Annotated in this window: 48 protein-coding genes (1 of these 48 only partly in view); 14 read left to right on the top strand and 34 right to left on the bottom strand. The window is 48.5% G+C overall.

Features of this window, described 5'->3' with window-relative positions:
• The first annotated feature begins 233 nt into the window (after positions 1–233).
• The 3 genes from hrpA to BZG74_RS09555 all read left to right on the top strand — a co-directional run bounded on the left by hrpA (position 234) and on the right by BZG74_RS09555 (position 5,917).
• On the top strand, positions 234–4,070 hold the full coding sequence (gene hrpA, locus BZG74_RS09565; RefSeq protein ID WP_235605737.1) for an ATP-dependent RNA helicase HrpA: 3,837 nt from the start codon (positions 234–236) through the stop codon (positions 4,068–4,070).
• 181 nt (positions 4,071–4,251) lie between these two features.
• Complete coding sequence (locus tag BZG74_RS09560) at positions 4,252–4,887, top strand: murein L,D-transpeptidase catalytic domain family protein (protein WP_077772384.1); 636 nt, start codon at positions 4,252–4,254, stop codon at positions 4,885–4,887.
• A gap of 172 nt (positions 4,888–5,059) precedes the next feature.
• Complete coding sequence (locus tag BZG74_RS09555) at positions 5,060–5,917, top strand: DNA ligase (RefSeq protein ID WP_077772383.1); 858 nt, start codon at positions 5,060–5,062, stop codon at positions 5,915–5,917.
• 39 nt (positions 5,918–5,956) lie between these two features.
• On the opposite strand, the gene dld is transcribed toward BZG74_RS09555, so the two are convergent.
• Both dld and BZG74_RS09545 read right to left on the bottom strand, forming a co-directional pair.
• Entirely contained in the window at positions 5,957–7,747 is a 1,791-nt protein-coding gene (gene dld / locus BZG74_RS09550) for a D-lactate dehydrogenase (RefSeq protein WP_077772382.1), read from the bottom strand.
• Between the two features lie 104 nt (positions 7,748–7,851).
• Positions 7,852–9,543, bottom strand: coding sequence for an L-lactate permease (locus BZG74_RS09545; RefSeq protein ID WP_077772381.1), 1,692 nt, complete (start codon positions 9,541–9,543; stop codon positions 7,852–7,854).
• Between the two features lie 178 nt (positions 9,544–9,721).
• Between BZG74_RS09545 and BZG74_RS09540 the strand changes: the two genes are divergently transcribed.
• A complete protein-coding gene (locus BZG74_RS09540) occupies positions 9,722–10,624 on the top strand; it encodes a LysR family transcriptional regulator (RefSeq protein ID WP_077772380.1) in 903 nt (300 codons plus the stop codon).
• Between the two features lie 53 nt (positions 10,625–10,677).
• Here the strand turns inward: BZG74_RS09540 and BZG74_RS09535 are convergent, their stop codons facing one another.
• Entirely contained in the window at positions 10,678–11,502 is an 825-nt protein-coding gene (locus BZG74_RS09535) for an HDOD domain-containing protein (protein ID WP_077772379.1), read from the bottom strand.
• Between the two features lie 67 nt (positions 11,503–11,569).
• Entirely contained in the window at positions 11,570–12,289 is a 720-nt protein-coding gene (locus tag BZG74_RS09530; protein WP_077772418.1) for a DUF3581 family protein, read from the bottom strand.
• A gap of 189 nt (positions 12,290–12,478) precedes the next feature.
• Here BZG74_RS09530 and cobB point away from each other — a divergent pair, with 189 nt between their 5' ends.
• Positions 12,479–13,195 (top strand): Sir2 family NAD+-dependent deacetylase, encoded by a 717-nt coding sequence (gene cobB, locus BZG74_RS09525; RefSeq protein WP_077772378.1) that lies wholly within the window; start codon positions 12,479–12,481, stop codon positions 13,193–13,195.
• A 59-nt stretch (positions 13,196–13,254) separates the two neighbouring features.
• On the opposite strand, the gene potC is transcribed toward cobB, so the two are convergent.
• From potC to potA, 3 genes are read right to left on the bottom strand one after another with little or no spacing between them, the layout of a single operon-like run.
• On the bottom strand, positions 13,255–14,025 hold the full coding sequence (gene potC, locus BZG74_RS09520) for a spermidine/putrescine ABC transporter permease PotC (protein ID WP_077772377.1): 771 nt from the start codon (positions 14,023–14,025) through the stop codon (positions 13,255–13,257).
• Complete coding sequence (potB, locus tag BZG74_RS09515; RefSeq protein WP_077772376.1) at positions 14,022–14,876, bottom strand: spermidine/putrescine ABC transporter permease PotB; 855 nt, start codon at positions 14,874–14,876, stop codon at positions 14,022–14,024. The genes potC and potB overlap by 4 nt, the downstream gene beginning before the upstream one ends.
• Positions 14,863–15,978 (bottom strand): spermidine/putrescine ABC transporter ATP-binding protein PotA, encoded by a 1,116-nt coding sequence (gene potA, locus BZG74_RS09510; protein ID WP_077772375.1) that lies wholly within the window; start codon positions 15,976–15,978, stop codon positions 14,863–14,865. The genes potB and potA overlap by 14 nt, the downstream gene beginning before the upstream one ends.
• Before the next feature lie 271 nt (positions 15,979–16,249).
• On the opposite strand from potA, the gene BZG74_RS09505 reads away from it, so the two are divergent.
• Positions 16,250–17,083: a DUF2189 domain-containing protein gene (locus tag BZG74_RS09505; protein WP_077772374.1), complete on the top strand. Its 834-nt coding sequence runs from the start codon at positions 16,250–16,252 to the stop codon at positions 17,081–17,083.
• Between the two features lie 29 nt (positions 17,084–17,112).
• Positions 17,113–17,763, top strand: coding sequence for a DUF2987 domain-containing protein (locus BZG74_RS09500; protein ID WP_077772373.1), 651 nt, complete (start codon positions 17,113–17,115; stop codon positions 17,761–17,763).
• 152 nt (positions 17,764–17,915) lie between these two features.
• Here the strand turns inward: BZG74_RS09500 and ttcA are convergent, their stop codons facing one another.
• The 11 genes from ttcA to ccoN form a co-directional block, all read right to left on the bottom strand.
• On the bottom strand, positions 17,916–18,845 hold the full coding sequence (gene ttcA, locus BZG74_RS09495; protein ID WP_077772372.1) for a tRNA 2-thiocytidine(32) synthetase TtcA: 930 nt from the start codon (positions 18,843–18,845) through the stop codon (positions 17,916–17,918).
• Between the two features lie 145 nt (positions 18,846–18,990).
• Positions 18,991–19,938, bottom strand: a complete 948-nt coding sequence (uspE, locus tag BZG74_RS09490; RefSeq protein WP_077772371.1) for a universal stress protein UspE — start codon at positions 19,936–19,938, stop codon at positions 18,991–18,993.
• A 145-nt stretch (positions 19,939–20,083) separates the two neighbouring features.
• Positions 20,084–20,833: an FNR family transcription factor gene (locus BZG74_RS09485; RefSeq protein ID WP_077772370.1), complete on the bottom strand. Its 750-nt coding sequence runs from the start codon at positions 20,831–20,833 to the stop codon at positions 20,084–20,086.
• Positions 20,834–20,898: 65 nt separating this feature from the next.
• Positions 20,899–21,573, bottom strand: coding sequence for a sulfite exporter TauE/SafE family protein (locus BZG74_RS09480; RefSeq protein WP_046073236.1), 675 nt, complete (start codon positions 21,571–21,573; stop codon positions 20,899–20,901).
• Entirely contained in the window at positions 21,560–21,775 is a 216-nt protein-coding gene (gene ccoS / locus BZG74_RS09475; protein ID WP_077772369.1) for a cbb3-type cytochrome oxidase assembly protein CcoS, read from the bottom strand. The genes BZG74_RS09480 and ccoS overlap by 14 nt, the downstream gene beginning before the upstream one ends.
• Before the next feature lie 4 nt (positions 21,776–21,779).
• Positions 21,780–24,158 carry a heavy metal translocating P-type ATPase gene (locus BZG74_RS09470; protein ID WP_077772368.1) on the bottom strand — a complete coding sequence of 793 codons (2,379 nt, stop codon included), beginning with the start codon at positions 24,156–24,158 and terminating at the stop codon, positions 21,780–21,782.
• Positions 24,159–24,160: 2 nt separating this feature from the next.
• A complete protein-coding gene (locus BZG74_RS09465) occupies positions 24,161–24,646 on the bottom strand; it encodes a FixH family protein (protein ID WP_077772367.1) in 486 nt (161 codons plus the stop codon).
• Between the two features lie 74 nt (positions 24,647–24,720).
• Positions 24,721–25,701, bottom strand: coding sequence for a cytochrome-c oxidase, cbb3-type subunit III (ccoP, locus tag BZG74_RS09460; RefSeq protein WP_046073232.1), 981 nt, complete (start codon positions 25,699–25,701; stop codon positions 24,721–24,723).
• Complete coding sequence (locus BZG74_RS09455) at positions 25,701–25,883, bottom strand: CcoQ/FixQ family Cbb3-type cytochrome c oxidase assembly chaperone (protein WP_046073231.1); 183 nt, start codon at positions 25,881–25,883, stop codon at positions 25,701–25,703. Before BZG74_RS09455 ends, ccoP begins: the two co-directional genes overlap by 1 nt.
• Before the next feature lie 12 nt (positions 25,884–25,895).
• A complete protein-coding gene (ccoO, locus tag BZG74_RS09450) occupies positions 25,896–26,507 on the bottom strand; it encodes a cytochrome-c oxidase, cbb3-type subunit II (protein WP_046073230.1) in 612 nt (203 codons plus the stop codon).
• 14 nt (positions 26,508–26,521) lie between these two features.
• A complete protein-coding gene (ccoN, locus tag BZG74_RS09445) occupies positions 26,522–27,949 on the bottom strand; it encodes a cytochrome-c oxidase, cbb3-type subunit I (RefSeq protein WP_046073229.1) in 1,428 nt (475 codons plus the stop codon).
• A 277-nt stretch (positions 27,950–28,226) separates the two neighbouring features.
• On the opposite strand from ccoN, the gene BZG74_RS09440 reads away from it, so the two are divergent.
• Complete coding sequence (locus tag BZG74_RS09440; protein WP_077772366.1) at positions 28,227–28,646, top strand: hypothetical protein; 420 nt, start codon at positions 28,227–28,229, stop codon at positions 28,644–28,646.
• A gap of 88 nt (positions 28,647–28,734) precedes the next feature.
• On the opposite strand, the gene BZG74_RS09435 is transcribed toward BZG74_RS09440, so the two are convergent.
• Entirely contained in the window at positions 28,735–29,295 is a 561-nt protein-coding gene (locus BZG74_RS09435; RefSeq protein ID WP_077772365.1) for a hypothetical protein, read from the bottom strand.
• Positions 29,296–29,438: 143 nt separating this feature from the next.
• Here BZG74_RS09435 and BZG74_RS09430 point away from each other — a divergent pair, with 143 nt between their 5' ends.
• Together BZG74_RS09430 and BZG74_RS09425 are read left to right on the top strand one after the other, a co-directional pair.
• Complete coding sequence (locus BZG74_RS09430; RefSeq protein WP_077772364.1) at positions 29,439–30,629, top strand: FIST signal transduction protein; 1,191 nt, start codon at positions 29,439–29,441, stop codon at positions 30,627–30,629.
• A gap of 2 nt (positions 30,630–30,631) precedes the next feature.
• On the top strand, positions 30,632–32,752 hold the full coding sequence (locus BZG74_RS09425) for an ATP-binding protein (RefSeq protein WP_077772363.1): 2,121 nt from the start codon (positions 30,632–30,634) through the stop codon (positions 32,750–32,752).
• Between the two features lie 268 nt (positions 32,753–33,020).
• Here BZG74_RS09425 and BZG74_RS09420 read toward each other — a convergent pair whose 3' ends face one another.
• Entirely contained in the window at positions 33,021–33,311 is a 291-nt protein-coding gene (locus BZG74_RS09420) for a DUF3634 family protein (protein WP_046073224.1), read from the bottom strand.
• 31 nt (positions 33,312–33,342) lie between these two features.
• Complete coding sequence (gene matP / locus BZG74_RS09415; RefSeq protein WP_077772362.1) at positions 33,343–33,792, bottom strand: macrodomain Ter protein MatP; 450 nt, start codon at positions 33,790–33,792, stop codon at positions 33,343–33,345.
• Positions 33,793–33,975: 183 nt separating this feature from the next.
• On the opposite strand from matP, the gene BZG74_RS09410 reads away from it, so the two are divergent.
• On the top strand, positions 33,976–35,631 hold the full coding sequence (locus BZG74_RS09410) for an AAA family ATPase (RefSeq protein ID WP_077772361.1): 1,656 nt from the start codon (positions 33,976–33,978) through the stop codon (positions 35,629–35,631).
• A 68-nt stretch (positions 35,632–35,699) separates the two neighbouring features.
• On the top strand, positions 35,700–36,215 hold the full coding sequence (fabA, locus tag BZG74_RS09405; protein ID WP_046073221.1) for a bifunctional 3-hydroxydecanoyl-ACP dehydratase/trans-2-decenoyl-ACP isomerase: 516 nt from the start codon (positions 35,700–35,702) through the stop codon (positions 36,213–36,215).
• A 247-nt stretch (positions 36,216–36,462) separates the two neighbouring features.
• Here the strand turns inward: fabA and rmf are convergent, their stop codons facing one another.
• The 9 genes from rmf to pepN all read right to left on the bottom strand — a co-directional run bounded on the left by rmf (position 36,463) and on the right by pepN (position 51,500).
• Positions 36,463–36,633: a ribosome modulation factor gene (gene rmf, locus BZG74_RS09400; RefSeq protein WP_077458712.1), complete on the bottom strand. Its 171-nt coding sequence runs from the start codon at positions 36,631–36,633 to the stop codon at positions 36,463–36,465.
• Positions 36,634–36,815: 182 nt separating this feature from the next.
• On the bottom strand, positions 36,816–38,735 hold the full coding sequence (locus BZG74_RS09395; RefSeq protein WP_077772360.1) for an ABC transporter ATP-binding protein: 1,920 nt from the start codon (positions 38,733–38,735) through the stop codon (positions 36,816–36,818).
• A complete protein-coding gene (locus BZG74_RS09390; protein WP_077772359.1) occupies positions 38,722–38,976 on the bottom strand; it encodes a glutaredoxin family protein in 255 nt (84 codons plus the stop codon). The genes BZG74_RS09395 and BZG74_RS09390 overlap by 14 nt, the downstream gene beginning before the upstream one ends.
• Positions 38,973–41,102: a bifunctional 23S rRNA (guanine(2069)-N(7))-methyltransferase RlmK/23S rRNA (guanine(2445)-N(2))-methyltransferase RlmL gene (gene rlmKL / locus BZG74_RS09385; protein WP_077772358.1), complete on the bottom strand. Its 2,130-nt coding sequence runs from the start codon at positions 41,100–41,102 to the stop codon at positions 38,973–38,975. The genes BZG74_RS09390 and rlmKL overlap by 4 nt, the downstream gene beginning before the upstream one ends.
• Positions 41,103–41,749: 647 nt before the next feature.
• Positions 41,750–42,304, bottom strand: a complete 555-nt coding sequence (locus BZG74_RS09380; RefSeq protein ID WP_077772357.1) for a cell division protein ZapC — start codon at positions 42,302–42,304, stop codon at positions 41,750–41,752.
• 139 nt (positions 42,305–42,443) lie between these two features.
• Positions 42,444–43,457, bottom strand: coding sequence for a quinone-dependent dihydroorotate dehydrogenase (pyrD, locus tag BZG74_RS09375; protein WP_077772356.1), 1,014 nt, complete (start codon positions 43,455–43,457; stop codon positions 42,444–42,446).
• A gap of 65 nt (positions 43,458–43,522) precedes the next feature.
• On the bottom strand, positions 43,523–48,343 hold the full coding sequence (locus BZG74_RS09370; RefSeq protein WP_077772355.1) for an NAD-glutamate dehydrogenase: 4,821 nt from the start codon (positions 48,341–48,343) through the stop codon (positions 43,523–43,525).
• Between the two features lie 204 nt (positions 48,344–48,547).
• On the bottom strand, positions 48,548–48,766 hold the full coding sequence (locus tag BZG74_RS09365; RefSeq protein WP_077772354.1) for a DUF2835 domain-containing protein: 219 nt from the start codon (positions 48,764–48,766) through the stop codon (positions 48,548–48,550).
• Positions 48,767–48,890: 124 nt separating this feature from the next.
• A complete protein-coding gene (gene pepN, locus BZG74_RS09360) occupies positions 48,891–51,500 on the bottom strand; it encodes an aminopeptidase N (protein ID WP_077772353.1) in 2,610 nt (869 codons plus the stop codon).
• A 279-nt stretch (positions 51,501–51,779) separates the two neighbouring features.
• On the opposite strand from pepN, the gene pncB reads away from it, so the two are divergent.
• Positions 51,780–52,952: a nicotinate phosphoribosyltransferase gene (pncB, locus tag BZG74_RS09355; protein WP_077772352.1), complete on the top strand. Its 1,173-nt coding sequence runs from the start codon at positions 51,780–51,782 to the stop codon at positions 52,950–52,952.
• A gap of 90 nt (positions 52,953–53,042) precedes the next feature.
• Here the strand turns inward: pncB and BZG74_RS09350 are convergent, their stop codons facing one another.
• The 4 genes from BZG74_RS09350 to BZG74_RS09335 form a co-directional block, all read right to left on the bottom strand.
• Positions 53,043–53,645, bottom strand: coding sequence for a hypothetical protein (locus BZG74_RS09350; protein ID WP_392397590.1), 603 nt, complete (start codon positions 53,643–53,645; stop codon positions 53,043–53,045).
• Between the two features lie 260 nt (positions 53,646–53,905).
• Positions 53,906–55,915, bottom strand: a complete 2,010-nt coding sequence (gene prc / locus BZG74_RS09345) for a carboxy terminal-processing peptidase (RefSeq protein WP_077772350.1) — start codon at positions 55,913–55,915, stop codon at positions 53,906–53,908.
• 17 nt (positions 55,916–55,932) lie between these two features.
• Positions 55,933–56,589, bottom strand: coding sequence for an RNA chaperone ProQ (proQ, locus tag BZG74_RS09340; protein ID WP_077772349.1), 657 nt, complete (start codon positions 56,587–56,589; stop codon positions 55,933–55,935).
• 114 nt (positions 56,590–56,703) lie between these two features.
• Positions 56,704–57,162: a GAF domain-containing protein gene (locus BZG74_RS09335; protein ID WP_077772348.1), complete on the bottom strand. Its 459-nt coding sequence runs from the start codon at positions 57,160–57,162 to the stop codon at positions 56,704–56,706.
• Between the two features lie 76 nt (positions 57,163–57,238).
• Between BZG74_RS09335 and BZG74_RS09330 the strand changes: the two genes are divergently transcribed.
• On the top strand, positions 57,239–57,671 hold the start of the coding sequence (locus tag BZG74_RS09330; RefSeq protein WP_077772347.1) for an ABC transporter ATP-binding protein. It continues 1,367 nt past the right edge of the window; 433 of the gene's 1,800 nt are visible here — the first part of the coding sequence; its start codon is at positions 57,239–57,241; its stop codon lies beyond the right edge, outside the window.

The raw sequence follows: 57,671 nt of genomic DNA, 5'->3' as shown, positions 1-57,671 counted from the left end.
TACGCGACGAACGGCCAACGCGTTTACTTTATCGCCGCCACGTTGGTGGTGAGCGCGTGGCTGGCGCGGCTTTGATTCTTTTTACTTTGTGATAGGATGCGACACCAATCAACCTTATTTATCGGCTGTGACACTGATAAACGCCTTAAAAGATTAAGCAGTAAGCAGGAATCGCCTTGAGTTCACGTCATCACAACACGCCAGAGACACTGTTTGCAGCGCTAAACGATTGTATGCTGCAAGACCGTTTTCGTTTTAAAAAGCGCATCCATGGCGCGCAAAAAATCAAAAAAGACGACGCCAAACAGGCGGTGTACGATCAAATTGCCGCTGAAATGGCGCAGAGTATGCAGCGTTTGTTATCGCGACAAGCCAGTACGCCAACCGTTCGCTATCCAGAAGAACTGCCAGTTAGTCAGAAGAAAGATGACATTGCCGAGGCAATTGCGAACAACCAAGTCGTGATCATTGCGGGTGAAACCGGCTCAGGTAAAACCACTCAGCTGCCCAAAATCTGTATGGAGCTTGGGCTAGGCGTCGCCGGTACGATTGGTCACACTCAGCCACGTCGCTTGGCTGCGCGCTCGGTCGCCTCACGGATTGCCGAAGAGCTTGACGTCGAGTTAGGCAGCAGCGTGGGCTATAAAGTGCGCTTCAACGACAAAGTCTCAGAGGCGACGCAAGTCAAACTGATGACGGACGGGATCTTGCTGGCCGAAATCCAGCACGATCGGTATCTGAATCAGTACGATTGCATCATTATCGATGAAGCCCACGAGCGCAGTCTAAATATCGACTTTATTCTCGGCTATTTGCGCGAGTTGTTGCCCAAGCGTCCTGATCTCAAAGTCATCATTACCTCGGCGACCATCGATCCTGAGCGCTTTTCCAAGCACTTCAATAATGCGCCTATGATAGAGGTGTCTGGCCGTACTTATCCGGTGGAAGTGCGCTACCGTCCATTGGTGGAAGAGGACGATAGCGATCGTGACCAGCTGGAAGCGATCAGCGATGCGGTCGATGAGCTGTGCCTTGAAGGGCCGGGGGATATCCTAATCTTTATGAACGGTGAGCGTGAAATTCGCGACACCGCCGATTACCTTCAGCGTCGTCAACTGCGCGACACCGAAATTTTACCCTTATACGCGCGGCTTTCTGCAGGCGAGCAAAATCGTGTATTCCAATCTCACTCGGGACGCCGGATTGTACTGGCCACCAATGTCGCCGAGACCTCGCTAACCGTTCCGGGTATTAAGTATGTGATTGACCCTGGTACGGCGCGGATTTCTCGCTATAGCTACCGGACCAAGGTGCAGCGACTGCCAATTGAGCCGATTTCACAGGCCAGTGCTAATCAGCGTAAAGGACGCTGTGGCCGTGTGTCGGAAGGCATTTGTGTGCGCCTGTATAGCGAAGAGGACTTTTTAGGCCGTCCTGAATTTACCGACCCAGAAATTCTGCGGACTAATCTGGCCTCAGTGATCCTGCAAATGACGGCATTAGGGCTCGGTGATATTCAAGCCTTTCCGTTCGTTCAGCCGCCTGATAGCCGTCACATCAAAGATGGTGTCCGTTTGCTCGAAGAGCTGGGGGCGATCAAGCCCGGCCAAGCCACTGATAAACGTAAGCTGACCGCGATGGGTAAAACCTTGGCCAAACTGCCGATTGACCCGCGTTTGGCACGCATGGTGATTGAGGCGCCCAAGCATGGTGCATTAAATGAGGTGATGGTGATTGCCGCGGCCTTAGCTATCCAAGATCCGCGTGAGCGTCCGGCTGATAAGCAGCAACAAGCTGATGAAAAGCATCGTCGTTTTGCCGATAAAGAATCGGACTTTTTAGCCTATGTAAACCTTTGGGATTACGTCAAAGAGCAGCAAAAAGCGCTATCGAATAACCAGTTCCGTAAACAGTGCAAAAAAGAGTATCTCAATTATTTGCGGGTGCGAGAGTGGCAAGACGTTCACTATCAAATCACCCAAGTGATGAAAGAGCAGAATGCGCAATTCAATCAAGAGCCTGCCAGTTATCAGGCGATTCACATGGCTCTGCTCGCTGGGCTATTAAGTCACATTGGCCTGAAAGACCAAGAAAAGAATGAATACCAAGGCGCACGAAATACACGGTTCCATATTTTCCCGGGATCTGGTCTTTTCAAAAAGCAGCCTAAATGGGTGATGGTTGCCGAACTGGTTGAAACCTCGAAACTCTGGGGACGAATTGTCGCGCGAATCCAACCTGAATGGGTGGAGCCACTGGCGCAGCATTTGATTAAGCGCAGCTACAGTGAGCCACATTGGTCACGCAAGCAAGCGGCTGTCATGGCCAGTGAGAAGGTCACGCTATACGGGATCCCGATTGTCGCGAGCCGTAAAGTCAATTATGGCGCCATCGATCCGGTGCTTAGCCGTGAGCTGTTTATCCGTTCGGCATTGGTTGAGGGGGATTGGCAAACCAAGCATGCCTTTTTCCGCCAAAACCAAAAGCTGTTGGCGGAAGTGGAGGAGCTTGAGCTCAAATCTCGCCGGCGCGATATTTTGGCAGACGACGATACCTTGTTCGACTTTTACGATCAGCGCCTCGATCACAGTGTGGTCAGTGGGCGTCACTTCGATACCTGGTGGAAAAAGGCACGTCAAGACAATCCCGACCTGCTCAACTTTGAAAAAGCCATGCTATTGCAAGGGGACGCCAGCCATGTCACAGAACTGGATTACCCTAACTTTTGGTATCAAGGCAACTTGAAACTCAAGCTGAGCTACCAATTCGAACCGGGCCAAGACCATGATGGGGTAACGGTGCACATCCCACTGCCGATCCTTAATCAGGTGTCAGAAGAAGGCTTTGATTGGCACGTCCCCGGGCTACGTCACGAGCTAATTGTCGCGCTGATTAAATCTTTGCCTAAACCATTACGTCGTAACTTTGTTCCGGCACCAAACTATGCCGATGCAATTTTACAGCGGGTGACGCCGATGGAGGCGCCCTTGCTCGATAGCATGGAGAAAGCCCTAAAGCAGATGTCCGGTGTCACCATTGAGCGCGACAGCTGGAACTTCAGTCAGCTCCCCGAGCATTTGCGTATCCAGTTCCGTGTAGTCGACGATAAGAATCGGACATTGGCCGAAAGCGAAGACTTAAATGCGCTTAAAGTCTCTCTGAAAGACAAAGTACAAGCGACCTTATCGGATGTGGCAGATGATGACATTGAGCAGCAAGGGCTCACCCAATGGAGCTTTGGGGCATTGCCTCAGCGTTATCAGCAGAAAAAGCATGGCTTTGAAGTCAAAGCCTATCCTGCCTTAGTGGATGAAAAAGACAGTGTTGCCATTCGTCTTTTCGAAACGGAACACCAGCAACAGAAAGCCATGCAAGCGGGGCAGCGTCGATTGGTCTTGCTCAATGTGCCATCGCCAATTAAATATCTGCATGCGCATTTGCCTAATAAGTCGAAACTTGGTCTGTATTTTAACCCTTATGGCCGTGTTTTGGATTTGATAGATGACTGCATCGCCTGTGGCGTGGATAAGCTCATTGAACAACACGGCGGATTAACGTGGGAAGCGCAGGCATTCGAAGCCCTTAAAGAGACGGTGCGTGCTGAGCTAGGCGATACCGTGGTGGACATTGCTCAACAGGTCGAGCAAATACTGACCTATGCCTTTACCATCAACAAAAAGCTGAAAGGCAAAGTGGATCTTTCCATGGCTTTTGCGATGTCGGATATCAAAGCCCAACTAGAAGGGCTTATCTACAAAGGCTTTGCTACCGAATCAGGCTGGCAACGCTTACCCGATATTCTGCGCTATTTGAAAGCGATCGAGCGTCGATTGGAAAAGCTCCCCGTGGATCCTACCCGCGATCGCAATCACATGCTCAAAATTGAATCCGTGATGAATGAGTACAAGGCGTTGCTGAACAAGCTGCCTAAAGGCAAGCCTGTGCCTGATGAGGTGAAAGCGATTCGTTGGATGATTGAAGAGCTACGCGTGAGCTACTTTGCGCAACAACTCGGCACGCCTTACCCCGTCTCGGATAAGCGGATCAAAAACGCCATTGCGGCGGTTTAAATGCGGCAAGCTTATGCCGCTACGGATTAGATGAAGACGGGCAAAGCGTCGACGTGAAATAATTTATATAAATATCAATAGATAATCAAAACCGTGTCACATGGCACGGTTTTTGTTTTTGTCAATACGAACAACAAACAGCTCGGTGGTTCGTGTTGCCGTGGCAAGAAAGGAGCAAAAAATGAAACAAGCAGGTGTGTCCCCTTGGTATCGGGTAGTTTTGTATGTATTGGCGCTAAGCATGCCAACCTCGGTTTGGGCGAGCTTTAAAGATGAGGTCAGTGGATTATATCAATCACTCAATCTCGCTGGGGAAGTGTCGTACCAAGCCTTTTCTGATGCGTATCGCCATTTTAAACACAACCCAAGTAGCAAGCCGGTGATGACACTGATTGATTACGGAAAACCGTCGTCAGAAAAGCGGTTTTGGGTGATCAACGTGAAAAAACGCCAAGTGCAATTTCGCTCTTATGTCTCTCATGGCAAAAATAGCGGCGCTTTATATGCAAAGCAGTTTTCTAACAGAATCAACTCGCTAAAAACATCATTGGGGGTCTATCGCGCGGCTGAAACCTACCATGGCAAACATGGCTATTCATTACGCCTCGATGGTTTGTCAAAGGGGTTAAATGACAATGCACGTGAAAGAGCGATTGTTATTCACGGTGCCGATTATGCCCATCCGAACGTGATCAAACAAAGTGGCCAACTCGGTCGAAGTTGGGGCTGCCCAGCGTTACCTAGCTATTTATCGGCCCGCGTGATTGATGCGATAAAAAACGGTACTTTTATCTATGCGTTTGCCAGCCAAGCTTGATGATCAAAGGTGTCATAGCGGACGGGCTTTCACGAGTCATTTCACGGTGGGCGATGTAACACCTGCGCATTGTTCACCGTGAACACGAGTTCTCTACCAAGAAAAAATAAAGGCATGTTGATACGCCTTCTATCGCGCTAGCGTATGCTCCTTACCACCAAGGAGGAATGCCATGGCACGCCTAAATCCTTTTACTCTATGCTTACTCTCCGCATTTACCCTCTTTCCTACCAGTGATGCTGATGCTGCACCGTCCGCGCCAGCGTTGATGCATGGTATTGACGGACAGATTGCCGAACAAGACTATCGTGGTTATTGGGCCAGTGAAAAACTGGATGGGATCCGCGCCTACTGGACGGGCAAGCAATTACTGACACGCCAAGGCAATCCTATTCACGCCCCCAACGCGTTCATCCAATCGTTGCCAATCACACCTTTAGATGGTGAGTTATGGGCAGGACGAGGAGAGTTTCAAGCCGTACTACGCACGGTGCTTGATGATACGCCGGATGAAGATGCATGGCAGCGTATTCGTTTTTATGCGTTTGATTTACCCAACCAACCAGGTCCATTTTCGACCCGGTATGCGGCATTAAAAACGCTCGTGTCTAAGACAGCATCGCCGCACTTAGCGTATGTTCCACAGAAGCCTGTGACGAGCAATGAAGCACTTAAGGAGAGGTTGGCTGCCGTCGATGAAGCAGGCGGTGAGGGTTTGATGCTGCATCATCCTGATAGTGTGTATGTGGGTCAGCGGGTAGAAAGCGTCGTTAAGTTGAAAACCTACCAAGAAAAAGATGTGACTGTGGTAGGGGTGAATCCGGGGAAAGGACGGTTACAAGGTTTGATGGGCTCTCTGGTGGTACGCCTAGCTGACGGCACCGAATTTAGTGTGGGATCAGGCTTTAGCGATGCACAGCGGGCTGAACCACCTGAAATCGGCAGTACTATTTTGGTTAGGCACAATGGTGTCACGGAAAAGGGCATCCCACGCTTTGCGCGTTTTATTCGCGAGAAACCAACGCTTTAAAAAGAACCCGCCTAACGGATGGCGGATTTGTAGGTCGGTTTAGTGATCATGCGTGGCGGGTGACGTCTCCTGACTCGCTCGATGACGAAGCTGGTGATCAAGGCACTGACAGTCTGCACTGTATTTTTTCTTACTGGTTTTGCCGATTCCCGGATTAAAACTATTGGTCGGGTCTAGCTGATGGTAGAAATGGGCTAAATCCGGCTCGGCGGCATAGAGATGCCCGACATTATGCTCGGCAGGGTATTTGGCACCTCGCTCATTCAGCAACGCTAGCATCTTCGCCTTAATGGCCGACACATCCGCACCTTTTCTCACCACATAGTCTTGATGGAAGACGTGGCAGAAAAAGTGCCCATAATAAAGCTTGGCCTCCATCTCTTTTTCTATCTCGACGGGCAAGTGCTCTTCCCACTCGGTCTCGTTGCGCTTAAGCGCAATATCTAACGCCAGAATATCTTCCACATCTCGGCTGTGCATGGTGTGATAGCGAATTGCCGCACCGGCTGCCGCAAAACGGTGAAGCATGGCTTTTTTCGCTTCATCCTCACTACAGGCAAAATAATCACTGTCCGAGTGTTCTGCAAAAAAACGGCTTAGAAACGCCGAGGCTTCTTCTATCCCTTCATCTGATGCTTTAAAAATCAAATGATGCTCAAAGCGGTCACGGAACGCGAGCATACGTTTGGGTAAGTGCTGGGGAAAAAGCTGACTGGCGTATTGCATCATTTTGTCTGGCAATGATTTTGGCAGTAACGGCACGTTATCTAACCATGCCGTGATTTTTGCTTTTAGTGCAAACATTTTTGGGATTGAATCGGTGCCTAGTCGACCAATCGCTAAAAACACGTCTTTTCCGTAGCGCTCGGCGATATCAAAGGCGTCACGATGCATGTATTCCGCCACTTCAGGCAAGTGATAAAGCTCGGTAAGCACACAGCGACGCAATGTATTAAGCACGTCTGGGTTATTGGTGCCTATGTAAAAGACTTGCTCGCGCTCAGGGATAGGGTAGGTATCAAGACGCACGGCAAATACCGCAAGTTTCCCCGCACAGCCGCTCACTTCGTGCAAGCGGTGTGTGTCGGCATTGTAACGCGCGGGGCTGTCAGCATCGACGTCACGTAAAATGTGCTCATAATCATCCGCAGAGGCTTTACGCTCATCATAGATGACATCATCTGGCCGATAATCACCGTGTTCAACACGCGAGAGAATGGTTTCCGGGTCGTCACCTAAGGCAATGCCTAAATGATTCACCAGCGTCAGTTCACCCTCCTCATTTAACTGTGCAAATAATGAATATTCGGTATAAGCTGGCCCACGCTTGACCAGCGCGCCGCCGGAATTGTTGGCCACACCACCGACAATCGATGCCCCAATACAAGAAGAGCCAATCACCGAATGGGGGGCGCGATTGAGTGGTCTAAGTGTCTGCTCTAAATGATGCAGCGTGGTTCCAGGAAAGCTCAACACCTGTTTGCCATTATCAATCAGCTGTAAGCCGTCCAGGCGCGTGGTATTGATGATCACCACATCGCGGTCATAGTCATCCCCCTTTGGTGTAGAGCCTTCGGTTAAGCCCGTATTCGCGGCTTGCATGATCATCACCACATCAGCGTTCACACAGGCTTTAAGTACCCGCCATTGCATCACTAAAGAGGTAGGGAAAATAACCGCCAACGCTGGACCGCCCCCAGAGCGAAAGCCAGTGCGATAATGCTGAGTTTGACTGGTTTCTGTTAATAAGTTGTTTTCGCCCACGATGTCCGTCAAGGTCGAAATAAACGCTTGTTGCTGCGATGACGACAAACGTGATGGGGTGTTCATAAGCGTTCCTTTTCCTTTATGTTACGACAGAGGCAGGCGTCAGCTGGACTGACCCGCTTGTGGTAAGAAAGGCCGAGCAATCACTCGACCGTATAATGACAAGATTACGCCCCAGTAAGCACATCGGCAAACTGCAACACATTGACCAAGACAATGCCGATGACAGCGGCGGCAATCAGATAATAAATCGTCGGTAAGACGGTTTTCCGTAAGGTGACACCTTCACGGCCCAGCAAGCCAACCGTCGCGGATGCGGCAACCACATTATGGATAGCAATCATGTTGCCGGCTGCGGCGCCGACGGCTTGTAGAGCAATAACCACCACAGTAGAGGCACCTAAGGTTTGTGCCACTTCAAATTGGAACTGACTAAACATCATATTCGATACGGTGTTCGAGCCGGCGATAAATGCGCCCAACGCCCCAATGGTGGCGCTTAACGCTGGGAAGCCATTCCCCACTATATCGGCCGCGAAGCGTGCGGTCATAACCGGCATACTCACCAAGTCAGCACCATTCACGCCAGAGTTTATAAAGATACGCACCATAGGGATGGTAAACACCAACACAAACCCGGCGCCAATCAGTGTTTTACTCGATTCACGCGCTGCGGTTACCAGTGGCGACAATTGACGTGCCTGAAGCAACACGGCTAATAAGGCCACGAACGCAAGGATGCCGCCAGGGAGATAAAGTGGCTGAATGGCAGCATTTACCCCCACTTCGCCAAACAAAGAGGAAAAGCCAAGGCTGACGTCGGTCAGCGCCGTTTTGACTGTTGGGCTAACACGGCTGATCACTAAGAAAACTGCCAACAACACATAGGGCGTCCAGGCCATGGCCATGCTCATCGGCTTTTCTTGAACTTTAAGATCCATTTTCAGCGAGCCTAACCAATGGCTTGGCCATGTCGACTCATCATCAAAATCCCACTGTGTTTTCGGTACCAAAAACCCCTTACGCGCGGCTGTTGTGACCAAGACGATGCCTGCAAGGCCACCGAGTAATGAGGGGAATTCTGGTCCGAGTAACCAGCCGGTGAGAGCATAAGGAACGGTGAAAGCTAAACCAGCAAAAATCGCAAATGGGGCGACTTCAAGCCCTTCTTTCCAGCTCTTATTTTTACCGAAAAAACGGGTTAGCATCATTGCCATCAACAAAGGCATCAGTGTGCCAATCACCGCGTGAATAAAGGATACTTGTGTGGTGATGGACTGCAAGTAGGTGGCCCAATCACTGCCATTAGTGGTGAGTGTTTGCCCTATGGCATGGCTGTCTAACCCTTTGTTTACGCCCACGATAATAGGCGTGCCGACCGCACCAAAGGAGACCGGCGTCGATTGGATCATCATACCTACGACAACAGCGGCCAACGCGGGGAAGCCTATCGCTACCAATAACGGTGCAGCGATGGCAGCGGGCGTACCGAACCCTGACGCGCCCTCGATAAACGAGCCAAAGCACCACGCAATAATGATGGCCTGAATACGTCTGTCATCAGATATGGTGGTAAAGCCGTTACGTATCACGGTAATCGCGCCAGTGTGTTTTAAGGTGTTAAGCAAAAGGATGGCACCAAACACGATCCAAAGTACCGCGGCAGTAATGATTAGTCCCTGTGCGATAGAGGCAGACACACGTGCCGCACTCATCTGCCACTGGAAGAGTGCGATTAAGACTGTCATGATAAAGGCGACGGGCATGGCTTTCTTAGCTGGCCAATTCAAGCCGACCAATAAGATAGCCGCCACCACGATGGGTGAAAACGCGACGAGGGCGTATAGGGTATCTGTCATAAGGGTTCCTTATTAGGTGTCTCTTCCGTTGAATCACGTTTAAATGTTCAGGTCACCAATGTGTTGTTATTTTGCTGACAGCTCGGTGACTCGATGTTAACCGTATGTAACATTACGCGTTTGCATTTTTCTGATATATGGAAATAATGAAAATAATTACTTCCATAATTGACATAATATGCCGAAAACAGATGATCTCGTCCTCTTTGCTCAAGTCGCTGAATTAGGCTCTTTTAGCAAGGTAGCGGAAATAAATTCCCTGACAAATTCCGTAGTTAGCAAGCGGATTAAAAAGCTCGAAGAAGGGTTGGGGGTGCAGCTTTTGTATCGCACCACGCGCAAGCTGACACTGACCGATGCCGGACGTACCTTGTATCAAGGTGCAAAAAATGTGAAGCAGGCCGCTGATGAAGCGTTGGATGCAGTTGCAGGGCTTGGCGAAGCTATTACGGGACAAATCAAAATATCGGTCCCGACGATTTCTGGCGAGTTATTGTTAGCTGAAGCGGTGGCGGCGTTTTGTGGTCAATATCCGGGCCTTAACATTGATATGTCGCTGGATAACCGCTTTGTTGATTTAATTGATGAGGGGTTTGATCTGGTTATCCGCACCGGCTACCTCGAGGACTCTAGCTTAATTGCTCGCCATATTATCGACTCACAATGGGTGGTATGTGCCGCACCTAGCTATATTTCGCGCCATGGCCGGCCTCAGCAGCCCATCGAACTCAAACAGCACAACTGCTTGCAATACGCCTATCAAACGACTGGCGCCAGTGATTGGGAGTTCAAAGGTGAGCATAAAAACCAAGTGATTAAAGTGGCCGGCAACTTTTCGACCGATAACCCCATCGCCCTGCGACAAGGTGCGCTAAGTGGCCATGGTATCGCGTATGTACCGCGTTGTTTGGTGTATGACGATTTGATGCAGGGCGTATTGGTTGATCTTTTTCCTGACCAAGTGGGCAAAAAACTCGGGATTTATGCGGTGTACCCATTCACTCGCCAGCCGCCTAAAAAAGTACGTTTGCTGATAGAGCACATCCGCAATAAATACCTTTCGATTCAGCATTGCTTTTAGAAAGCACCACGTGGCTCATATACTGCGTCCACGTGGTGATAGAGACGCCATTGTTATTTAAGCATTTTGGCCATTTCACGCCCTGAGCCAATAACCTCGTCAATGTTGGCCACCACGGTTTTCGGGAAGCCGAGAATGTTGTACTCGAGCTGCTGGTCGAGCCAATCGAGCTTAGAGTCAGTGGTGGTTAATTCGCCCCACGCGGCATCAATTTTGTTGGCCAAGCGGAGCATGCCAGCTAAAGGGGAGAACTGCTCATCATGCACCGGAGAAAACTGATAGCGAATTGCATCACATAGACTTTCTGGAAAATTCCAAGCTTGTGCGAGCTCGCCGCCGAGTTCTGCGCTGTTTGTCCCCAAAACAAGCTGTTGAGCTTCTTGTTTGGGTTTACCCGCTTCCATGTGGAGAGTAATACGGTTCAGCGTGTCATAGGCAGTGGTCATAATTAGAAGCTCACCGAGGTTATGGAGCATCCCTGCGGTAAATGCTTCGTTGCCATCCATTCGTAAAGATGTCGCTAACGCTTTACTCAAGGTTGCCACTTCAAATGTGTGCTGCCAAAACCCATCAATATCGACCTCTTCACCGACATCAAAAGCACTTATCAAGGCGCTAGATACCACCAATGTCCGCACCGGGCCCAATCCTAGTCGAACGACCGCTTCGTTAACCGAACCAACGCTTCGAACGCGGCCAAAATACGCTGAATTAGACAAGCGAAGTACACGCGCGGAGATGATCTGGTCGTAAGCGATTTTTTCGGCGATTTGGTTGAGCTCAGCGTCATGGCTGTTGACCAATTCAATCAACTCTTGCACGACTTTGGGGATTTTCGGGAGACGATCGATTAGCTCGACCAAGCTATTGGATTGCATAACAACTTCCTTCAGCGTTGGCTCTGATTTAACTATAGATCAGAGCCAAAGGCTTCAGGGAAGAAAATCACTCCGTGGCGGGCGTAGCACAGTAGGCTTGTTTTCTGGCATTAAAACGCTCTACCAGGTTTTGAATAGCCTCTTCGCAGTAGGGGCGCAAACCACTGGCAACCATCGTTTTGCATCCGTGTCCCACACGCCGTCCATCGACAATAAAATTAAAAGCAAGATCGACTTTTCCGCGTTTGCCACTCACTTGCATCACTGAATCCGATAAAGCGACATCGGCAGAGTTGATTGAGAGATCATCAAACGCCAAGCTCATTTTCTCGTACATGACGAGTGGACGTTCAGTGTTAATCATCATTTGTTGCTCCCGCATTAGCGGCACCATGATATGCGGGAAGTTCTTTCCGGAAAACTGCACGTAGTGCTCGGCGATCTCAGTGGCTAATACTTTATCGTGACGTGTCTGTCCATGGCGTGTCATGGTGAGATAAAGCTTTTGATTATCGTCGACGACGGTAACGCCATCGTCTGTTTCGATAATCGACAAGGGCGTGTTGGCACTGATCATGCCATTGAACTGAATCTCGATTTGCTCGCTGATCCCTGTTTTGGCCAATAAGATAGAAAGCAGCAAATCCCCGGGAACACAGAACCGTGAAGCATCTGTGTCATGAATCGGGTTAAAGTCGCCGGCGATACGTTTAGCAAAGTCACTTGCTTGCTGGCGAGTAAAAATCAGTTTGCCATCTTGCTCAGTATAATAGTGTTCTAATTTCATAATGGGTAACAGATACGAGAAGTAAGCCGACATTGTAACCGAAGCGAAGCGCGGCATTGGTCTAGCCAGTCGTTGCATTATCTTTTTGTGATTAGAGTCAACGACTAAGGTCTAAACCCTTACTACTTCAATGGTAAGCGTGAGAGTGTTATAAAATAAATAAACAGGTCACTTGCATAGGAACGGCGTATGACATTCCCTTATCGACACATCGTAGTTTTGACAGGCGCGGGAATATCTGCAGAGTCAGGGATTAGAACCTTCCGAGATCAGGATGGTCTTTGGGAAGAGCATCATATTGAAGACGTCGCGACGCCTGAGGGCTTTGAGAGAAACCCAACCCTTGTTCAGCAGTTTTACAATGATCGTCGGCGCCAATTGCAAGGTGAGATTGCCCCGAATCCGGCGCATGAGGCACTGGCACGTTTGGAGCAAGAAACCGATGCTACCGTGCTTGTTGTCACTCAAAATATTGACAACCTCCATGAGCGAGCGGGAACCAAGAATATCATTCATATGCACGGTGAGCTGTTAAAGGCCCGCTGTAGCCACTCCCAGCAAACGATCGATTGGACGGGTGATATCCAGGTGTCCGATCACTGCCATTGTTGCCAGATGCCTGCACCGTTGAGGCCACACGTTGTGTGGTTCGGAGAGATGCCTCTGGGAATGGGGAACATTCATGATGCACTCAATCAAGCGGATTTGTTTATTTCTATTGGCACCTCTGGGGCGGTGTATCCCGCGGCCGGGTTTGTGCATGAAGCGGCAATGCATGGTGCGCACACCATTGAAATAAACTTGGAGCCTAGTGCGGTAGAAAGTGAGTTTAATGAGCGACGTTACGGGAAAGCGAGCACGCTCGTGCCTAAGCTGGTGGAGGAAATTCTGGCGCTAGAGCAGTAACGCGAGAGGATACAGTTAGAAAAAGGGCTGCTGGTGGAATAGCAGCCCTAGTGCAAGGGTTACTTTAACCTGTCTTTCGCGAGCCATTGCGAGCACATGACTAACACTAATGACACCAATAACATGATAGTGGCAAGTGCATTCACTTCCGGTGATACGCCCACTTTAACCATCGAATAGATCTTTAAGGGCAAAATTTCATAGCTTGGCCCGGTGACAAATGAGCTAACGATGACGTCGTCCAGCGAAAGGGTAAAACTCAGTAGCCAACCTGCACCGACCGCAGGAGCCGCCAGTGGCAAAATAATCTTAGTGAGGATCACCCATTCGCTCGCACCTAAATCACGCGCTGCTTCAAGCATTTTAACGTCAAAGCCATTTAAGCGGCTGTATACCGTGACGACGACGAATGGCAGGCAGAAGGTGATATGAGAGAGCAGTAGGGTTAAAAATCCCAGTTGCGCGCCCATCAACACAAATAGCGCCAGTAACGAAATAGCCATCACAATGTCCGGGGACATCATCACCACAAAGAGCATGCCATTGACAAATTGTTTACCTCGAAAGCGGTAGCGAAAGAGGGCAACGGCGGTCAGGCTACCTATAATGGCGGCAGCGCTGGCAGAAAATACCGCAATGGTTAATGAGTTACCCGCTGCTTGCATCAAGCTATGGTTATTGACCAGCTGCCCATACCACTCCCAGGTAAAACCTTTCCAACTCATACCAAACTTGCTGGCATTGAACGAGTTAACGATCAATACCAGAATGGGGATGTAAAGGAAGGCGTAAACCAAGGATAGAAAGCTGTTCCTAATCCATCGGATCATGATAATGCCTCCTTGCGATTCATCCATTTACCAACACGCCAATACGCAAACAGCAACAGTCCCATTAACACCGTCAGTGAGATGCTGGCCGCTGAGCCAAATGGCCAATCCCGAACGTTCAAAATCTGGCTCTTAATTACGTTACCAATTAGTAGGTTTTTTGCTCCTCCGAGCAAATCCGAGACGTAGAACATACCTAGCGCAGGAAGAATGACCAGCAAGCTGCCGGCAATAATACCGGGTGTAGTCAGCGGCAGGATCACACGCAAAAAGCATTGGACTTTGTTGGCACCTAAATCACGCGCGGCTTCCAGGTAACTACGATCCAGTTTCTCAATGCTTGAATAGAGCGGCAGGATCATAAACGGCAGCAAAATATAGACAAGACCCACCATCACCGCATATTCGGTGTACATAATACGAACGGGGCGTTCTATTAAGCCAAGCCACATCATACTTTCATTGAGTAGGCCACGGGTACCAAGAAAAATTTTTAGCCCGTACGTTCGGATCAAGGAGTTGGTCCAAAAAGGGACAATCACTAAAAACAGCATCAAAGGACGTGTGTTTTTAGGCATTCTGGCAATGATAAACGCGAACGGATAGCCAATCAGTAGGCAGATCAGTGTCGCCAAGCCCGCCATATAGAAAGAGTGCCAGACGACTTTCGCATAAAGAGGATCGAGCAGCTTCGCATAATTGCTTAGCGTGAAGGTCATCTCGATAAGATCAGCGTCATCACGGGTTAAAAAACTGGTCGCGATAATCATTAGGTTGGGTAAAAAAACAAAGATCAGCAACCAACCTACGACTAAACCCACGATAGCGGTTTGCAGATTAAGCTTTTTCATCGGCCAGCACCACCTCCCAGCTTTCTACCCAAGTCAGAGCCACTTTCTGATCGATAGAGTGATCGACGTCTGGATCATCTTCATTGAAGAACTCGCTCACCATCACGGTTTGCCCTGATGGCAACTCGAGTACCGAGTCGAGGGTCATGCCTTTGTAATTTCGCTCGCGCACGTAGCCCACAATACCATTGGGCTTGTCATTACCATGAATTTCTTCCAAGCGGATGTCTTCAGGGCGAAGCAATACCTTGATAGCGTCACCCGGATGTACCTCGAGCTTGCAATACACTTCACACTCACGAGATTCAACTCGGGCCCAAATACGTTTGTCATCGATACGTTTGATGACACTGGCATCAAAGACATTGATTTCACCAATAAAACGTGCCACGAACAAATTCTTAGGCTCTTCATATATCTCACGCGGTGAGCCGTCTTGCTCGATTTCGCCATCACGCATAACGATAATACGATCTGACATCGACAGTGCTTCTTCTTGGTCGTGAGTGACGAAAATGAAGGTGATACCAAGCTTGCGTTGCAGTTGTTTCAGCTCCATCTGCATTTGTTTGCGCAGTTTGTAATCGAGTGCAGAGAGGGATTCATCCAGCAATAGCACACTCGGTTTATTCACCACGGCACGTGCAATCGCGATGCGTTGCTGCTGTCCACCAGACAATTGATGAGGTTTACGAGAAGCATAATGGTCAAGCTGTACCATTCGCAGCGCTTCCATCACCCGAGGTTCAATATGGTGACGATTCACGCCCTGCATGCGCAGGCCAAATGCGACGTTCTCAAACACAGTCATATGTGGGAAAAGCGCATAGCTTTGAAAGACAGTGTTTACATTACGTTTTTCTGCTGGGAGGGTCGTGACATCTTTGCCATCAATCACGACAGCACCACTGTCGGCATCTTCCAGCCCTGCAATCAAACGCAGTACGGTTGTTTTGCCACAGCCTGAAGGGCCAAGGATAGTTAGGAATTCTCCGTTATTGACCGTTAGGTTGAAACGGGAGATGATTTCTTTGCCGTCGAAACTTTTGGTTAGTGACGCGAGCTCGACAACCGGTTTGTGAGATACATTTGCGTGCTTCAATGGTTCGTTCTCTCTCTACCTGGCAAATTGTCTTGTACATTCGTACCCATAAAACAGACGGCGCATAATAGACGCGTGTCAGTCCAAGTTAAAGCAGTTTTTCGCTCGTTTTGGCACTTTGGTGTCTGTTGTGCGATAAGGTGTCCAGCCTAAACCAGACCATGGTCAACGCAAAGCCGATCTGTTTATTTTTCCTTATTTGTCAGAATGATTTTTGGCTATGGGTTACAGTCAGATATACTGGGTGCATTAGTCATGATAGATAACGATTATGAGTCAACAAGAATACAATAATGCTTTACATATCGGTGGGTCGGTCGAAACGGCGCTAAACGGCCGCTACCGGCTCGATCCTTTTGAGATAATCAAAGAAGCCTTCTCTCAGACCTTCAAGCACTTTTGGTCGTTTTTGCCCGCTACCTTGTGCCTGTTCGCGACTCAAATAGGTATCTTAATGCTGATGCTGACGTTGTTGTTGGGTTCACCATCGCATTTATTTGATGCACTTGTTGGCCAACGAGAGCTCACCACCGATATGATTTCATCCGTGTGGTTGGCAAACTTTACTTCCGAGGTTCTGATTGCGCCATTATATGCCGGGGCGAGCTTAATGGGCTTGAGTCACGCTATAGGATTTCGTTCTAAACCACGCCATCTACTAAAAGGGCTGGTGTTTGCTTTACCCGTAACGGTCGTGATCTGCCTGTCGGCGACATTGCAAAGTGTGGCGAGCATGATTTTTCCATTACTGAGCCTTTACGTTGCGATGGCGTTTTCCATGTCGCCGTTATTGATTTGTGAAAAGCGTCTCACGCCGGTTAAAGCGCTCACCGTATCCTTCCGAGCTGTGAACAAGAAATTGTTCCAAATGGCAACCATTTATGCGGTTGTCGGCGTGCTATTTCTCATTTCTTTTGCCACCGCTGGCTTTGCCTTGGTTTGGGCGTTACCCTTTCTCTTTAATGTTAAAGGTGTGATTTACCGAGAAATGTTTGGCGTTGGTGTGGAGGTGACAGTGTCACATGATGAGAATGGAGAAAGGGCGCCAAATAGTAATAGTACGACTAATCCGTCATCATCTGACCAAGACACCTTTGACGCTTGATTCGCTTTGAGCCTGCAACTGGAGTTCTGATGAAAAAACTAGCCAGTGTACTGGTTTTGCTGGGAATGGTGAGTGTCCCGGCCAGTGCCGATACATACCGTTTTAGCTATAGTAAGCTATTTACTCAGCTTAAACATAACGTTGAAGAAGGGCACCCGGATATTGGTGTGGCGTACTTTATGGTCTCGGCCGAGTCGGGAGAGGTTTGCCCGATTTCTCGCGCATGGATGAGCAAGGAAGAGCATTATGAAGCCTTTGATATTCCAGCCTCTCAAGCGCTGCCGCTTCCTCTCGATAACCAGCTCCGCAAAGTAAACCCGGATGTCTTTGTTGAAACCCCCGCCGATCGTAACTGCGATATCTCGTTCCAGGTATTGGTTGATCAGCCAGTAGGAAAGAAATTAACCAGCCAGCAGATTCAGGGCTGGTTGCCTCAGATGGATACGATGATGGAAAACTTAGGCGGGATGTTTGCTTCTTGGTTTATGCCAAAGACACAGGGAGTCGTCTTGCATTTTGCGCCCTCGGTGACGGGAGCGGTGACTAGCAGTGAGGGAAAAAAATACCCAATCGATGCTCACCAAGCCATTATAGATGTCAATCATCTTGGCGATAGCGCCACCTTAACGCTGCCAGACGCTCCCATCAAGGTGTCGCCTTGGTTGCCGAAAAACGGATAAACGGGGAAAGATTTCAAGTCTACACAGAGCTTCAAAGACATAATGCGCACGATGTAGAAAGCTGAAACGATAAAAAACGCCCACTGTTTAAAGTGGGCGTTTTTATTAGCAGGCCATTTAGGGCCAACTACAATTCTGTCATGCTTCAAACACTATGTGCCGACATTGACCACATCGAGTGATAAGTTGGGGTCAACCTCGACAGGGCTCTCTGAAACGGGCGCCGGATCGTTAAAGTTTTCCTTATCGAATGCGGTATCACCATCCCCCTCAAACGCCATACCCGCTGCGACGGACTTAAAATCAAACAGCTCGGTATCGGCCATATGCGAGGGGACGATATTTTGCATTGCTCGGAACATGGTCTCAATGCGGCCTGGATAACGCTTGTCCCAATCTCGGAGCATATCTTTGATCACTTGGCGTTGTAGGTTGGGCTGTGAGCCACAAAGGTTACACGGAATGATCGGGAAAGCTTTTTGCTCTGAATAACGCTCAATGTCTTTTTCTCGGCAATAGGCCAGTGGACGGATCACCACATGTTCGCCGTTATCAGAGACGAGCTTCGGTGGCATGCCTTTCATCTTGCCGCCATAGAACATGTTCAAGAACAAGGTCTCTAGTATGTCATCTCGGTGATGGCCCAATGCAATTTTGGTAGCACCTAGCTCTTTCGCTGTGCGATATAAGATACCGCGGCGAAGTCGCGAGCATAGTGAACAGGTTGTCTTGCCCTCAGGCACTTTCTCTTTGACGATAGAGTAAGTGTCTTCTTCAACAATTTTGTACTCGACGCCCAAGCCCTCTAAATACTCTGGCAAAATGTGCTCAGGAAACCCAGGTTGCTTTTGATCTAAGTTGACCGCAATGAGTTTGAATGAAACTGGCGCGCTCTTTTGCAGGCTTTGCAACATATCAAGCAAGGTATAGCTATCTTTGCCGCCTGATAAGCAAACCATGATGCGATCGCCATCTTCGATCATATTAAAGTCGGCAATCGCTTGTCCGGTGTTGCGACGAATGCGCTTTTGCAGTTTATTAAATCCGTATTTTTGTGCTTTGCTCAGCTCTTCGGTGCTCATAAGTACTATCGCGTTGTCAGGCAAGGTAAACGCATTACACTGCCAGTGTGCATGAATGGCGGGTATGATACGGATTTTGACCACAAATGCCAGTCAACAGCAGGCAGTGAATGCCACTGCCTGCTGTATGAAGGAATGAGAAAGGTTAATCGTTAGCGCGAGGATCGAGTGGACTAATGTAACCATCAGGTTTGATGGCAAGTAAGTCACAGTCGAGTTGATCAATCATGTGCTCTGCAGTATTCCCGATGAACACCGCGGATAAGCCAGTTCGTCCTGTGGTACCGAGAATAACAAGCTCTGCATCCAGATCTCGGGCAATATTAGGGATAACATCTTCCGGCAACCCTTCTTGGACATGCGTGCGTGTTTCTTCGATATGATGGCGCTGACGCAAGGCTTTCATTGCGGTGAGATGATGACCTCGTACCGCATCAGTATACGATGTTGGATCAAAGTCAGGCAGCTCGATAGTAATATTCACCGGCGTAGCTGGGTAGGCATTAGCCAGGTGCAACTCAGCCCCTAACATCGCACTCATGATATTGCCTTCATCAACCAATTTGTCATTGAGCTCAGCGTGAGTTTCGGTTTCAGATGCTACATGAACAGAGGCAACTATCTTGCCTTTATCTGGCCAACCATGATCTTTAACTAATAACACTGAACTTGGGCATTTGCGTAACAAGTGCCAATCAGTGGGGGTAAAGATGACAGAGCCTAGCGTGTCGTGCTGGTGTGTCGCTTTAACCACCAAATCGTGGTCGTGGCTCAGCACGCGTTCAACAATCGCTTCGTAAGGGCGGTTATGCCATACCACGACTTTTTCGATTTCACATTCTTGGGCTTGGTGGGTTTGAATAACCTCATTCATCCATTCTTCACGCTGGTGCATCACACCTTGGCGCATTGCTTGCCGCTCATCCGATGAGAGCATAGATGTCATTTCGTACGAAAAGTCATAAATGGCAAGAAAGAGGGTGAGCTTAACCTTTGCATCACTTCGCTGGCTAAGCGTGACCGCACGTGAAAGCGCAGGTTGTTGTTCTTGGGAAGGATCAATGACGACGAGCAGGTTCGTGTACCTAGACATATCTGCCTCCTTTGCACAGATGCATCGGTTAATTTCACTTTAACCTACTTAGCCCGTTCACGCGAAAGAAATTGCTCACCACAGAGCAAAAAAGAGAAATGGCGCATAAAGCGCCATTAATTAACAACTTATTTACTTTTGTTCGCTAAACAAAGCACTCTTCATCAGCAAGACGTGCAAGCTCTTCTAAGTCTAGAACCGTGATGTATTTACCTTTGACGGCCAATATTTCTGACTTTTGGAAGCGGCCTAATAAGCGACTGATAGTTTCAACGGTGAGACCCAGGTAGTTACCAATATCACCTCGTGTCATGGTAAGGCGGAACTCTCGCGGAGAGAATCCACGCTGAGCAAAGCGCTTCGAGAGGCTATAAAGGAAAGCGGCCAGACGTTCTTCAGCTGTTTTCTTCGATAACAGCAAAATCATATCCTGATCACCTTTTATCTCATTGCTCATTAGTCGCATGATTTGTTGGCGAAGCTTGGGCATTTTCCCAGAGAGGTCATCAAGTGTGTCGTAGGGGATCTCACAAATCATTGACGTTTCCAACGCTTGAGCAAAGCTGGGGTGCTCACTATCGTTAATAGCGTCAAAGCCTACTAAATCGCCGGCGAGATGGAATGCAGTTATCTGCTCATCACCTTGTTCTGTGATTGTGTAGGTCTTAACCGTACCTGAACGAATCGCATACAGCGCACGTAGACTATCACCGGCTTTGAACAGTTCTTGGCCTTTCTGAATAGGTTTTTTTCGCTCAATGATGCTATCCAGTTGATCCAACTCTTGCTCATTTAACGTAAAGGGAATACACAGCTGGCTAATACTGCAATCTTGACAATGAATTGCGCAGCCGCCTGACTGAACCCGCCGAGTGATGATCTTATTCGACACCATACACCTGCCTAAAATTGATAAATGTCAATATACATATTACACCATGATTGTGTGCTAGGTCGACCTTATATCAGGAGTTTGAGGGCGGAATAAGCCGTATAAAAACCATAAAGCGCCAACATTGTGGCACATATCAAACGCAGTGCGTGGTTGTTAAGAATTGGCTTTATCCGCTCGGCAAGGGCACCAACGGTTAACATCGCCGGTAAAGTCCCTAATCCAAACCCAAGCATCACAAGGCCACCCCCGGATGCGCTGCCAGCAACGGCGGCCCAACTCAGCGCTGAGTAAACGAGCCCACAGGGGAGCCAGCCCCACACAAGGCCAAAAGGATAGGCATATAATGGCGAACGCAGTGGCATTAGCTTGGACGTTAGCGGAGAAATAAATCGCCAGAGTTTGCTACCTAGCCGTTCAATATAGCTAAGGCCATTCCATACTTGAGCCATATAGGCTGCCAATAGCAACATCATGATGGCTGCAAACAGCCGCAATACCGCAAGATGCTGTGTTAAATCAGACAAAGCAAGCAATGAAGCCACGGTACCACCGATCATCGCGCCGGCAAGGGTATACGAGCTGATACGCCCCAAGTTATACAAGACAAGATACGGCCACTTGGCTTTTTGTGGCGGAATGCCAAGCGACATAGCCGCTGCGACCCCGCCACACATCCCTAGGCAGTGGCCCGCCCCCAACAAGCCAATAACAAGGGCACCAATAAAATCAATGTTTGTCATCTTGTGTCGACGCGTGAGGTTCGGTTGATTGGCTTGATTGTGATCTGGCGTCTTTCTCCGGTTCTTCTTCATCAAAAAGGATCGAAGAGCCTTGTCGTTCTAGATCCTCGAATTGATCGGATTTGACCGCCCAGATAAACACGACGGCCGCCACACAAACCAGCATGATGGCAATGGGTATCAAAATATACAAACTAGCCATAACGCTATTCCTCTTTTTTGTTGAGCAGGCGCAGCGAGTTAGATACCACGATGATCGAGCTTGCCGACATGCCTACCACCGCAATATAAGGCGCAACATAGCCCATGACCGCTAAGGGTAGGATAGTGATGTTGTAGCCAAGGGCCCAAGTTAAGTTCTCACGGATAATGCGGCGAGTTTGTTGGGCTAGACGTCTTGCCGTTAGTAGTTTCTCTAAATCGTCACTTAACAGCACCATATCGGCAGATGACTTGGCGATGTCAGTGCCTCCGCCCATGGCAACCGACAAATGAGCTCCCGCTAAAACCGGCGCATCATTGACACCATCACCGACCATCAAGGTCACGGTATCATCGTCAAGGCCTTGAAGGTAAGCCAGTTTTCCTTGCGGGGATACCCCTGAAATCACAGAATTAATCCCGAGTTCATTCGCTACTTGATCAACGTTGCGAGACTGATCACCGGTTAGCATGGTCGTTTCAATCCCGGCTTGCTGAAAAGCGGTAATCAAGCGTGCGCTGCTGGGGCGAATTGGATCAGTGAGTGTAAAAACAGCCACCGCTTGGCCTTCGCAACTGAGCACGACCGGATATGAATCATACTGCGTTTTAGACGAGGATAGGGCAAACGCAGCCTTGCCAATACGCCAATCTTGGCCATTAATCTTGCCACACACACCCTGTCCAATATGGTTATCCGCCTCTGTGACTGTCAGTAGCGTTGTGGCTTTCGCTTGAAAAGCATTGGCGATAGGATGATTGGCGAAACTCTCCAAGCTAGCCGCAATATTCAGCACGTTTTGCTCACTGTAATTGGCTGCAAGCACGTGAGCGGCATCTATTTTAACTTCGCCTTCTGTCAATGTGCCGGTTTTATCAACCACCAACCGATTCACCTTGGTCAAGGTTTCCAAAACGTGGCCCCGTCGTAACATGATACCCAACTGTCCAAACGTCGACGTAGAGCATGTCAGCGCTGTCGGGGTGGCAAGCGACAGTGCGCAAGGGCAGGTGGCAACGAGCACTGACAGCATGATCCAAAACGCATCGTCAGGCTGCACAAAATGCCAATAGAGCCAAGTTGATGCGGAAATAATTAAGATTGCCGCGACAAAGTAACGGGCAATGTGGTCAGCAAGCACTGCCACTTTAGGTTTTGCCATTTGGGCTTCATCTTGCAAGCGCACGATATGGGCAACAAGAGACTCTTTGTGATTGTTGGTAACTGAAATATCAACGTTACCCTCCACATTCATCGTTCCCGCATAGACGACATCGCCTTGTTGCTTGGTTTGTGGCAATGACTCACCAGTCAGCATCGCCTCGTCAACAGAAGTGGTTCCCGATAAGATTTGTCCATCAGCAGGGAAGGGTTCTCCAGGCAATACGCGGATCTGCTCACCTTTTGTCAGGCTATTGGCCGGCACGGCTTCACCGTTAAGGCGGCGCGCCATTTTGGGAACCAGTTTTAACAAGTTAGCGCTGGCGGCGGCAGCGGTACGACGTGCGCGCATTTCCAGAAAACGCCCGAGCAACAAGAAGAAGGTAAACATCGCCACCGATTCGAAAAACACTTCCCCTTTTCCGGTAACCGTGGCGTATAAGCTAGAAAAGTAGGCGAATAACAAAGCAATAGAAACGGGCACGTCCATGCCCAATGTACGGGCTTTAAGGTTGCGCCACGCATTGGTATAAAAGGGCAGTGCGGAATAAAGCAAGACAGGTGTTGCGAAAATCAAGCTTATCCAACGGAAGTAATTACGAAAGGTTTCATCCATATCGCCAAACACTTCAAAATACATCGCAACCGCTAACATCATCACTTGCATGGTTGCCAGGCCAGCAATACCTAGTCGATACAAGTATTGCTTCATATTACGATGATATTGTTGCTCTTGCCTGTCAGCCTCAAAAGGCGCCGCTTTGTATCCCAGTTGATGGATGCGCGTTAATATTGTGCTCAGTGACGCTTGCGCGTCATCCCAACGCACCTGTGCGCGGTTCGTGGTCGTGTTGACCTGAATATTTGTGACACCCGTGGTACGCTGCAGTTGCTTTTCAATCAGCCACGCACACGCTGCACAAGAGACACCATCTAGTGACAGGGTCACTTCTTTTTGGTCCGCCACATCGCGGACGAATTCCTGCTGTACATCTTGGTTGTCATATAGGGTCAGTGATTTGAGCTCTTCGGGGACTAAGTCGGCCTTATCGGCGTTCTCTGTGCGATATTGATAATAAGAACTCAAACCACTGTCTACGATAGTGGTTGCCACAGCTTGGCAGCCAGGGCAACACATAAGGCGGGGTTTATCAAAGATCACTACTTGGTAGGTGTCTCCTGTCAATACAGGATCACCACAGTGATAACAGGGTGTGGTCATGGTTACTGCTTACCGCTTAACGTCAGGGTATTCGAAACAGGAAAATTGATACGACCGTGCACTTTCCATTGTTTATCGAAGGAGGTGATTTCGATAAACCAAGGACCAGAGATCGGCTCAGCAAGATCAATATGATAAATACCCGCTTGGTTAGGGTTTACCATCACATTCACGTCTTTGCGCTCAAGAGTACGGTGCTGAAGGTGTACATTCAGCGCAGGAAATGACTCGAGATCGCCTTTGTTAAGGGCGATAGCAATTGCCTGGTCGCTTGACGATAGTTGCGCTGAGACCCCTAGCTGGGCAGCGACTTTTAGCTTGGATAAGTCGACATTAATCGCTTTGCCTTTTTTATAGTAATCCTCTGCGACCAAAGACACAGAGTTCATAGAAAAGACAGTCACGGTCAATAAACTCGCGACGACAACAGAAGCGGGAAGGGCAATCAGGAACCAAGGCCAAAACTGCTTGTACCAGGGTGTTACCATCAGAAGCTCCTCGGTTTGAGCATTTACATTTAAGAAGCCCCTGCAAGCAGGGGCTATATTTTACGTCTAAGTGCTTATTCTACTTCAGGATTACTCAAACGCCATACATAGGCAGAGAGTATCTGAATTTTTTCTTCACCTAGGTGAGCTTCCCAGGCAGGCATCACACCTTGCCGGCCGCCACGGATGGTTTGTTCAACCGCGCGGCGAGACCCACCATATAGCCAGATGTTATCCGTTAAATCCGGTGCACCAAAGGCAGGGTTACCTTTACCGTCCGTACCGTGACATGCGGCACATACGACGAATCGGGATTTCCCCTTGGCCGCCATTTGTGGATCAACTTTACGACCTGACAAGCTAAGTGCATAGGCTGCCACTTCTTTTACGCCTTCTTCACCCATGGTATCTAACCAAGCCGGCATGTTGCCTTTTCGGCCATGGAGAAGGGTCGCTTTGATGGTCTCAGGTTCGCCACCATACAACCAAGCGTCGTCCGTCAGATTTGGAAAGCCAGCTTGGCCGCGAGCGTCAGAGCCATGGCAGGCCGCGCAGTTTTGGCTAAACAAACGCTGACCTACCTTTAAGGCTTCCTCGTTGCGAGCGATTTGTGTAATCGGACGCAATGATTTGCCATCTTCTTGGTAGGCGAGTTTGCGGAATGCTTCACCAAAAACTTTGTCAGCCGCCTCGAGCTCCATCGCATATTGGTTAATGTGCTGTGCTTCTTGTGCTTTTGCCATTAACTCACGCGACTCCTCGACACTGCTCACGTCTTGGTACGAACTTTTCCAGCCTAGCACGCCAGCGAAGTTACCTAGCCCCGGATAGAGGATAAGGTAACCCAAGCCGAATACTAAGGTCGCCCAAAACATGTACGACCACCACTTAGGAAGTGGGTTGTTGAGTTCACGAATGCCGTCGTATTCGTGACCCATGTCATCGCCTTCTGCGACGCCCATTTTATCTTTGGTAGTCCAAATGATAAGAGCAGCACAGCCAGCAATCGTGCCGAGTACGATGACTGTTACGAAGATACTCCAAAACGTACTCATTAGCGATTATCTCCTGTCTTGTTATTGGACTTATCCTGATTGTTCTCCTCATCGTCGAAAATCAGGTTAGCCGCTTCATCAAAGTGCTTTTTGCGACGTTTGCTATAAGCCCAAACAACGATCCCAATGAAGCTCACAAATAGGACAACTGTCCAGATACTATGAAAGGTGCCGATATCCATAGGCCCTCCTTATTACTTCATTGCGTGACCTAGTGACTGAAGATAAGCAATCAGCGCTTCTATCTCCGTTTTACCTTCAACCGCGGCTTTTGCATTCTCGATGTCTTCATCGGTGTATGGGACACCAAATTGGTCTCGGAATACTTTCAGCTTGGCAGCTGTTGTTTCTCCATCTAGCTTGTTCTCTGCTAGCCATGGGAAACCAGGCATGTTCGATTCAGGTACTACGTCACGTGGATTAATTAAGTGAACACGGTGCCACTCGTCAGAGTAACGGTCCCCAACTCGGGCAAGATCAGGACCAGTACGCTTTGAGCCCCACAAGAAGGGGTGCTCCCACACACTTTCTCCTGCGACGGCATAGTGACCATAACGCTCGGTTTCAGCTCGAAATGGGCGAACCATTTGACTGTGACACACGTTGCACCCTTCACGGATGTAGATGTCACGTCCTTCCATTTCTAACGCTGTATACGGGCGAAGGTTATCCACCGGTTCAGTGGTTTGCTTTTGATAAATCAGTGGCGTGATTTCCACCAATGCACCAAAGCTGATTGCAACGATAATCAAAATCGCTAGCAAACCTGTGTTTTTTTCTACTATTTCGTGGCGATTTGAACTCATGGTAATCGTCCTCCTTACACCGCAGGCTCAAGCGATTTCAAGCTGGCTTCAGGCGCACGGATCGTTTTGTATGCGTTGTAGGCCATCAAGAACATACCTGATAGGAAAATCGCACCGCCGATAAAGCGGACAAAGTAGAACGGGTAGGAGGCTTCCAATGACTCCACAAAACTGTATGTCAGCGTACCGTCGGTGTTAACCGCACGCCACATCAGACCTTGCATGACACCCGAAATCCACATCGCAACGATGTAAAGCACTGTGCCGATAGTTGCAAGCCAGAAATGCACGTTTACTAATGAAACCGAGTACATGCGCTCTTGGCCAAACAGTTTTGGAATCAAGTGGTAAATAGAGCCGATCGATACCATTGCAACCCAGCCGAGTGCACCAGAGTGGACGTGTCCGATTGTCCAGTCGGTGTAGTGAGACAAGGCGTTCACTGTCTTGATCGACATCATTGGGCCTTCAAACGTAGACATGCCGTAGAATGACAAGGACACGATGAGGAAGCGCAAGATTGGGTCGTAGCGTAGCTTATGCCATGCGCCAGATAGGGTCATAATACCGTTGATCATCCCGCCCCAAGAAGGTGCAAACAAGATCAGCGACATCACCATGCCCAGAGACTGCGTCCAATCAGGCAACGCCGTATAGTGAAGATGGTGGGGGCCTGCCCAAATATACAAAGAAATCAATGCCCAGAAGTGGACAATTGACAGCCGGTATGAATAGACAGGACGACCAGCTTGTTTCGGTACGAAGTAGTACATCATACCCAAAAAGCCTGCAGTTAGAAGGAAACCAACCGCATTGTGCCCATACCACCATTGCACCATGGCATCGACTGCACCCGCGTATATGGAGTACGACTTCATCGGTGAAACAGGGATTGCCATGCTGTTAACGATGTGTAACACCGCGATGGTCAGAATAAAGGCACCGAAGAACCAGTTGGCCACGTAGATGTGTGACGTTTTACGCTTGATAAGCGTGCCAAAGAACACGATAGCGTAAGCGACCCAAACTACCGCGATGGCGATATCAATTGGCCACTCTAGTTCTGCGTACTCTTTAGAGGTGGTATATCCCATTGGCAGCGAAATGGCTGCGGACAGAATAATGGCTTGCCAACCCCAAAAGGTGAACTCTGCTAACTTCCCTCCGAACAACCGCGTTTGACAAGTTCGCTGCGCAACATAATAAGAGGTTGCAAACAACGCACTGGTACCGAATGCGAAAATCACTGCGTTGGTATGCAGTGGACGCAGACGGCTATACGTCAAATACGGAATATCAAAGTTCAGTGCAGGCCACACTAATTGAGCGGCAATAAGTACACCTACAGCCATGCCCACAATACCCCACAAAATCGTAGTTAGGGTAAATAAGCGGACAACGCGGTAGTTGTAGTCTTGTTCAAGCTGCTTAACTTGGCTCATATTGCATGCTTCCACTTTTAGTTAACTACACTCACGTTTGATACGGACGAAGCCTCCGCTTCGCCTGTTAACATACCATTTTTAAGAAAACGCCCCGTTGCGTATGGTTTTTAACCACTTTGCACACTCCGTTGCTATTTCTTTGTAAAAATGGCATTTTCGACCAGAATCATACTGTAGATATTGGTTAAAAAACAGGGTCTAACCCACACACTTAGTGCGGCTTACCTACCTTTCTTATAAAACTTTGACCTCTGTAACACGGAGAAAGCGACTCATGGCAGCAGAAAAACTCACTCGAGGACGACTCGCGCAAATCATCGTTATGCTTACACTTTTGGTGGTTGCTTTCTTCTGGAGGACGCTGGTCTATACACCTRGATTAACCATTATAGACTGTGAAGGGGAACGTGGATTTTGTGGCACGTCACAATCTCAGCAGCCCATAGAGTTCGCTTGGAGCAAAGAACAGGATTATGTAATATTTTCAGCTACTTCAGACCAAAAACCACACTCGGCTTATTGGGGGGGAGAAGGGAAAAAGCAGGTCGCAATCAGCGATCAGCAAGACCGAAATGGGGAAAAGATCACGCTAACTTGGCAGTGGAAAACACAAGATTTACCCCGCAATCCGATAAGGTTTAACCTTGTCTTTGATCAATATCAATTTAAATTTAATTACCCTAAAAGCGACTAAGAAACTGCGGTTTAAAGCTTATTTTTTCTCTCTGGTAACAATTACAAAAGGAAATGCTTATTTATAAGTATTTCCGTCTTTTTTCTTGTTATAGCTTAATTATAAACTCTTGATTGTTAATGCTATTTGACTCATCGTCTAAAAGAAAGCATACCAAGGGAGATAAAACTTCGCTCTTTTTACGTGACGGTAATGTTTCCACATCAGTGTTAATATTGTGATCCGACCAGAAACTTATACTGTTAATCCGTTGCAGGCGATTTGTAGCTAACTTGTCATTTACGGGCGCGCTGGCCAGATGGCTGTTTGTATCAATAACGACACAACGAGCACCCATCTGACAAAATGAATCCAGCCCATCAACCCCCAGTAATTGTATATAGGCATGGCCCAGCTCAGACACGATGACAGCACCGATAAAAGGGGAGAGTTGCATAGTGCACTGATCAAGCGTGACGTGAAGGGTACCGGGCGTGAACACTGGTGCTTCTTTAAACCTGACTCTGGGATCATGAGCGACGATGTCGAGCGCTGCCTTTTGATTATGATCAATAATAATTGGCGTATAGCCTTTCGCGGCCAATTGGTAGGCGATAGTGGCACCCAAGGTGCAGGCTCCACCGAATAACGCAATGGGTCGACAATCCATGTTGAGCACTCTAGCGATATAAATGGGGAGATAGGATACGTGATTTTAACCACCATTTCAGCCGACTAGCGCAATGATTTGATTGCCTGATACAGGTATCATTAAAATCGTGATAAATCGCGAGCACAATAACGAACATTAAGATGAAAATAGCCACGGCATGCACACAAAATCCAGACGCAGTAGACGCCGCGCAAACACTGGCGCGCACTTTATTGGGCCGTCTAAAGGCACCTAAGCTTTTAATGCTCTACTGTACGGAACAATACGATGTTGATGCACTTCAGCGAGCAATGGTTGCGCTTTTCCCTGGCGTGCCATTGATAGGGTGTACGACCTGCTGCGGTGTCATGACGCAAGCCGGTTATATCAAAGGGCCGACAGCTGCAGTCTGGGCTTGCAGTGATGAAAAGGGCAGCTATGGTACCGCGCTCGTGCCACACCAAGTCCATCGCCCTATACGCGACTCAGCGCGCATTGCGCTTAATCAAGCAATAGAAGAGAGCGGCCGTTGTGGCGAGCTCCCAAAACTCATCGCTTTACACAGTACTCCGGGTGATGAGGAAACGACCTTAGCCGCCATTCGAGAAGAGTTAGGCGTATCGGTCCCGGTGATCGGTGGCTCAGCGGCGGCCGACACCGTCGGCGGACGGTGGGCCATTTTCGATAATAAGCAAACCGCGCAATCTGGCATCGCAATCAGTGTTTTTTATCCAACAGCACGGGTGAGTTACTCATTCCACTCTGGTTATGCGGCCACAACGAAGAAGGCCATCGTGACAGAGGTATGTGGTCGCACCTTAGTTAGCTTGGATCATAAACCCGCATCGGCGGTTTATAAAGGCTGGTACGAAGAAGAAACCGGGCAAACGCTAGATTTAGGAGACTCGCTGTTCGCACGATCAACCTTGTATCCGCTCGGGACACAAACGGGCAAGATACACGGCTTACCTTATTACACCTTGTCACACCCCATGTTTGTTAACCAAGACGGGCACATGGAACTTTTCTCGCAAATAGCCGTAGGGCAAACCGCGCACTTTATGACTGGCACCAGTGAAGGGTTGATTGCCCGTGCAAGTCGAGTGGTGGACTCGGCAAACGATCATGCGCTGCGAACGCCTCAACCTCTCGGTGGGCTGGCGATTTATTGTGCGGGGTGTATGCTTCACGTCAAAGATCGCCTTGACCAAGTCGCCGACAATATCAACACGGCCTTGTACGCTGCGCCGTTTGTTTGCCCGTTTACCTTTGGTGAACAAGGCTTGTTTAAAGGTGGGGAATTGTCCCATGGTAATTTAATGATCTCGGCTGTGTTATTTCATAAGGATTAATCATGACGTCGAAACGCGTATCGACCTCTGAACGTTCAGATTCTGAATCTTTACAAGAAACCTTATTTGAACTTAGTCGTGTTGAAGCAAGAGAAAAGCGTTTAAGGGAAGAAAATGACGCGATTTTGTCGGCAATCTCAGCCATGACAGAAGCGACGTCAAAAACCGATATTTTTGCTTCCTTACTTGATGTGATCCGCCGGTATGTCAGCTTTGATAGCGCCGTGGCACTGAGCCGTAATCGAGAGACAGAAGATGCGTTTCGCTGTCTCGTATCGACTGAACGCTTACTGGAAACAGTCACTTGGCAAACAGGCGATGTGTTCCGCCGCTGTGTAAGTGGTGAAACGGTTGCTATCTATAAACCTGGCATGGTGAAAGAGATGCATTGCTTAACGCATCAATACGCCAGTTATTTACAAGGTACTGCGCTGATTAGCGGATTAACAGTAAATGACAGCGAAGTCATGCTTATTTTGCTGTCACACCGCCGCGATGCATTTAATAACGAAGCCCAGCAAGTCATCGACCGATTTCGCCCCTTGATTGAACGTACCATTATGGACATCGACTACCGCCACCGCCTACATGCATTAGTGGGGAGTCGCACCCAGGAACTTAATGCTAGCCGACAGCGCTTTCAAGACTTTGCCCAAACAGCGAGTGACTGGTTTTGGGAGCTCGACAACCAATTTCAACTGACTTACCTGTCGTCACCTAATACTGATACCGACATCGACGCTGAAGCCCTGCTGGCAAAGCTCAAATCAGACACCGAATTAAAAGCGAAATTAGAAGAGTACATATACACAGCAGAAGCCTTTAGCGATATTGAATGGCATATAGAGTCTCGTCACCATGACTATTGGGTCAGCCTCTCAGGCCGTCCTTGCTACAATAAGCGCGGTGAGCTCGCAGGCTATCGAGGGACGGCTAAAGATATCACTGCGACCAAACGTCGTGTTGTCGAATTGCAACAGGCTCGTCAGCAAGCAGAGTTAGCCAATAATGCCAAATCGCAGTTCCTTGCGGTCATGAGCCACGAAATCCGCACGCCGCTCAATGCTGTTTTGGGATTGATCGATGCATTGCAACACTCTTCATTAACGCAAGAACAAAGGCAGTGGGTAGGGCAAATGGATAAATCTGCACAGCTATTGCTAATACTGATCAGCGATGTTCTCGATTTATCTAAAATTGAGTCCAACCGGTTTTCGCTATCTCCCTCATTGATGAAGCCCAGCGATAGCGTATCGAATGTCTATCAACAATTGATAGAGCGCGCCGATAAAAAGCGTATTAACCTCTCTGTCAGTGTCTCTTCTTCTGTGCCCAACACCTTGTTTATGGATGAGAACCGCTTTACGCAGATACTGCTTAACTTGGTGGCCAATGCCTTAAAATTCACGGAACGCGGCGGGGTGACAGTGTCACTTGGTGCCCATGGTGATGTACTCGAGTTGTGGGTGAAAGATTCAGGAATCGGCATCGACGAAAAGCAGATTGGTCGAATCTTTGAGCCTTTTACTCAAGCGGATGGCAGCATTACTCGCCGCTTTGGCGGTACAGGCCTTGGACTATCTATTTGCAAAAAGCTGGTAGAGATGATGGGAGGCAGTATTCATGTGGAAAGTGAGCCTTACCAAGGAACTGACTTCTGCGTTCGTTTGCCGATTGTCGAAACACCTCAAGATGCACAAAAACACCACGCACAACTTAATGTCCCGCCCGACGCCGTGCAGGCTATGTCGATATTAGTCGCCGAAGACAGCCGCGCTAATCAAATGGTGGTGAGGTTAATGCTGGAAAAACAAGGTCATACCGTCGTATTAGCATCCAATGGTGAAGAGGCACTGGCACAGGTTAAACACACTGAATTTGATTTGGTGCTGATGGACATGTCGATGCCTGTTATGGATGGTATTGCCGCCACCAAAGCATTGCGTGCTTCAGGGTTTAAACGTCCAATTGTTGCGTTAACGGCTAACGCGATGGACGAAGATAAACAACGGTGTGTCCGCGCAGGCATGGATGACTTTGTGACGAAACCCATTAGAGCAGCGAGCCTGAAAGCGGTGTTACATGCATATCAGCCACTTGATCTTTCCGCTAATTACCGCTGAATTGAATCGACTTAGGCCAATCCATTTGGAATAATCAAGATTAAAGGAAGTAGTAATTAGCTATTTTATGGTAAATAGCTAATTACGTTTAATGGTAGCAAGCGAGTAGTGCTAGACGAGTAAACAAACGCGGCCATCATCTACGCCGAAACGAAATTTAACATAATCTATATAATGCGCACTTATGGGTATGTATTAATAGAGGAACGATATGGCGTTTATCACTTGTCATATCGCTCCTTGTCCATTGCTGTCTGTAACCTAGGTGCTATTTGAATGATTGATGTGGAAATACGTTTTTGATCCGTTGCTGAATGCGGTTATCGATGCTGCGCGACATTACCACCTTCGCGGGTTTAAAGCGGTTGCTATACACTTTCACTGTGCCCGTGAACGGATGACGTTTCGCAATGTCTTGGCAGTCATGTAAGAAACCTTTCGGCACTTTTCCTTTGTGACGCACTAACTGACCATCTTTAAACGCAATTACAATCAGTGGCCGGTCAATCAACATGAATGCGAGGAAAATGGCAAAAGAAATCAGTAAAAAGTAGCCCATACTGCAATGCTCGCTTATCGGTTAACGGGTTTCACATTCCTAGCAAGTTACTCAGATCTTGCTTTAAGGTGTCTACTTGCTTGTTGGCACTCTCTGAGCGATTGGCTTCAGATAACAAATACTCAATAGTGTCAGATAAAGTCGCATCAAGCTCGTGTGCTTTCTGCGAGAGTTTTTCCCACACACGATAATCCAAATCGATAGATTTTTTCCGCGTTTGCTCTTGCTCGGCGTTAAAGTGACGCTTGCGCTTGGCACGAATCGCTTGTTTTAGCTTTTTCTCCAATGAAGGTGACATGTGTTTTTCAATCCATTGATGCACACGCGTTGGCTCATGCTCCAACGCTAACAAGGCGTCAACGGCTGTTTTTGCCTCATCGCTGTCAATGTATTTTGTGACAGCGTCACCATCTTTCCACTTTTTCACCAGGTAGGTCCATTTCCAGCCTGCTTCAAGGTTCTCGAGTTGTTGATATTTCATATGCCAAGCTTCAGTCACGCCAAGTAGTGACAGCGTAACACTAACGCGCTGCCTGTTCAATTATCACACACCTGAAAGGTAACGCACGCACCGGTAGACGATCCAATGGCTGCACTATCCTATTACCACAGTGTGTTATCCTTTATACTCTGTCCATTCTAATCTTAGTCAGTAATCATAGACATGCATGAAGTTGATTGGCGTGATGCCAAACCACATTATTCTCAGTTTTCTCTCGACATTGCACAATTTGCGCATTTAGAGGCGGCCTCGCTGCTATCACTGCAATCGCGATTAAAAAAAGCACTGACTTGGTTAATGTCACCTTCGTGTCCAACCTCGTGTCTTACTGTGATGTCAGCTGACTTGCCTCAATATCTCAATGCCTATCAAGCAGAATTAGTTGCACAATACCCAGAAGTGCCGGTTGTGATCGGTGACGCGGTTACCGAGTCAACACTGTTTGGCTTTGCTTATGATGCGAATAAAAATGTGACAGCGTCACAAAAGAAAAGCGGCTTACTGCATCAAGCTCACGATGGCGTATTGATTTTAAAAGTAGCGGATGTACTGCAGCAGCCGCGCGTTTGGGTGCGCCTCAAACAGTTTTTATCATCAGGCAAACTCGCATGGCAAACCGCCCGCGCCGATCAAGTAACTGATTTGCCCGATGAGGCACTGAACGTACGTCTGGTGTTAGTCGGTGATAGACAATGGCTGGCCGACTTTGAAACCAATGAGCCTGATCTCTACGACGGCCTGTCAGCTTATGCCGAATATGAGCAAGACATTGCGCTCGACGCGGCCACCATTGTGCCCTACTTTGCTTGGCTAAAAGGCTTGGTCTCCGCTCAAACGCACTTACCCATGACAGAGTCAGGCTTAGTGCGTTTATTGCAAGCAGGAGCGCGTGAAAGCGAAGATCAACTGCGGATGCCCTTGTGTCCGGTTTGGTATCAGCAGCTACTGGCTGAATCTGTCATAACGGCATCGGATGCGCTCGACAAAGCGGCGATTGATGCCGCTATCTCTCAGCGGTACCAACGTGCTGCCTACCTCCCTGAGCGTGCGATTGAAGACATCCACAAAGGACAAGTTTTTATTGATACTCGTGGTGAGCATATCGGCCAAATTAATGGTCTTACCGTGATCGAAGTGCCCGGCCATCCGATGAGTTACGGTGAACCAGCGAGAATTTCTTGCGTCGTTCACTCCGGTGATGGCGATATTGCTGATGTTGAGCGCAAAGCCGAGCTTGCGGGCAATATTCACGCCAAAGGCATGATGATTATGCAAGCCTTTGTGAGCGTGGCGCTAAACCTCGATGACCCTTTACCCTATTCCGCCTCCATCGTATTTGAACAATCGTATAGTGAAGTCGATGGTGACAGTGCATCCTTGGCGGAGTTGTGTGCCTTTGTAAGCGCGTTATCTCAACAACCGATTAATCAAGCCATAGCCATCACTGGTGCAGTTGACCAGTTTGGTCGTGTACAAGCGGTAGGCGGGATCAATGAAAAAATCGAAGGCTATTACCAAGTTTGTGCCCACCGTGGCTTAACGGGTCAGCAAGGTGTCGTATTGCCTAAAACGAACTTGTCATCCTTATGTTTGCGTAACGATGTGGTAGATGCGATCAAAGCCGGTCAATTTCATATTTGGGCGGTGGATGATGTCGAACAGGCCTTTCCGCTTGTGACAGGTCTCCCATTCTCAGGCGACCATGAAGAGACATTGCTAAGAAAAATATCTAATCGAATAAATCATTTTCATACTGATGAAAAACAAAGTTGCAACAGTTTGTTTAAACGCTTAAAAAACTGGTTTGGCCAGTACTGATCCGAGTTGTTTGGCGTACACGTGTACGCTAACCTGCTCGCAATTGAATAAGGAGCAGTTTAGATATAATGAAACGCCAAAATTCCTATAATCGCGACGATTTACTCGCATCCAGCCAAGGCGAGCTCTTTGGCCCGGGACGCCCACAGCTTCCGGCACCAAACATGCTGATGATGGACCGTATCACCAACATTACCGATCAAGGTGGTGACTTTGATAAAGGCGTGATTGTCGCTGAGTTGGATATCAACCCAGATTTATGGTTTTTCGACTGCCACTTCCCAGGTGATCCAGTAATGCCTGGTTGCCTTGGCTTAGACGCTATGTGGCAGCTAGTCGGCTTTTTCCTCGGTTGGGTTGGCGGCGAAGGCAAAGGCCGTGCCTTAGGTGTCGGTGAAGTGAAATTTACCGGGCAAGTGCTTCCTACCGCTAAACGCGTTCGTTATGAAATTCACATGAAGCGTGTTATCAATCGCAAACTCGTTATGGGTGTCGGCGATGGCCGTGTCTACGTTGATGACAAAGAAATCTACGTAGCGAAAGATCTGAAAGTCGGTCTGTTTCAAGACACTTCCGCATTCTAGCAAATGCATATGCCTGAAAGTCGGTGATAAACTGCCGACTTTCCCTTTCCCTTTCCCTTTCCCTTTCCCTTTTCACCAAGCCCTAACGCCTCCGATTTGTTAGACGAGTGACTTTAATCATATCTTGGCTCTGTCCACGTAAAGGTACTTTTGTTTTATTACTTCTATACCTATAAAGTTATAGTGCGTTAAATGGCTATTAAAAAGGCCTTATCAAGAGGATAAGGCCGTAAACATTTAAGAGAGACTACTTCATCATTTCCGACTTACTGGTTCTGCCTTCGCGCCATCCGCCAAGCCAGCTACTTCTCGCATCCGTTTGTTGGTAAGGACATAGTTCAGACGATCGACCGTTTATTCCTGCTTGAAAGCCCTTTGACTGTGCGCGTTCCAAACGATCTCGCTTCTGTCTTTTCATAGGGTCGCCCTCTTTATTCCATCTTGTTCAATGCTGCCTGTCATTTGCAATGGGTGCTTCCGTCTGTGACGTTTTTATGAAGCACCTTCTACAGCTTCGATCATGATGATTTTTTAAGCAAGCACTATCGCGTCACCACTAAGTAAAATGTGAGTCAAATCCCGTCATAAGTGACAGTGTCACTAGGCTTCTTTCTGCATCGCTTCCAGTTCTTCCCAGCGTTCAAAGGCCTGCTCGAGCTCCTGCTCTGCCTCTGCCAATCGCGTCAATTTTGGTTGTGTAACCTCCTGACTTTTCGAGAAAAATTCAGGATCGTTCATCTCAGACTGTAGCGATTCAATCTCACCTTCTAGCGCTTCAAGCTTCGCGGGCAAGCCCTCCAATTCACGTTGCAATTTATAGGATAGCTTGCGAGGTTTACTCTTAGGTTTTGCCGTCTTTTGTTCCGTATCAGCCTTATCAGCCGTTGATTGCGCACCGCTAGCAGGCGTGATGGCTTTTAGGTATTGCTCGCGCTGTTGTTGGGCATCGTGATACCCCCCCACGAACTTATTAATGGTACCATCGCCTTCAAATATCCAGCTGTGTGTCACCGTGTTATCAACGAATTGACGATCATGGCTGACCAGCAACAAGGTGCCTTGGAATTGCGAAAGCAAGTCTTCCAGTAGTTCGAGCGTTTCGATATCGAGATCGTTGGTTGGCTCATCAAGTACCAAAAGATTAGCAGGCTTTAGGAATAACTTCGCCAACAGTAGACGGTTTTTCTCGCCTCCGGAGAGCGCTTTCACTGGGGTTTGCGCCCGTCTCGGATGGAATAAGAAATCTTGCAAATATCCCATCACGTGGCGCTTCCGACCACCGACTTCAACCTCGGTTTTTCCACCCGCCAGGTTCTCGATGACCGTTTTTTCTGGATCTAATTTCTCCCGGTATTGATCAAAATACGCAACATCCAGTTTTGTCCCTACGTGCAAGGTTCCACTGTCCGGGGTGAGTTTTTCAAGCATGAGCTTTAATAGTGTACTTTTACCACATCCGTTCGGGCCAATCAGCGCAATCCGATCGCCACGCACCACCGTGAAACTAAATGGCTTAATCAGTGGCGTGTCTTGATAGGTAAAAGCGACGTTGTCTGCTTCAAACACAATTTTGCCAGAGCGGCTGGCATCATCGAGCTGCAAGTTTGCGTTACCCTGTAACTCGACGCGACTCGCACGCTCTTGTCGTAGCGCTTTCAGGGCACGCACACGCCCCTCATTACGGGTACGACGCGCTTTAATACCTTGACGAATCCAGGCTTCTTCTTGCGCAAGTTTTTTATCAAACTCGGCATTTTGCTCCGCTTCTACTCGCAGCGCCTCTTCTTTACCGTCGAGATAAGTCTGATAATCCCCTGGCCATGAGGTCAGTTTACCGCGGTCAAGATCAACGATACGTGTGGCCATAGCGCCAATGAACGAGCGGTCATGCGAGATAAAGACGATTGCGCCTTTAAAATCTTTTAAGAATTGCTCTAACCACAAAATGGTAGAGACATCCAGGTGGTTAGTTGGCTCATCAAGAAGCAACACATCCGGCTCACAAACCAGGGCTCGGGCTAAAGCTGCCTTGCGTTGCCAGCCACCAGATAACGCTTTAAGCGCGGTGTTGCCTTCCAGCCCTAATGCTCCTAATACCACCATAATTTGGTTATCAAAACGCCACGCATCAGCGTGGTCCAATGCTTCTTGCACTTTGGCAAGCTCGGCAATATTACGATCACTGGGATCGGTTTCGATCTTCGCGATCAGCTGGTGATACTGCTTTAGTTTATCTCCCGCTTCCGCGAGACCTTCAGCCACGTAATCAAACACAGTGCCTTGGCTATCGCGTGGTGGATCTTGCTCAAGCCGAGAAACTTTGAGTTCAGACTGGCTTTGAATACTGCCATCATCAAGCTGAACCTGACCGTCAAGGACCTTCATCAAGGTAGACTTACCGGCGCCATTGCGCCCTACCAGACACACGCGCTCACCTGGCTGGAGAATAAAGTCAGTTTTGTCCAGTAATGGGTTGTCGCCATACGCCAACTGGGCGGAGGTTATTTTAATTAATGCCATGTTGCGTTAACCAAGCTTGTAATTGTGTGTGATCAAACGGCCAACCCAGTTCATCGCTAACTTCTCCCTCTCGATTGCGTATTGCAATGACAGGGATCGTGACGCCGTAACGCTCAAAGAGCGTATCGTCAAAGGCAATGTCTTGGGTTTCAAGTGGCGTTTGATAGCCGAGAGATTGATAGAGTGCCCACGCTTGTTCACAAAGGTGGCACCCTTCCGTGCTAAACATCACTAGTGTCATGCAGACGTGTCCTGATGACGAATAATCCAGCAATTATGAATATGTGGATTGCGAGCAAAATCTTCAGGGATCGAACGCTTGCTAATGTTTTCTGCACTAAGCCCTGCAGCCGCTAAACCTTCCAAATCCATTTTGAAGTGCCGCTTGTTGTTGGAAAAAATGATTTCACCACCGGGACGTAAACGGTCTTTCAGTGCTAAAAGCACATCCAGGTGGTCACGCTGCACATCAAAGGTACTGTGCATCCTTTTAGAGTTAGAGAATGTCGGCGGATCGATAAATATCAAATCAAATTGCTGATCAGATTGGCGAATCCATTGTAGACAGTCTGCCTGCTCAACACGGTGTTGACGCCCAACAATGCCATTGAGCTTCATATTGCGCTCAGCCCACGCCAAATAGGTTTTCGACATGTCGACGGTGGTCGTAGAAAGAGCGCCACCTACCGCGGCATGCACCGATGCACTGCCGGTATAAGCAAAGAGGTTAAGAAAGTCTTTGCCTTTTGCTTTCTCGCCGATTAAGCGGCGTGTGTAACGATGGTCAAGAAATACCCCGGTATCGAGATAATCATAAAGATTGACTTCGAGTGCCACGCCATATTCATGGACAGTCATGGTTCGAGACGCGCCGGCAAGTTTTTGATACTGGTTATTGCCCTTTTGCTTTTCGCGCGTTTTTAATACCACTTTATTGGCATCCACACCGGTCACTGCAATGGCGGCACGCACCATATCTAATAAGCGACGGCGCGCTTTCTCAGGCTCAATGGTTTTCGGCGCAGCATACTCTTGAATAACCAGATAATCGCGATAGCGATCTATCGCTGCTTTGTAATCAGGTAAGTCGGCATCATAGAGCCGATAACACTCTATCTCTTGTTTTTTTGCCCATTTGTCCAGCTTCGCCATATTTTTGCGCAAACGGTTAGCAAAATCAGGCGCTACGTCAGCCTTTGGCGCATCCTTTTCTGGTTTTTCACCACGTGCGGTAATCGCGTATGTTTTCATCACACAATCTAACGCACCATTGCGTAACTTAAATTTGTCATCCGCACGCATCCGTAAGCAGCTAAGCAGCTCTTCAGATCCCGAATACAAAGAAACCGTGTTCCCCGCAAACGCCTCTTTAAGGTGATCACCAAGCTGGGTGTACAAGGCAATCAAACCGGGTGTGGTCCCTAAACGCTCACCGTATGGCGGGTTAGAGATGATATGGCCATCAGTGAAGCCTTCTGGTGGCATCACTTGCGTCGCATCACCAGCGATAAATTCAATTAGTTCTGCCACCCCAGCACGTCGCGCATTCGCGCGCGCTGTTTCAATCATACGGGCATCGTTATCCGTGCCATAAAAGCGTGTCTGGCACTGACTCACACCGCGTTTAGCCTTGACGCTCGCTTCAGCTTTGATCGCTTTAAAGACTTCATCATCAAAGCCAAGCAATGATTCAAAGCCCCAACGCTTACGCTTTAAGCCTGGCGCAATATTTGCCGCCATCATCGCCGCTTCTATCAGCAAAGTGCCTGAACCACACATGATATCCATCAGAGGTTGGTCCGTCTTCCAGCCACTCCGTGCCACCAAAGCCGCGGCATGGGTTTCTCGTAATGGTGCCGTGCCAGCCTGGGTACGATAGCCACGCTGATGCAGGCCGCTCCCCACCATATCAATCCCAAGCAGGCCTTGATCTTTAGATAAACGCATATGGATACGTAAATCAGGCTGCTCGCGGTCGATGCTTGGACGGGGCAAATTCGACTTTTCAAACTTATCAACAATCGCGTCTTTAACTTTTAATGCACCATACTGGCTGTTACGTATCTCGCGATTGGTACCATTAAAGTCCACCGCAATCCGCTGACTGGCGTGAAAATAATCTGGCCAGTTAATTGCCGTTGCCCCAAGATAGAGATCCATATCATCGCGCACCGCAAACTCGCCCAGCACCAAGACGAACCGTGACGCAATCCGACTCCATAAACAGCATTGATACAGTGTTGAATCGTCGGCTTTAAATTTAACCCCTGCATGGACTTGTTTGAGGCTAGATACGCCAAGTTGTTCAAGCTCTTGAGCTAGCATGTGCTCGAGACCTCGAGCGGTTATTGCGAGATAGTGTTTCATTCAGTCTCTACACCCTTTGGGCGTCGTTGTCATCATGGCGGCGATTATACATCAATCTTACGCCTATCGTTGACCCAAGCGGCGACAATCTCATTGAGTGATGAATAAATCGCCGGATTGTTGTTTCCAACAAGAAACAAACATCCAGGCACACTTGTTTCCAAATAGAATCAATCATCCCCACTTGATGCGCATATCTGTTTCCCTCAGGAAACCACCTTGCTTTATCACTCATCTCACCTCGCCAAATCCGTTTTGAACTGAACGCGTGTAAGCATTCACTGTGACTATTACGCATATTATGTCTGATAGTATTAAAACGAAAATGGCTTATCTTTCCCTTTGGGAACGAATCGCAAGCCGTGCAAACTGGACTAGACCAGGACGGATTTATTCAAGCATTTTGACGCCTAAAAGAGGAAGAAAGGCGTCATTCATTGACCTTATAAGGGTGAAAACACCCCTAAATCAATGAAAAAATGCGTAGGCATGTGCACACTTTTCGCTCATAAAATGAACTGATATCACATTTTTTACGCACATCTGTTTGGTATAAGAAACGTCAAAATACAGCTATAGCGCTGTAGTCTGTGCAAGAAACAAGGAAAGTGAGGGAAGAAAGGAGGCGTGGGCTGAGTGAAAACCACTCAGCCCACTAACGCAAAGCGACCTTTTTGGCTATGTGTTTGAAGTATTGGTTGCGATAGCCGGTCGTTCATTACTTTAATCGCACCACAAAACGCCATTGTTTTATTCGCGCTCAGTTCAAAATCAGCCTCACGTGCGAGCATGCAGAGCGAGGCAGAACCGGCGTTCTCTATGATAATAAACGGCGCCCTATCCCCTGTTTGGCTGGTGAGCTCGACTATTTGCCCCCACTCAGGGGTTGCGATAGTGTCTTGTTGTGGCTCGAAAAACCAGCTTTTAGGTAAGATAGGTTTGTGGAAGCGATAGGCTGCCACTGCATTCAAAGCGAGTTCGGCCTGACGAGGGCCGGAAAGAGAGAGGTTTGACAGTGGATCTGTCAAACGTTGAAAGAGTGATGCATCCTCAACAGAAAATGGGGATGATGAGAACGCATCGGGGATGAGGTGTTTGGCGTTGACCGCCACGCGAAAAACCATGTCGTCGCCTAAATCCAGCATTAGTGAATTCGACGTATTATCGAAATACCATCTCCATGCATTGTTAGGTTTTAACATACTTCAGCTCCCGCGATGACTCACTAACTGGGTGTCTGGCGATACCAAAACTGCCATTGCCTGAAGTGTAATGGGCTGAAGCGAAAAAAAAAGGGGAAGAAAACGCCCCCTTTTATGCCTTAAGACTTTATTTACTAAGCTAAATATGACGCACGATTTGCTTTATCAGCCCAGGGCCTTGGTAAATCAACCCAGAGTAGACTTGCACCAGATCAGCACCTGCTTCGAGTTTTTCACGCGCCGCGGTGACCGAGTCAATCCCTCCCACTCCGATAATAGGCATTGCGCCATCAAGTGCACGATGTAACTGACGAATAACCTCGGTGCTTTTTAGTTGAACAGGACGGCCACTTAGCCCGCCTGCTTCTTGGTAGTGTGGCATACCATCTACCAATGAACGCTCAAGCGTGGTGTTGGTCGCAATCACACCATCGATCTGATGACGAATCAGTGCTTGCGCCACTTGTTGAATTTCTTCTTCACTCAAGTCTGGGGCAATCTTTACCGTCAGAGGCACGTATTTATCGTGGACGTCTGCCAACTGCGCTTGTTCCGCTTTCAGTGTGCCAAGGAGTTCGTCGAACATGTCACCGTATTGCAACGTGCGTAATCCTGGGGTGTTGGGCGATGAAATGTTTACAGCGATATAGTCAGCATGTGGATACACTTTTCGCATGCAGGCGACATAGTCATCGGTGCCCTGCTCGATCGGTGTATCTTTGTTCTTACCAATGTTAATACCCAATATACCGTTGAAGTTTTTCGCACGTTTAACATTCTCCACTAATGCATCAACGCCGTGGTTGTTGAAACCCATACGATTAATAATGCCTTCCGCCGCTTTAATGCGAAAAAGTCGCGGTTTATCGTTGCCTGGTTGCGGGCGTGGCGTCACTGTCCCCACTTCTACAAACCCAAAGCCCATCGCGCCAAAGGCTTCTATGCACTCGCCGTTTTTATCTAACCCTGCCGCTAAGCCAACGGGATTATTAAAATTAAGTCCCATCACAGTGACTGGACGAGGAGGAAGATGCTGGGAATAGAAAAAACGAAGCGGGGTGTGATGAAATCGAGAAAGGGTGTTAATGGTTAGATCGTGTGCTTTTTCTGGATCTAACTGAAAGATAGCCGGTCTGGCGAGGCGGTAAAGCATTATCCCTCCTAATAAAAAAGCCCCGTATAAACGGGGCTAGATTATTGCGTTATTGGCGCTTTAATTCAATTTAAATTTAACAGCGATAACTCACGCAGGGCGACGGAGAACTTGGCAAACTCATGCACGGAGCCTACTTTGAACTCATCAACAATACTCTGCCAACGGCCGAGGATGACCACATGCTCATCCATCCATTGTGCAAGACCCGTTTCGGCATCTTGGTCATCAGCCATTTCTGACACAATACGAGCGGTGAGTAAGCGTTGTTGCCAATCCAAATCTTCACGGAAGGACGCACGCGCCAGCGCTTGCCAGTGGTTATCAACGGGCTGGTTATTGATTTGCTTCAAGAACCAGTGCAGTGACAAGCTATCTCCTAGCACATAGTACAAGCGCGCTACCAACTCGAACGGTTTATTCAGCTGCTCTGACACCTGTGCTAAGTCCAGTCCAGAGAACACGCTGGTTAGGCGGCATACTCTATTGGCAAGCGCGTCAGGCACCCCTGCCTGCCGCAGTGTTTCCGCCTGCTGGTCATGCTCTTTGATCTCGCTCTCAACCAGATAGTCATCCAGGTGCTCGATCAAATTTTGTAACGCTGGGCGATAGAAGGCGACTTGCGCCTCGATGCTCTCTCCTTTGCGTTTATTGCGTAACATCCATCGCGTTGCTCGGCGTAGCATGCGGCGGCAACGGAATAAGATATCGTATTGCACTTTGGCAGCAACATGATTATCAAGCTCTCGAACACTGTCAAACAGTTGCTCGAAACCAAACACATCACGCGCAATCGCGTAGGATTTGGCAATGTCACTGACGCTTGCCCCAGTTTCATCTTGCATACGGGTAATGAAATTAAAGCCCATGTCATTCGACATCTGGTTTGCCAGCGCCGTCGCGATGATCTCGCCGCGAAGTGGATGGGATTCCATTTCTTGGCGATAGTGACGTTGTAACTCTTTCGGGAAGTAGCTCGGCAATAGTTGACCGAAGTGCGCATCTTGCGTCACCTCATCCACCACCAGCTGCTCTTTAAGTACCATTTTTCCGTACGCCACCAGCACCGCAATTTCTGGGCGTGTTAGGCCCGTGCCACGTAGGTTGCGCTCAGATAAGGTCTCATCATCAGGTAGATACTCGAGGGCTCGATCCAACTTCCCTTCTTTCTCTAAGTAGTGAATAAAACGGATCTGCTCTTTGAGTAGCGCCGCTTGCTGATTATGGGTAACGGAAATGGACTCACTCTGACTGTACGCATCTTCAAGCACGATATCAGACACTTCATCTTCCATCCGCTCCAAAAGCTCGTTACGCTTTTTCATGGTCAAGTCGCCAGCGGCCACCAGCCCATTGAGCAAAATTTTGATATTCACTTCGTTATCGGAGCAATCGACCCCACCAACGTTGTCAATGAAGTCGGTATTGACGCGACCGCCTTTGAGCGCATATTCGATCCGCCCTAATTGCGTCATCCCTAAGTTGCCGCCTTCACCGATAATACGTGCACCGACCTCGTTGCCGTTAACACGCAACCCGTCATTAGCGCGATCGCCAACAGAGGTATGAGTTTCATCAGACGACTTCACATAGGTGCCGATCCCACCATTCCAAAGTAGATCCACTTTGGCTTTTAAGATCTGTTTAATCAGATCGTTCGGTGCTATGGATTGCTTGCGTGTACCAAGCAGCTTTTGGATCTCTGGCGTTAAAGTAATGGACTTAGCGCGGCGGGAGAATATGCCCCCACCTTTGGAAATTAACTTGCTGTCATAATCTTCCCAGCTTGAACGCGGCAGGTTGAAAAGACGCTGTCGCTCTTTCCAGCTTTTCGCGGCATCCGGCTCTGGGTCAATAAAGATATGCATGTGGTTAAACGCGGCCACTAGGCGAATATGTTTAGACAGCAACATGCCGTTACCAAACACATCTCCCCCCATATCACCAATGCCGACACAGGTAAAATCAGTGGTTTGGCAGTCAATATCAATTTCGCGGAAATGACGTTTCACCGACTCCCACGCACCGGCTGCGGTAATCCCCATCTTCTTATGGTCATAACCATTAGAACCACCAGAAGCAAACGCATCACCCAGCCAAAAGTTATATTGCTCAGAGACACTATTAGCAAGGTCGGAGAATGTCGCCGTCCCTTTATCCGCAGCAACCACGAGATACGCATCGTCTTCGTCATGACGTACAACGTGTTGCGGCGGTGTCAGACTGCCTTCTACGATGTTATCAGTAATATCAAGCAACCCTTGGATGAAGATCCGATAGCAGCGCTTCCCTTCTGCGAAAATCGCATCGCGACCGAAAAGCTGATGTTGGCGCTTGCAGACAAATCCGCCTTTCGCTCCAACAGGCACAATCACCGTGTTTTTCACCTGCTGCGCTTTGACAAGGCCGAGCACCTCGGTACGGAAATCTTCTTGGCGATCTGACCAACGTAGCCCGCCACGTGCCACCCTACCTCCGCGTAAATGCACCCCTTCAACGTCTGGGGAATACACGAAAATCTCAAACGCAGGAACGGGTTTAGGCATATCCGGGATCTCGGAGGCCTCGAGTTTCAGTGACAAGTAAGGCTTGTCTTGGCCGTTCTCCGGATCTTTTTGGAAGAAGTTAGTCCGTGTGGTCGCCAGCATGATCTCCATGTAGCGACGAATGATACGGTCATCATCAAGGCTCTCAACATTATCGAGGGCCTCTTCGATATCATTGATAATGGTGTCTTGCGCGCGCTTGGTTTGCTTACCCGCCGGATCAAAGCGCGTGTTGAATAGTTTTACCAAGAAGCTGGCAAGTTGAGAGTGTGAAGACAGTGTCTCTTCAATATAGGCTTGGCTAAATGGAAAACCAATCTGGCGCATGTAGCGCGCATAAGCGCGTAAAATCGTGACCTCTCGCCCCGACAGCCCAGCATTAAGCACTAAACGGTTAAAGCCATCGTTATCCAAACGGCCATGCCAAATATCTGCAAAGGCATGCTGGAAACGATCTCGTGCATTCCCGAGATCAAAGGCGGATCCCGCACTGTGCAACATGGAGAAGTCAAGGATCCAGTATACATCTCCTTGGCTGGTTTCCACCTCATAAGGCGACTCACCAATCACTCTCAGTCCGAGGTTTTCCAGCATCGGCATCACATCAGACAGATGAATAGGTTCGCCTTTTTGGAACAGCTTAAGGCTAATCGCATTCGACTGATGACTCACCTCCTGGGGACGATAAAGCAGCATATCAAGCTTGTTATCATCACTGAGGCCTTCAAGGCGCTCAATGTCAGCAACGGCTGAGCCCGGGAGCATGGCTTCTTTGTACGAACGCGGGAAAGCGCGTAAATAGCGTTTGGCGATCGGTGTGCCTCGGTTCTCACCAAAGTTTGCAATTACCGCCTCTTGCAGGCGATCGTCCCACGACGACGCCGCCTCGGTTAAATTTTGTTCGATCTTCTTCACATCAATATCGAAATTGTTGTTTTCTACTCGGACAATATAGTGCGTCCTTGCCAAGGGGCTTTCCGAGAAGAAAGTGGTAAATTCTACCGTCTGATCAGAACCAAAGTATTGCTGGAGAATACGCTGGGTTTGACGACGGAACTCGGTGTTATAGCGTTCACGAGTGATATACACCATGCACGAGAAAAAACGCCCAAACGGATCGCGACGGACGAACACCCGCAACATGTCGCGATCTTGCATCTGTACCACGCCCATACCAACGTCGCGCATTTCGTCTTCCGTCGCCTGGAACAACTCATCACGCGGGTAGTTTTCCAAAATGTTGGCGAGCGCTTTCCACGAGTGTGACTCACGATAAAAGCCACTGTTGTCGAGAATGCGGCGTACTTTATTTCGCAGGACAGGAATGCTTGCCGTGGATTGGTTGTAGGCGGAGGATGCGTAGAGGCCCGTGAAACGGTGCTCGCCAATCACATTGCCTTGCTTATCGAACTTTTTAATGCCGATGTAATCAACATAAGCGGGACGGTGAACTCGTGATTTGGCGTTACTTTTTGTCAGCACCAGTAGCTCTTTTTTCAACGCTTCAGCGCGGGCTGACTCTGGCATTTCTGACAAGCTGAGTACCACGGGCGATTTATGTTTTTTCGCTAAGCCGAGCGCATTACAGTCTGTGCTTGCTCGCAGTTCATAATCCCCTTCAACCGGCACTAAATCAAAACACTTGTACCCCATAAAGGTAAAGTTGTTGTCAGTAATCCAAGTCAAAAACTCGATCGCTTCTTGCCGACGCTCGTCATCAATTGGCAGCGGTGTGTCTTTCAGTTCCGACACCAACTCAAGCATCTGCTCTCGCATCGGCTTCCAATCGTTCACCACCATCACAACATCCGTTAAAGTTTCAGACAGCTCAGCCTCTAGTGCCGCCATCTCTGACTCATCGGACATTTTGTCAATTTCGATATGGAACGTGCTTTGGAACTTGCCGTTATCACCACCGATGGCAACCACATCACCCTGCTCATTCTTTTGTGATTTTATCGGGGTGTTGAGCATCAAGTGGGTGGTGATCCCCAAACGATTGAGTGCCATGCGCACCGAGTCAACCAAGAAAGGCGCGTCAGGTGCTAAGATTTCGACAATGGTATGGGTTGACTGCCATCCATTGCCACTGAGGCTGGGGTTAAAGACTTTTACAAAAACTTTATCTTGTTCAAAGGTGTTGAGGTGGTGCCACAAACTCATCACAGCACCGTAGAGATCTGACTCATTGCGTTCCTGCAAGTCATCATCAGAGATTTGACCCAATATCCTTTTGGCTAATGCATCGACAAGTGGTTGTTGAGTATCATCCAGTTTATCGGCAATCAACTGATAAACCTTCTCAAGTAACACAGGTACTATAGGGTCACGCGAGGTCATTCTGGAGCTCCGTTGTCCTTTTTTAGAACATTATCGTTGTGTGTATTCAGAGGTAAACATTACGTTAACAAACGCACTGTCTAGTGTAAGGCTTGGCAGATAAAAACGTTATAGGTAAACGGCTGGATTTACGCGAATTTCGCCAGAATGTGACTGGTGTGGCTATTTAAACAGAAGAATTGGTGAGGCTTTACTCGGCGGCCACTAAGCAACCCGCATAAGAGATTGGAACTTATGATTCGCGTCTGTCACCAGTTTAAAACGCCCGCGTATACCGAGTTGCGATAAGAAAGGACGAAAACGCGAAGCGGGAATTTGCAAACGCAGCCCCTGATCGGATGTCACCACCACATTGGCCGCGGCGCCACTGTAGTAGTGTTGATACTCTGAGTAAGCAATGTAAACGTTAAAATAGTACTCCATGTCTGCCGATTAACCTATCACTGTGAGATCGCTACCCAATATACCACCTAAATCAAAAAGCCGCCCAAGGTGGACGGCTTTTCACACTTGTTAACGCTTGGGTAATTTTATCCCAAATCGTTTCTTACTGCTCAAGTGTTTTTTCAACTTTTTCATAAAGATCCGCAGCTAAGTTATCCATATCGGCCAACTCTTGCAGCACTTGACGCATCTTCGCCTGACGATCTTGATCGAAGTACGCCAGCTTGAGCATAGGATCAATCAACCGTGATGCTACCTGCGGGTTAGATTGGTTGAGTATCACTAGGATCTCTTTCAAAAACCGGTAGCCGCTACCATCTTGGGCATGAAAACGAGCCGGATTACGATTACAAAATGCCCCGACCAAACTGCGTACTCGGTTAGGGTTTTTGAGGGTAAACGCCGGATGGTCCATTTGCGCTCTAACTTGGTCAAGGGCATTGTCTGCTGGGTTTGCCCCTTGCAGCATAAACCATTTGTCCATTACTAGCCCATCATGCTGCCATTTATCACTGAAATCTTTCATCAGTGGTTCACGGCACGGCAATTGCGCATTGTTAGCGGCATTCAATGCTGCCATGGTGTCTGTCATGTTATTCGCGTCTTGATAGTGGCGCTCGACCTGCGTGTTGCCGTTTTCGGTGTGAGCGAGGTAGCTCAAACACGCATTACGTAAAGCGCGTTCACCGATGGCTTTGTGGGTTATCTGATACTCAGGTTGGGCATACTGACGGTATACCGCATCAAACTCATCCACCATGTGATCGGCGAACTGCTGTTTGAACGCCGCCATCACCTGGTGAATTGCATCAACGTCAACGGTGTCAAACCACCCTGCCACTTCGGTTTCACTTGGAAGGTTAAGCACTTCTGCAATCAAAGCCGGATCCGTGTTGTCACTGAGTAGTACGCCACGGAACGCATCAATCACAGACAGAGGTACATCAATGGGCTGCTCGTTTTGTACCCGTGCGACGTTCGCTTTAATGTGTTTGGCCAATAGGCTCTGACCCGCATCCCATCGCGCAAAGTCATTACGGGCATGTTGCAGTAAGAACGCCAACTCCTCATCTTGATAATCGTGATCCAGCTTCACTGGCGCCGAGAACTCGCGCAGCAGTGATAGCACAGGTTGCTGATCCACCTCATCAAAAATAAAGGTTTGCTCTGTCTCCGTAACCGCGAGCACATTGGAGACGCTCTCACCGTGACGCTGTAACTTAATCACACTACCATCACGACGATAAAGCTCAATATCCAATGGAATATAAAGCGGCAACTTCTCCTGTTGATCCGCCGTTGGCGGGGTGTGCTGAGAAACATGCAGTGCTAACTGTTTGCTATCAGGATCATAAGTCGATGATACGCTGAGCACTGGCGTTCCCGACTGGCTATACCAACGACGGAACTGGGTCAAATCAATCCCAGAGGCATCCTCCATCGCTTGAACAAAATCATCACAAGTGGCTGCTGTACCGTCATGACGTTCAAAGTAAAGCTTGACCCCTTTTTGGAAGCCTGCTTCACCTAAAATAGTATGCATCATGCGGATCACTTCACTGCCCTTCTCATACACCGTCAGGGTGTAAAAGTTGTTCATCTCGATCACCTTCTCCGGTCGAATCGGATGAGACATGGGACTGGCATCTTCAGCAAACTGTGGGCCGCGCATAATACGTGCGTTATTGATACGATTAACCGACCGCGAGCCTAAATCAGACGAAAACTCTTGGTCTCGGAATACCGTTAACCCTTCTTTGAGGCTTAGCTGGAACCAATCACGGCATGTTACTCGGTTCCCCGTCCAGTTATGGAAGTACTCATGACCAATGACCGCTTCGATGCCGAGATAATCAGTATCGGTTGCGGTTTCTGAGTTTGCCAATACATACTTGGAGTTAAAGATGTTTAACCCTTTGTTTTCCATGGCGCCCATGTTGAAGAAGTCAACGGCAACGATCATGTAGATATCCAGATCGTATTCAAGATCAAATCGATCCTCATCCCATTTCATTGCGTTTTTAAGTGAGGTCATCGCATGATCGGCACGATCCAAATTGCCTTTATCAACAAAAATCTCCAACGCCACATCACGGCCAGATCGCGTAACGAACGAATCGCGCAACACATCAAAATCACCACCAACCAGCGCAAATAGGTAGCTTGGCTTGGCGTAAGGGTCATGCCATTCAACCCAGTGTCGGCCACCTTCCAATTCGCCAGACGCGATCTTGTTACCATTACTGAGTAAGTACGGATAGTTTGCTTTATCCGCAATCACCTTAGTGGTAAAGCGAGCTAACACATCGGGACGGTCGAGATAATAAGTGATCCGGCGAAATCCTTCCGCTTCACACTGGGTGCAGTACGCCCCGCCCGAGATATAGAGTCCCTCCAACGCGGTGTTGTTTTCTGGGTCAAGCTGGGTTTGCACAGTTAATGTGAACGCGGCGGGAACGTCTCGGATTATCAATTTACCCGCTTCTTCACTGTAAGCCGTCCAAGGGTCGCCATTGATATCTAAGCGCACTAAGGTTAGCTCGTCACCGTCTAGCACGAGATCCGTGGCGTCACTATTTAGGCGTTTTACCTGGCTAACGGCAGTGACCAGGGTATTGTTCGGATTGAGATCAAACTCAAGATTGATGTCCGTAATAGTGAAATCCGGTGCACGGTAATCATCACGGTATTTGGCGGTGGGTTGTTGAGACATGTCGTTTCCTTCTTATCGAGTGTACCTCAGCCAACGAACTGTATTCATTCGCCCAAGGGCGATTTTTGCATGCCATACCATACCGCGGCTTGGCATAGATGACTATAGATTTAACAGTTTGTTATCAAATGTTTGCGTTTACATTCAATAAACACTGCATAATGTCAACGCAGCCTGCCAATCCCGACTGAAATATAATGTGACGACGGTTAAATTTTATAAAAATTACGGTACTATGGCGGTCATTTGGTTTTGTAACCCGTAAGGCGTTCACTACGCATGCACAATCCGATCATTACATCGCTTTTGGATACTGATGCTTATAAAATCAACATGCAGCAAGCTGTATTCCATCATTATCCTGATGTCCAAGTTACCGCGGACTTTTACTGTCGCAGTGATGAAGACCTGTCTTACCTATGTGAGCAAGTGGTTGAGCACATCAATTATCTGGCCACTCTGCGGTTTCAACCCGACGAGCTTGATTACCTCAACGCTCTAGGCCTTTATCACACCGACTTTTTGACGTTTTTATCACGCTTTCAATTCGATCCTGATCAAGTGGCTGTTGGCGTTGAAGACGGCCAATTGGCGATTCATATCAGCGGGCCTTGGCAAGAGGTTATTCTGTGGGAAGTGCCTTTGCTCGCTATCATTTGTGAGTTGAGAAATCGCGCCTGCTACCCTCATCACACGGTCAATGATGCGCTCTCGCGTCTTGATGATAAGCTTGCACACCTACCAAAGGATGGCTTTGCCGAAGGGTTTCAGTTGGTAGACTTTGGCACACGACGACGGTTTTCTCGTGAGGTGCACCACGCGGTAGTAACACGGCTGCACACCGTCTACCCGCCGTTGCAAGGAACATCTAACGTATGGTTGGCCAAGCAGCTCGGACTCACGCCTGTTGGTACCCAAGCGCATGAATGGTTTCAAGCGCACCAACAGCTCGCCGGTCAACTATCCGACTCGCAGCAACTGGCGTTGCACGTATGGTTGCAAGAGTATCCGGAGACTCTGGGCATCGCCTTAACCGACTGCATTAACATGGACGCCTTTTTACACGACTTTGATCGTTCACTTTGCCACGCCTTTAGTGGGTTGCGCCATGACAGTGGTGACCCCATTACCTGGGGCGAGAAGGCCCTCGCGCATTATCAGGAGCATGGTATTGATCCTAAGGACAAAACGCTGGTCTTCTCCGATAGCCTCACATTGGCCAAGGCGGTGCAGATTTATCAACATTTTGCCGATAAAGCCACAACCTCATTTGGAATCGGTACACAGCTAACCTGCGATCTGCCCAATGTGAAAACACTCAACGTAGTGATCAAACTCACCAGTTGTCAGGGTAAGCCTGTCGCTAAAATATCTGATGAACCCAATAAAGCTATTTGTAAAGACGACAACCATTTATCTGCATTAAAAGCAGCATTCAAATTGCCAGACTAACTCTGCCGGTTAATCATTCGCTCACAAAAGGGTCGGTGTTGCCACCGACCTTTTCTCGCTCAACCTCTATTACTGACAATATTAACAGCGTTACCTTTGCCGTTGCAGTACCGCCTCCATACCAAATACGTCATTGGTTAAACGCAAGGTATCTGAGGCAAGCTGGTATTGTGATGAGTGACGTCCTTCTTCGTAAATCAGCATCAGATTGTCACCTTCCACCAAATATACACCGCGGTGAGTAATGGAGCGGCCATCGTTACCGCGAACTTGCATCGCAAAGAGGAAATCGGGACGAAGTTTAAGCGAGACACCATCTACTTCTTCACTCACATCATCCCCTCCAATGCTGTTTGAACGCCACACGCCGGAGAGATCGTCAGGTAGCAGTTTGGTAAACACCGCCCCCTGAAGCTGCAATTGATTATGGTTTAACTGGTAGGCATGCACTTGATCCGCTCCCTGCCCGTCGTACAACCGCAATGCTTGATGATTCACCGCATAACTGCCTGCCGCGGTCTCGAGCTGCCCATCACGACGTAGCATATCAATACGGAATTCATAATGAGAATTAAACGAAAGGTTAATCGCTTTATACGGATGGCTAGCATTTGAGTCTTCCTCAGCACTAAACCAATACCATTGACCAAGCAGTAATGGCACATCAAATCGCGCTAAGTCGTCACTGCGCACTGGCAATGCCATCACTAAGGCCAGAACAACACCCAATAAGCAACGCATACCCTCCCCCTCATTGGCAGTAATGCCTTAACGATAAGGTTAGACTGACTTCTCAGTTTTATGCAGTTTTTTGAACAAGATCTCGTTTCATGTGGGTTGAACCCGCCTAGTCGTCACCATAACGTCACAAAAAAAGCCTAGGCCAATGGCCTAGGCTCTCAGAAAACGTCGTCTAAAAACGCGGCTCGTGTTTAACCAGCGGCGTTAGACCACTAGCGGTCAAGTGCCATGACGTTCGCCAAGTCCTTGGTGATGCTTGCTGCCTCATCTAAGTATGCATCTGGCTCTTCATAGTCTTTGGGCACATCATCGAGCGTTTTAAAAGGTGGCTCTCCCAATGCTTCCTGGCGTGCATTCAATCGCGCCAAACGCTCTTCGTCCTCCCGATCCATTTCTTTGCGGCGTTTTTCCTCATTCAAAGAGATCGTATTTTGATCTTTCTCTTCTTGGTAACGCGCAATGTCTTGTCGAATAAAGTCGAATTCGCGATCGCCTTTGATACGCGCTTTATGCTTCTCGGCCAACGTGCTTACCACAGACGAAGGAAGCGACCTTGGTTGATAGTCCGCTTTTTCAATCCGATCCCAAGGTAGTGCATTCTCCTCAACACTCTCGCCTGTTTCATCCGGCGAGACGGGTGAAGGGAACGTAATATCGGGAACAACCCCTTTGTTTTGCGTACTGCCACCACTGATCCGGTAAAACTTCTGGATAGTGTATTGTACGTAACCCAGCGGTTTGTCGAACAAGTCATAAATATGGTTAAGCGAACGATGTTGCTGCACGGTCCCTTTACCAAAAGATTGCTCACCAATCACTACCGCGCGATCGTAGTCTTGCATTGCTGCTGCAAAGATCTCAGAGGCTGACGCACTGTAGCGATTGATTAATACCGTCATCGGGCCATCGTAGAAACGTTTGCCGTCCGTATCACTGTTGACTTTCACTCGCCCATAGCTATCTCGCACTTGTACAATGGGCCCTTGCTCAATAAACAAGCCACTGAGTGCCGTCGCCTCACTGAGCGCACCGCCACCGTTATTTCTTAAATCCACAACGATGCCGCTGATCTCCTTTTCTTTGAGGCTCGCGATTTCTTTCTTGGTATCATCTGCTAATCCAACGTAAAAGCCCGGCACCGTCAGCACGCCAATTTTCTCGTCGCCGCGTTCGATCACATCGGATTTTACTGCACGATCTTCTAAGCGTATTTTGTCACGAGTAAGTGTGACATTGTAACTTTTAGCATTCGCCCCTTCAGGTAAGATTTTCAGTTTAACTTCACTGCCTTTAGGGCCTTTAATCAGCTCGACCACATCACCCAGTCGCCAGCCAATCACATCAACAATGGCTTCGTCTTCTTGCCCCACACCAATAATGCGGTCGCCGGGGGAAAGCTGCTTAGACTTGGAAGCTGGGCCTCCCGCCACAAGTGAACGAATCACTGTGTACTCGTTTTTCACTTGTAACACCGCCCCTATTCCCTCTAGGGATAAGTTCATTTCCGACTGGAATTGCTCTGCGTTACGCGGTGACAAATAGCTGGTATGAGGATCCACCTCACGGGCGAAAGCATTCATGTATACCTGAAAAACGTCTTCACTGTGGCTTTGAGTCAAACGCTTCAAGGCACTGTTATAACGTTTGCCCAGGGTCTCACGAATTTCTTTATCCTCTTTCCCCGTCAAGCGCAGGTTCAAGGCATCATTTTTAACCCGTTTGTCCCAGATGGCATCCAGCTCGGCTTCGTTTGCCGCCCATGGCAACTCAGTGCGATCCAGCACCATGCTCTCATCGGCGGAAAAATCAAAAGGCTTGTCCAACACTTTTAACGCGTACTGGTATCGCTCAAAGCGCTTTTTCAATACACGATTGTAAATGGCATACGCCGCTTCTGTCTCACCCGACTTAAGTTGGTCATCTAAGCGTGTTTTCCAGCGCGATAGACGTTCAACATCATCTTGGGTTAAAAACACGCGGTTGTAGTCAAGTGTCTCCAAGTAGCGGTCAAAAATCGCAGCCGAAAAAGCGTCGTCCAGAGTAAACTGCTTATAATGAGAACGAGTAAATCGAGAAGTTACACGCTTGGAAGCGGTTTCGTGTTGAGGTTCGGCAGACAGTGAGGGCAGCTCACTGAGTTGGAAGTTGGCTTCTACAGCCTGGGCAGAGGCTGCCAGCATCAAGCTGGCAGCGATTACCGAAACGCGGCGTCGACAAAACATGCGTCGAGGAGTCTCCTTTAGGCGCTGAGGTGCTCCGCTTTTACTAACATGGTTAACCCGTTAGTCAGGCGAACACGCACCTCATCCTTGTTAATTTCAACAATGGTCGCTGGCAGATTACCGTTGCCCATGTTCACATTCACGTCTTTACCTACGACAACATCGTTGGCGCTGAGTTCGCGACGTGGCTCACTCTCTTTCTTAGTCATTTTAGCGGGCTTTGGTTTACTTGTACGGCCTTTCGCTGATTGCGCGGCCGCCTTCTTACCTTTTGGTGCAGTCTTACCTGCATTTTTCGCCTGGCCTTCTGACTTTTTCGCTTGTTGCTGCTTACGACGCTCTGCCGCACGCGCTTTGCTTTCTGACAAGGTCTGCGCAGCATGGTCTATATGCTCTTGCTCAAGCTCGCCACATGCATTGCCATCAAGATCAACGCGTGACGCCCCTGGTTTCACGCTGTGCAGATAACGCCAGGAAGACGTGTACTGGCGAAGCGCAGCGCGCAATTGGGTTTTGCTTACCTTGGGATCGCCTTCAAGACGTGTCGCAAGATCTTGAAAAATACCAATTTTTAATGGCTTGGCTTCGCCTTCAACAGTAAAACATTTAGGGAAACGTTCAGCAATATAGGCAATGACTTCTTTGCTGTTCGCGAGCTTTTCAGTATTTTCCATGTTTTTTCCTGGCCTGCTGTGGTTAGCCACAGCAGCGTATCTACGTGTATTTAAGTATGAAAGTGGTGCGTATTATAGATACCTGATATGAAAAAACTACCAAGATTGGCGAAATCACAAGTGTTTTTGCATTTCTTTGACCAAGGTAGCCAGTCCATGTTCATCTTCTTGGTCAAAGCGACCGATACTTGGACTATCAATATCCAGTACTGCCTGCAATTGGCCATTAACCCGAACAGGCACCACAATTTCAGAGTTACTCGCCGCATCACACGCAATATGCCCTTCAAACGCGTGCACATCTTCTACTCGCATCACGGTATCTTGGCGGTAGGCGGCTCCACATACCCCTTTATCATAGGGAATGCGTACACAGGCCGGTTGACCTTGAAACGGGCCGAGAACTAATTCTTCTCCCTCGTCGAGATAAAAGCCAACCCAATTAATATCATCCAGTTGACTGTTTAATAAAGCGCTCACATTGGCGAGCTTGGCGATAAGGTTGGGCTCCCCTTCGCATAAAGCAACCGCTTGTTGCGTTAACAAGCGGTAAAAATCGGCTTTGTTTTCCATAAATCACTGCATCTCAAACAACAAGACCATTACAATAGAAATAATCCAAAGACTTTTCAATTGAGTATCACTATTTATGATCACTTGGCGCTGGCTTCTTGACCAAGCTCGTCCTCATCGCACCCGGCTTATTTGGGCAAACGTGGTTGCGATTGCGGCAACCTTGGTCAGTGTCCCTATCCCGTTGCTCATGCCGTTATTGGTCGATGAGGTGCTGCTAGACAAGCCAGACTGGGGGCTTGAGATACTCAACACCCTGCTCCCAACGAACTGGCAGCACGCGGCCGTCTATATCGCCTCTGTATTGGTGATTGTGGTGTTAATGCGTGTGATTAGCCAGGGGCTCAATATTTTGCAAAGCCGCCAGTTCACGCTCGTCGGCAAGGCGATTACCTATAAGATTCGCCAACACTTGATTGCCAAGCTCGGGCGAATAAGTATGCGAGAGTATGAGCTACGCGGAAGCGGTGGACTCACCTCCCACCTGGTGACCGACGTTGAAACCATCG

Source organism: Salinivibrio sharmensis (assembly GCF_001995985.1).
Taxonomy (GTDB): Bacteria; Pseudomonadota; Gammaproteobacteria; order Enterobacterales; family Vibrionaceae; genus Salinivibrio; species Salinivibrio sharmensis.
This window is presented reverse-complemented; position numbering and strand designations above follow the sequence as displayed.

Excerpts from the sequence above, each read along its gene's own strand:
- ccoN (WP_046073229.1), bottom strand. The coding sequence starts at position 27,949 with ATGAGCCAAGTTAAGCAGCTTGAACAAGACTACAACTACCGCGTTGTC.
- BZG74_RS09535 (WP_077772379.1), bottom strand. The coding sequence starts at position 11,502 with ATGCAATCCAATAGCTTGGTCGAGCTAATCGATCGTCTCCCGAAAATC.
- BZG74_RS09480 (WP_046073236.1), bottom strand. The coding sequence starts at position 21,573 with ATGACAAACATTGATTTTATTGGTGCCCTTGTTATTGGCTTGTTGGGG.
- BZG74_RS09505 (WP_077772374.1), top strand. The coding sequence starts at position 16,250 with ATGAGTCAACAAGAATACAATAATGCTTTACATATCGGTGGGTCGGTC.
- BZG74_RS09335 (WP_077772348.1), bottom strand. The coding sequence starts at position 57,162 with ATGGAAAACAAAGCCGATTTTTACCGCTTGTTAACGCAACAAGCGGTT.
- fabA (WP_046073221.1), top strand. The coding sequence starts at position 35,700 with ATGAAACGCCAAAATTCCTATAATCGCGACGATTTACTCGCATCCAGC.
- ccoP (WP_046073232.1), bottom strand. The coding sequence starts at position 25,701 with ATGAGTACGTTTTGGAGTATCTTCGTAACAGTCATCGTACTCGGCACG.
- hrpA (WP_235605737.1), top strand. The coding sequence starts at position 234 with ATGCTGCAAGACCGTTTTCGTTTTAAAAAGCGCATCCATGGCGCGCAA.
- dld (WP_077772382.1), bottom strand. The coding sequence starts at position 7,747 with ATGAACACCCCATCACGTTTGTCGTCATCGCAGCAACAAGCGTTTATT.
- BZG74_RS09365 (WP_077772354.1), bottom strand. The coding sequence starts at position 48,766 with ATGGAGTACTATTTTAACGTTTACATTGCTTACTCAGAGTATCAACAC.
- ccoS (WP_077772369.1), bottom strand. The coding sequence starts at position 21,775 with ATGGCTAGTTTGTATATTTTGATACCCATTGCCATCATGCTGGTTTGT.
- uspE (WP_077772371.1), bottom strand. The coding sequence starts at position 19,938 with ATGTCTAGGTACACGAACCTGCTCGTCGTCATTGATCCTTCCCAAGAA.
- BZG74_RS09430 (WP_077772364.1), top strand. The coding sequence starts at position 29,439 with ATGAAAATAGCCACGGCATGCACACAAAATCCAGACGCAGTAGACGCC.
- matP (WP_077772362.1), bottom strand. The coding sequence starts at position 33,792 with ATGAAATATCAACAACTCGAGAACCTTGAAGCAGGCTGGAAATGGACC.
- proQ (WP_077772349.1), bottom strand. The coding sequence starts at position 56,589 with ATGGAAAATACTGAAAAGCTCGCGAACAGCAAAGAAGTCATTGCCTAT.
- BZG74_RS09420 (WP_046073224.1), bottom strand. The coding sequence starts at position 33,311 with ATGGGCTACTTTTTACTGATTTCTTTTGCCATTTTCCTCGCATTCATG.
- pncB (WP_077772352.1), top strand. The coding sequence starts at position 51,780 with ATGCACAATCCGATCATTACATCGCTTTTGGATACTGATGCTTATAAA.
- pyrD (WP_077772356.1), bottom strand. The coding sequence starts at position 43,457 with ATGCTTTACCGCCTCGCCAGACCGGCTATCTTTCAGTTAGATCCAGAA.
- BZG74_RS09395 (WP_077772360.1), bottom strand. The coding sequence starts at position 38,735 with ATGGCATTAATTAAAATAACCTCCGCCCAGTTGGCGTATGGCGACAAC.
- potC (WP_077772377.1), bottom strand. The coding sequence starts at position 14,025 with ATGATCCGATGGATTAGGAACAGCTTTCTATCCTTGGTTTACGCCTTC.
- BZG74_RS09380 (WP_077772357.1), bottom strand. The coding sequence starts at position 42,304 with ATGTTAAAACCTAACAATGCATGGAGATGGTATTTCGATAATACGTCG.
- BZG74_RS09540 (WP_077772380.1), top strand. The coding sequence starts at position 9,722 with ATGCCGAAAACAGATGATCTCGTCCTCTTTGCTCAAGTCGCTGAATTA.
- BZG74_RS09370 (WP_077772355.1), bottom strand. The coding sequence starts at position 48,343 with ATGACCTCGCGTGACCCTATAGTACCTGTGTTACTTGAGAAGGTTTAT.
- BZG74_RS09470 (WP_077772368.1), bottom strand. The coding sequence starts at position 24,158 with ATGACCACACCCTGTTATCACTGTGGTGATCCTGTATTGACAGGAGAC.
- BZG74_RS09410 (WP_077772361.1), top strand. The coding sequence starts at position 33,976 with ATGCATGAAGTTGATTGGCGTGATGCCAAACCACATTATTCTCAGTTT.
- cobB (WP_077772378.1), top strand. The coding sequence starts at position 12,479 with ATGACATTCCCTTATCGACACATCGTAGTTTTGACAGGCGCGGGAATA.
- BZG74_RS09545 (WP_077772381.1), bottom strand. The coding sequence starts at position 9,543 with ATGACAGATACCCTATACGCCCTCGTCGCGTTTTCACCCATCGTGGTG.
- BZG74_RS09435 (WP_077772365.1), bottom strand. The coding sequence starts at position 29,295 with ATGGATTGTCGACCCATTGCGTTATTCGGTGGAGCCTGCACCTTGGGT.
- prc (WP_077772350.1), bottom strand. The coding sequence starts at position 55,915 with ATGTTTTGTCGACGCCGCGTTTCGGTAATCGCTGCCAGCTTGATGCTG.
- BZG74_RS09425 (WP_077772363.1), top strand. The coding sequence starts at position 30,632 with ATGACGTCGAAACGCGTATCGACCTCTGAACGTTCAGATTCTGAATCT.
- rmf (WP_077458712.1), bottom strand. The coding sequence starts at position 36,633 with ATGAAAAGACAGAAGCGAGATCGTTTGGAACGCGCACAGTCAAAGGGC.
- BZG74_RS09465 (WP_077772367.1), bottom strand. The coding sequence starts at position 24,646 with ATGGTAACACCCTGGTACAAGCAGTTTTGGCCTTGGTTCCTGATTGCC.
- rlmKL (WP_077772358.1), bottom strand. The coding sequence starts at position 41,102 with ATGAAACACTATCTCGCAATAACCGCTCGAGGTCTCGAGCACATGCTA.
- ccoO (WP_046073230.1), bottom strand. The coding sequence starts at position 26,507 with ATGAGTTCAAATCGCCACGAAATAGTAGAAAAAAACACAGGTTTGCTA.
- pepN (WP_077772353.1), bottom strand. The coding sequence starts at position 51,500 with ATGTCTCAACAACCCACCGCCAAATACCGTGATGATTACCGTGCACCG.
- BZG74_RS09500 (WP_077772373.1), top strand. The coding sequence starts at position 17,113 with ATGAAAAAACTAGCCAGTGTACTGGTTTTGCTGGGAATGGTGAGTGTC.
- ttcA (WP_077772372.1), bottom strand. The coding sequence starts at position 18,845 with ATGAGCACCGAAGAGCTGAGCAAAGCACAAAAATACGGATTTAATAAA.
- BZG74_RS09485 (WP_077772370.1), bottom strand. The coding sequence starts at position 20,833 with ATGGTGTCGAATAAGATCATCACTCGGCGGGTTCAGTCAGGCGGCTGC.
- BZG74_RS09390 (WP_077772359.1), bottom strand. The coding sequence starts at position 38,976 with ATGACACTAGTGATGTTTAGCACGGAAGGGTGCCACCTTTGTGAACAA.
- BZG74_RS09455 (WP_046073231.1), bottom strand. The coding sequence starts at position 25,883 with ATGGATATCGGCACCTTTCATAGTATCTGGACAGTTGTCCTATTTGTG.
- potB (WP_077772376.1), bottom strand. The coding sequence starts at position 14,876 with ATGAAAAAGCTTAATCTGCAAACCGCTATCGTGGGTTTAGTCGTAGGT.
- BZG74_RS09560 (WP_077772384.1), top strand. The coding sequence starts at position 4,252 with ATGAAACAAGCAGGTGTGTCCCCTTGGTATCGGGTAGTTTTGTATGTA.
- BZG74_RS09530 (WP_077772418.1), bottom strand. The coding sequence starts at position 12,289 with ATGAAATTAGAACACTATTATACTGAGCAAGATGGCAAACTGATTTTT.
- BZG74_RS09555 (WP_077772383.1), top strand. The coding sequence starts at position 5,060 with ATGGCACGCCTAAATCCTTTTACTCTATGCTTACTCTCCGCATTTACC.